We start from the raw sequence: 46026 nt of genomic DNA, 5'->3' as shown, positions 1-46026 counted from the left end.
ACACGAGCAGATCATTTAAAAATCTATTAGATAAACACAATATGGTGCAAAGTATGTCTAGAGTAGGTAAGTGTATTGATAATGGACCAATCGAGAACTTATGGGGCATCATCAAATCTGAAATGTATTATTTAGAAACGTTTGATTCATCAGAAAAACTCACAAAAGCAATTAAAGATTACATTAAGTTCTATAATCATGAAAGAATACAACGTAAATTAAAAAGCCATACACCTTTAGAATATAGGTATATGGCCATCTAATTTTATATTATTTACCGTGTCTACTTGACAAGAGGCTGTTCACCTTTTGAGGTTGTCTTTCATTTTTTTATTTTGTATGATTAAGTAAAAGGTCGTGTTTATATGAAAATAGTTGTGATTACGTTAGTGGTGTTACTTGCAGGTATAGACGGGTTTATTCATTATTTATTGACTAAAAAACCCAAGCATATCGATCAAAGAACTTATGAGGTATATGATAAAAAAACTTATCAAAAGTGGGATGCCTACAATAAAGAGAAAAGTAAGTTATCAGTGATCAATAAAGGGATTCTTTTTCTAATCCTCATCACCATGCTTATCCTCAATTTACACTTTGAGATTTATCACTGGCTTGAGGGTTTTTCTTATGATACCTATACCCAAAATGCCTATTTCTTTTTGATTGTAACGATTATTCCGTTACCAATTGTGATTACGTTTGATTACATCCGTATTTTTAAGATTGAAGAGAAATATGGGTTTAACACTCAAACCAAAAAACTATTTATCAAAGATAAGCTAATCGAGACAATAACTTGGTTAGTTTTAGAAACTGGCATCGTTATTGGTCTTTATTCCATCTACGAGGAGACAGAGGGGTTATTTGTATTGTTTGGGTTAATAGTAGCTTTCCTATTTATGACTTTGACCCTCATTATATTTCCAATAATGAGCAAACTCTATAACAAGTTTTCACCCCTTGAAGAAGGATCACTTAAAGCATCAATCCATGACTTACTTAAAAGTACAAACTCTAAAGTGTCCAAAGTGCTTGTGATGAATGCTAGCAAACGTTCAAAGAAAATGAATGCGTATTTTACAGGGATTGGCAAAAGAAGAAGAATCGTATTATATGATACAACGATTGAAGGATTAGAAGAATCTGAGATTGTTGCGGTTTTGGCTCATGAACTTGGGCATGCCAAGCACAAGGACATCGTTAAAATGCTGCCCTTAAGCTTTTTATCTATCGGATTAATCATTATTCTTCTTGGGGTATTTGCAGGCTTTAAACCATTATCTACTGCCTTTGGGTTTAGTGATTCTAATTTTGTATTTTCATTTATCATTTTGTTTGAATTGTTTGAGATCATGATGATTTTGATTAAAGTCCCACAAAACAAATGGATTAGGTCCATGGAATATAAAGCGGATCAATATGCCGTAACGGTTCATGATAAAGCATCTTTCACCAGTGCGTTAATTAAACTCTCAAAGATTAACTTAACGGATTTGAACCCACACCCATTGATTGTCACACTACTATATGACCATCCAACCTTATTTCAACGCATCGATCACATAGGTGAGAATCATGGCTAAGAACTTAATCGGGTCAGGTATGACCGCAAGTGTCTATTTTGAAGAGGGGTTTGCCTATAAAATCTATAAGCCTTCTCATGATATCCATGCCATAGAGTATGAAAAAAGACTAACGAACCTCATTAAAGAAGAAACCTCACTGAACATGCCATTCTTTTATGACACCAATAATGATCATGAACTTAAAATGACTTATTTCAGTGGAGAAACGCTTGCAGTGCACTCTATAAAACATCATTATAAAAATGGCATTGAGGATTTAATCCGTCTAGGAGATGAAATCCATAGCTATCATGTAAAAGGGTTAGAAAATGCCCATGATAGATTTTTTGAGACACTTAGTAAATCCTCATTAGATGAAAATATCAAAGATAAAGCTTTAGACTATTTAGCATCGATTAAACACATGGATAATCTCCTCCATCTAGATTTACATTTTGAAAATATCCTATTCGATGGGTCTTCACATTTCATCATTGACTGGGTAAACGCAAAACAGGGAAATCCCGTATTGGATTTGGCTAGGAGTTATGTCATCTTAAGGGAACATGCGTACAGATTGAGCATTAACTATCTCAAGAAATTGAAATCGATGGGATTAGAATCATTGGATAAAGCGATCTTTATCATGGCAGCCTTAAGATTTATAGAAATAGGATATAACACCAAAAGTCTTAGAATCATTGAGCTCTTAAAATAAGAAAAACGCCATCAAATTGGCGTTTTCGTCTTTATTAAGATTGTATTTACTGAATTGAGAAGTTTTTCTAGCATACACCCTAAAGTTAGATAGATCACTAATCATAATGGAATCATAGAGATCCACGCCCCCCGTTTGATTAAAGGTTATAGAATAATCACTATAATTTAGTGTCTCAGTTTCCGCAGGGATATCCTCTATTTAAATTTCTGTTTTATTGCATCCAAAAAGTCCAAGTACTAATACTAGGATTAATAATTTCTTCATATCGTTTTCTCCTTAAGGTTGATTGGTATCACTTTTTAGTCCATACCATTAATAGCGACCAAGTCTTTCCTCTTTTATGGTATAAAAAGTGTGGTAGTGGACTTTAGCGTTGTTGATTTTTTCGGTTCTCATATAAGCAAACGCTTCATTCATCTTGGATAAATAGTCGTTTGCTTCTTTAAAAGTTGGGAAGCACTTATCCAAATAGGCATTTAGAGTGGTAGCTTCTTGGGTAATTTCTTTGATGTTCTTGTAAACACAAAATTGAATCATAGTAAGACTCCTTTGTTATTCAATTTATTTTACTCTACAAAAGTGCCGCAAACAACGGCACATCTGTCATAGTTTTCTTACGAAACATAATATAACCTGACTTTTACAGTTAACAACTAAAACTAAAACTATAGACAACAAATCAAAAACCGACCATTTGGCTATATTGAGCCATTTAGTCGGTTTTACAATATTGAAAGTGTTAAAGTCAGGTTATAACAGTTTTACAAACCAAAAATAAACAAGAAAAAATAAAAAGCCTAAATGAAGGGCTATTTGTTACTTAGAACTTAATTCTAGATAATGTTGTCTAAATGGTGAGTTTGGTCTTGAACCATTCTCTACCATTCTAAAGAACTCAGCCAAAGGACTTATATTAGATGGGTTGATATCAAATAACGCTTCATCTTGCATCGCTTGTTTTACAATTTGATCAAGCAATTCAGTTGTGATATCGTGTAGTTCTACAAAATCTCCATCAATGACGACATTTTCATATTCCATTTTTACGATTCTCATAAAGTATCCGCCGATAAATTAGTCTTCACTTAATAAAACGAAAAAAGCGGCAAAATATCCGCTTTTCAAAAAACTATTTTTATTATTTTACCGGTTTATTTATCTTTTTGTTAATCTTACCATTATGAAACGGTATGACAAACAAATTGATGAATATGAACATTGGAAGTAACACCATAGTCGCGATTGGAATCAATAATTCATTTAAGAAATTTGAGCCTTTGACGTGTTTAAAGCTTAATGTATTCTTAAGCAGTGCTAAAGAAATACCCATACTATTGGTCATGGTAATAAACTCAACTGCCCCTAATATAGCCCTTGCTTTTCTGATGCCATAGGTCTTTTCTAATTTATCATAAAATGCTGGGTCAATAGTTTCTTTGTTATAGGCATAATCCTTCGCAAATAAAACCGCTAAGGATTCATTTGCTGGAATACCGTCTAAATCACCTGCGAGGATTTCTTTGATGTCTTCATTGGATAATCCTGCTTTTAGCGATAACTTTGTATGGACATATGAACACATGATACAGCCATTGACTTCTGTGACTGCAAGCATGATGCGTTCTTTAAATTTAAAATTCATGCCATTTTGTTTTTTATATAGTTTGTTATATAAAAAGCTTAATGACGCTCTATATGTGATGCCGATGTGTTCGATTAAACCGAACTTTCTTTTTTCATTTAAACTCATATCGTGTCCTTAATGGTTTTAACTTGGGTGAAAAAATATAGATATTTGAGGATACCAACAACGAATAATAAAACCGTTACAAGCCATTGGTTGATGATAATCATGGATGATAATAGTATTAAATCAACAAAAATCATCAAACGCCATTTTTGTTTTCTAGTCATACTTCTTTCTTCTGCAAAAGTTTTCAGATACTTATGGTAAATCTTAGTTTGAATGAACCAAGTGTGAAATCTTGTTGAACCTTTCGCAAAAAAGAATAAGGTCAACAATAAAAACGGGGTTGTCGGTAGAATCGGTAAAATAATACCGATTAACCCTAAACCGAGGCTTAGAAATCCTAATATAATGTATATGACTTTCATTAGTCCTTCGATACCAAGCGTTTTTCGCCAACAAGTTCTCTGATTGGTTTAATGTTTTGTGTGATTTCTAACGTGCCTAAGAACTTGCCATCTTTTGAACGGACTGCAAAGTATCTAATATAAACAAACATATCTTTCAGTTTAATCCAGAAGTCTTCGTTGTCTTTTTTGCCACTTCTAAAGGATTCCACAATCTCTTCAACTACATGGACACTTTGAGGTGGATGACACATGGATACGTGTCTGCCAACAATCGTTTTAGGTCTGTCAAAAATACGTTCTTTACCTTGTGTAAAATATTTTACATGGCCTTCATGGTCAACAAACGTCATGTCAAATGGTAAAGTGTTAAGCATTTGATTCACTTGTTCAAATGTCAATGAACCCGCATCAAATGGCACTTCGCCTTCTGTTTTAGGTGTGAATGGTTGGATGGTTTCTGGTTCAGATTTGGTTTCTTGTTTCCAAGATTCAGTTGGTTTTTCTAAGAAATATCCCATTTCTTCTGAGGATGAGTCAACTAAAACCCAGTCAAAGAATGTCATGTGTTCTAATAACATTGGCATTAGGATATTATCTTCTTTGAATACCATATCTTTGATTTTCGCAATATTCAGCTTGATCTTTTCTCTGGTTTTGGTTTCATCTTGATCAATAGAACCCAAATCATTTAAGATGTCTTTGATTTCAGCTCTGATTTCATCGTCTACACCCCACATGACTTTTGGTGGTGCAGTGATACCAACTTTTTCAAGTTTAGGGAAGAAAAGGTATTCTTTTCTTGCGTAGTGATTGTGTATTTCTTTTAATCTATCATACCCTACTCTTAACATCAAATCTGCAGATTTGCCGCTTTCTGTTAAAAATGGCTCGATTTCTTTTTCAATCAGCTCAACGATTCTTTCATTTTCTTGTTTGAATACTCTAACTGGGTGACCAGGAATTGAGTTATGATCAGATAGGCTGTGGATATCTGAAATAGACCCTTCAAATACCGCAGCATGGACGTCACATAGTCGTTGGACTTCTCCGACCTGCATGCCTTCTTTCATTAGGCTTTGTTCCATCTCGGTGATTTCTTTTGTCGTCACATCTTCGAAGTGTTCTTTAAATGCTTTTTTAGCTTCCTCTAGGGTCGCGCCATTATGTAAACTTAAGATAATCTCTTTTAGTTTTTCTTGTCTTTTTTGAGACACATTGTTGATGAATTCGCTCATCTTATACCCCCTCTATTTGATGGCCTAGTGCTTCAAGTCTTTCTTTAATCTTGTTCAAATCTATTTTCCTCATACTTGAACCTGCCTTTAGTGTCATAAACCTGCCAACGGTTTGCAGCATACCTGGTTTGGTAATTTCTTTAAACCCAAGTTCAAATAAAATGTCTTTTAGTTTTTCATCTTGTGTGATAATCGATAAAATCGTATCGTTAACGTTGATAGTCAAAATAACACCCTCTTTTTACAGTTTGATTTTATCAAATAAGGGTATGTAGTACAAATGATATCCCTTGTAAAAGCGCTTTATTATAAATAGGCGTCAAAAAAGGCAATCCTAGGATTACCTTTGTTTGATGATATAACCTGACTTTTACAGTTAACAACTTAAACTAAAACTATAGACAATAAATCAAAAACCGATCATTTGGCTATATTGAGCTATTTAGTCGGTTTTACACTATTGAAAGTGTTAAAGTCAGGGGTAATTTCTTTGATGTTCTTGTAAACACAAAATTGAATCATAGTAAGGCTCCTTTGTTAATTCAATTTATTTTACTCTACAAAAGTGCCGCAAACAACGGCACATCTGTCATAGTTTTCTTACGAAACATAATATAAGTGATATAATTTCAAGTGAGGTTATTTATGGAAAAGACGATTGTTTCGACAATAGCATCAAACAAAAAGAAGAAATGCTTCACTTTATTCGATAAGGATGAACCTTTTTTACTTAACTTAATTAACCGCTATCTTTCCGTAGAAAAAAAAGAAATAGGTTTATTCTCCATCAAAGTGATTGAAACACTTATTCCCTTATTAGAAGGTTATGAAGATGAACAAAAGCAGGCGCTCTTGGAGTTTGATGAGACGATAAACAAAAACATCAAAATGCCTATATTCAAAAAGACAATTTTTAAGGATTCGTGGGTATGCAAAACAAACCTCAATCAGACCTTTACAGTTATATTTTCACGCCATCGGATAAGGATTATCAGTAGTTCATGTAAAAAGTCATGTGATAGGCTTACTGCTTCATGACTTAAGTGTTCTATTTGATAAAGATGCTTCTGAATCTTCTAGAAGGGTGAATGAACGTATAAGTTTTTATGAAACATTTTATGAGTCTTTAGCAATTAAAGATTTTTAGTAGTAATTATAAAATCTTCATTTAAAGCGTTTTCTCACAGTTTTATGTGTCAAAAATAATATGATTTGGTATACTTAAAATGAGGTGTTAAAGTATGGATTATTCAATTAGATTTAAAGATTGTGAAATCTATTATGTGATACACAAAAACGATTTGAAACCGAATCTAGTTTTACTACACTCGTTTTCATCAAGTATGAGTATCTATGACCAATTAGTGATTACCTTAAAAAAGGATTTTTCGCTTATATTAATTGATCTACCCGGTCATGGGAAAAGTGAATCATCCAAAAACGTGGGTTTAAAAGATATGCCTGAGATACTAAAGACAATCTTTGATTCTCATAATATAAAAGATGTGCACTTCATAGGTTCTCAAGAAGGGGCATTAATTGCTCAAGCGTTTGGACATATATATCCTGCTAGATTAAAAAGCTTAACAGCGATTGGCAGTTATTCAATCTATGATAATGACTATAAAAAGATTGAGAAAGAACGCTTTATTAGGAAGTTTAAGTTAGGGTTCTTTTGGCTCTTTAGTTTCAATAAGTTTAAAGCCTATTACGCTTCTAAAGCTTCTCAAACTGATACAGGTAAAGAGCGCTTTATGAAGTCCTCTAAAGGTTTTACAAGAAAGAGTGTATTCTCATTAAGTGGGATTAAACGTTTTTATAAACTCGGTAAGCCTAATGGATTTTATCCACTATATTTAGTATGCGGAGAACACGATGATGATGTGATCAAAGATGCGTGTTTGTTACTTGAACAAAAAAGACAAAAGACGATTTTAGAAGGCTATAATAAAGCAAGAAGTCTAGTGTTCTTAGATCAGTCAAGAACGTTCCATGAACATTTCTTGACGTTCATTAAGAACCAAGCATAGATAGTTGGGGGACAACATGACTAAAAGAAAGAGTATTTTACAGTTTTTCATTGTGAGTTTTAATGGGATGGCTATTGGGCTATTCTCAACACTAATCATTGGGGTTATTTTAGGCCAGTTAGCAAAACTGATTGGTAATATCCCTGGGGCAGAGTTTTTTAGCGAGAGCTTATTAGACTTATCTAACATCATCAAACCGATGATGGGTATTGGTATTGGATTTGGGATTGCGATTGCCCTAAAGCTTGATGGCATTAAACTTGTAGTAGCGGGAATTGCGGGTGGTATTGCCACTAAGTTATATAACGATCCTATGGTCGCATACTTTAGTACCATCTCAGTATATTTCTTATTCAAATACGGTTTGAGCCGTAAAACACCAGTGGATATCATTATTGTTCCTTTATTCGGTGTATTAGTAGCCTTTTTGGTAGCGAATTTAATCGGATCTCCTGTACAAACAGGGATGAACGCATTAGGTGACTTTATTCAATACGCAACAGACCTTCAACCGTTTATTATGGGGATTGTGATTGCGGTTGTAATGGGAATGGCACTTACAGCTCCAATCTCAAGTGCAGCCATCGCAATATCTATTTCTCTTGGTGGAATTGCAGGAGGTGCAGCAGTAGTAGGCTGTTCAGTTCAAATGCTTGGATTTGCAGTTATGTCAAGAAAAGACAATAATATTGGGACAGTCATATCAGTAGCCATCGGAACTTCGATGTTACAATTTAAAAACATCTTAAAGAAACCAATTATCTGGTTGCCAACAATCATCATTAGTGCGATACTTGGACCAATCTCTACTTTAGTATTTAAAACACAAACCACACCTTCAGGTTCCGGTATGGGTACATCTGGTCTAGTAGGTCAATTTGGAACATTAGATGCTATGGGACAAACGCCAGAAGCATTCTTGGCCATTTTGATTCTTCAAATTGCATTGCCAATTATCTTAGTATATGTTGTCGATGTTATATTTAGAAAAAAGGGTCTAATTCAACCAGGAGACTTGAAAATATAAAACTTGTAGTTTTCACTTGAAAAGTCACTCATAGTACGCTATAATAAAATGGCTTTGGAGAAATACCCAAGTGGTTGAAGGGGCGGGCTTGGAAAGCTCGTAGGTCGTTAACCCGGCGCAGGGGTTCAAATCCCCTTTTCTCCGCCATATTAGCACAACAGTGTTGATACAATAGTGTTGACCTTATAGAATAGGAAAATAGGGAGAATATCCCTTTTTTCTTTCCAAAATACGAGTCTATGAATCACATAAATCAAGTGGTTTGTAGACTTTTTTATTTTTATACTCAATAAAAACACAAAAGGTCTATAAAAACACGAAAGGTTAATAAAAACACAAAGGATTAGTTTATAAGAAAAAATATCAAAAAACATGTATTAAATATCATCAAACCGATTGTTAGATTTGGTAAGTTGTGATATAATTATTTAGAACTATATTTGAGGTGATTCTATGTATGATAATCATTCTTTAACAAATGACAAATGGATAAGTTTAGAAGAGGCTGCTGAATATTTAGGTGTCAAGGTTATTACAATAAGGGAATGGATAAAAAAGTTCAGTGATATACCTGCACACAAAATTGGTAAACAGTGGAAATTCAAACGATCCGAATTAGATGAGTGGATAAAAAGTGGAAAGAGTGCAATTAAATGAGAATGCAAGTAATTAATAATATAATTGAAAAAACGTTACAGGAAATTTATAAATATCTAAATCACAATTTCAGTAAACAAGAAGTTGATGTTATTAGCAGTGAACTTACTAACTTTATAGAGTTTAATCCACAAGATTATTCTCACATTCTTGGAAAATACTCATATCAAGAGTTACAAATTATTCTTTCTACAATCAATGAAAAAGGATTAAACAGAAAAAGCAAAGGTGTTTATTATACTCCAAATGATGTAGTAAACTTTATATTTTCAAACACAGTAAAATCCTTATATGGAATTATTAAAAAAAGCAATTTACATGTGCAAGATTTGAATGGTGTTCCATATAGATCATTTTGTTATGAAAAAAGTGTTTTTGATCCTACGTGTGGAGCTGGAGAATTCTTACTTGTTGCATTAGCAACGAAACTAGACTTGGTAGATTTACACCAAACAATTGTCAGCAATAAAGATTTATGTAGAATAGTCCGTACTATTCATGGCAATGACATTAACCATGATTCAATAACCATAACGAAGCTTAGATTATTTGTTTATCTATTAAATAGATATGGAGCAGATAAAGTACTTGGAGTTTCAGAAGAACTTAATAATAATTTCACTTATATTGATTTCATTAATTTGGATAAGAAATTTAATGAAAAATTTGACATTATAATTGGGAATCCCCCATATGTAGAGGATAACAAAAGCGACACTATTCCATTAAAAAAGTATGGTAATGTTTATGCAAATGTTTTAGAAAACTCTTCAAATTGTCTTGCTAGTGATGGAGCTATGGGATTTATTATACCACTCTCATATATTTCTACCCCAAGGATGAAAAAAATAAGAAACATACTTATAAGCAAATTAAGTGAGCAATATATATTAAGTTATTGTGATAGACCTGATTGCTTATTTCCTGCAGTCCATCAGAAATTAAGTATTTTAATAGGTAAACATAGAGTTAATAAAGAAGAATCAAGAATTTATACAGGCAATTATCAATTTTGGTACAAAGAGGAACGAGAGAATCTATTTGAAAATGTACCAACAATTCATAATAGATTTGTAAAAGAAGAGTATATTCCAAAATTAGGGTCATTATATGATCAAATTGTTTATGAAAAAGTAACTGAGAATCAAAAATCTTTATTTACACTTTTAACAGAAGGAGATGTTCCAGTTTACTTAAATATGAGAGCAGCTTTTTGGATAAAAGCATTTCGTGAAGAACACAATTCTGGTGAGTATAAAAAGTATGGTTGTTCTTCAAAAGAAATGGCAAATCTATGTTTCTGTATACTGAACTCTTCGTTGTTTTGGTGGTATTGGATATCTGTGTCCGATTGTTGGCATATAACTAATAAAGAGCTAAAAGGATTTACTGTTCCAAATATGGATAGTTATCAAAAAGTAAATGCACTTGCGAAAAAATTGGAAAATAAACTTGAAAAAACAAAACTGTATGTTGGAACGAAGCAAACTGAATATGAATATAAACACAAAGATTGCATAGATGAGATACATGAAATTGACGATCTAATTTGTGAGTTATATGGTCTTACAGAAGAAGAAAAAATACATATAAAAAACTTCGCATTTAGATATCGTGTAGGTGGAGGTGCTATAAATGAAAGTAATTGATTTATTCTCTGGGTGTGGTGGCTTGTCATTGGGTTTTATTAAAGCAGGTTATACTGTCATTAAAGCACTTGAATATGATAAAGAAATTGCCAATACGTACAAAATGAATCACCCAAATGTTAAAATGATAGTTGATGATATTCAAAATGTAGATACTAGTGATTTTTTCCAAAGTGGAGAAACTGATATAATTATTGGTGGACCACCTTGTCAAGGGTTCTCAATGGCTGGTGCACGTATCAGAAATGGTTTTATTGATGATCCGAGAAATTATTTATTTAAACATTATTTTAATATAGTGAAGTTGGTTAAACCAAAAGCATTTGTGTTTGAAAATGTTAAAGGTATTAGAAGTATGAAAAATGGAGAAGTATTTAATGAGATTCTTAGACATTTTTCATCTGCTGAACTTCTTGATGGAGAACCTTTTAATTTATATTATAGAGTTGTTAATGCTGTTGAATTCGGAATCCCACAAAAAAGGGAAAGAATGATAATAATTGGTGTAAGAAAAGATAATGTTGATTTTGAAAAAATCTGGAATGAAACCATTAATGCTATTAAGAAAGAGAACCCTGATTATTTTGAACCAGTAACCGTATGGGATGCAATAGGTAACTTACCAACTCCTTCAGAAAATGGTATGGTGTTCAATTTATTACCTGTAACTAATTATCAAAATTACTTGTCAAATTCTAAAAAAAGTAGTCAGATTCAAAATCATAATATGACTAAACATTCTAAAGTGGCAATTGAAAGAATGAAGATAATAAAAAGTGGAGAGAATTTTACAGTTTTGAATGAGAAAATTAAATCAGTGCACAGCGGAGCATACGGTCGTTTGAGTTGGGACATTCAATCTCCAACAATTACTACAAGATTTGATACTCCAGCTGGGGGAATGTTTACACATCCTATTGAAAATAGAACATTAACTCCTAGAGAAGCTGCCAGAATACAAAGTTTTCCAGATGATTTTGTTTTTTATGGAAAAAGAACATCAATTTGCAAACAAATCGGTAATGCAGTTCCGCCAAAGATCTCATATTTTTTGGCAAGATTTTTAGATAATCTACTAAAGGGGGGAAATAAATGAATCCATTGTTAGAAAGAAAATTGAACGAACTTAAGTCTGCACAAGATTATGAATGTTGGTATTTAGTAAAACATTCAACTAATTTTGCTCATCTTTGTTATTTAGTCACATTTTTAAAAGATTATAAAGATAATCCTGGAGTTTCAGTCAATTTAGAAGAGCATATAAGTAAAAAAGTGAGTTTGATTAATTCAGTCAAACCCAATTTAAGATTGTCAGATAATTATAGAGCATTAAGGGTTGCTGCTTTTTTTGGATTAATTAAAATGACATCATCTAAGTACGATGAATGTATTTTTACAGATACATATTATGAAATATTAAATAGATGTTCTGGTGATTTTGAAAAAACAGAATTATATCAAGATATTATTACAAGACAAATTGAAAAAATGTATATTTCTTCATCGATTGATGAAGGTAAAGCAAACGTTAGAGGAGAGTATGCCATTTTCCCGATAATGTTTCTAAATAAGATATTATTAGAATTGGGAAAAGCAACTGGATCATATTCTATTACAATGAATGAGTATAGATATCTTGTTGCCACTACTAAAAAATATTCAGACTTTTTGGAAACAATGCTATACATCAAATTGTTAAGGGAAGAAGGAGATCAAACGTATAACAGTGGCATTTCCGTAATCGAAGAGTTTAAAACATTGAGAGGTAAGTTTGATAATAGAATGAACAAAGCAATTGAACTTCTAGAATACATAGAGAGTTCAAATGATAAATTAACATTGAAAGAAGAGTATATACCTTTAATATCAAAGAAGGTATATGAATTTGAAAGTAAAAATTATAATTTCAGCGATTCTGAATACATCGATTTTCTATGCTCTACCAAATCATTATTTAGTGATGACACTAAAAAAACATCTAAGATTCTTACTCCAGAATGGTTTAAAGAAAAAGGCGAGGAGTTTACTGGGGATGATTTAGAAGCACAAAGAATCTATGTTAGCTTTAACGAAAATTATGGTATCGACAAATTATCAACTTACTCCGGCGAAGAGTTATTAAATGCTTTATTTTTAGGAGGTAACTCTGATAATCTATGTCATGAACTTGAATATGTGAAGAGGAATACAGATTTATTTGGAAGTATAAAAAACGGGAATGCATTTAAGTATCCTTTATTTAAAAGAAATGGAACTTGGATGACTGGAACCGCACGTAATCCAAAAGAACTTCAACTTGATGAAACTATAATTATTGGAGTTAAAGTTAGAGATGGTCTAGTGAATGCTGTTAAAGCCATCAAAGAATCACTTCCATTAGAATCAGTAGAACAATACCTTTCTTTGTACTCCAAACTATTCACTATTATTCCTGAATATGTTGATAGTTTGTGGGTTACTAAGTATTTCCACATGATTTTTCCAGATTTATTTCCTGTCTTCTATAATAGAGATTGGCAATTAAAGGTTCTTTCACTGTTAAATATTACACCATCAGAAACATCATACGGAAGATTAGGACAAATTAATGAGTTTGTTAGAAGATGTGAAATATCAAATGTTGTTTTTTCAAAAGTTTTCCATAAGTATTGTAAAAATACGATTTTTGATGAAGATCAAGATGTGATATTTGATGATGTTGAAGTAGACAAATTAACTGGAGGTACTAATATCATACTCTATGGTGTTCCTGGTGCAGGTAAATCATGGACTATAAAAAACGAGTATTGCGATGATGATGATAGAATTGAACGTTTAGTATTCCATCCTGACTATACTTATTCTGATTTTGTTGGTCAAATATTACCTAGACTAGATGACGATGGATCTGTAAGCTATAAGTTTACTCCGGGTCCATTTACGAAACTATTAAGAAAATCCTATATTAACCCTAATAAGATGTTCTATCTAATTATTGAAGAGGTCAATAGAGGTAATGCACCTGCTATTTTTGGTGATATTTTCCAATTATTAGATCGAAATAAAGATGGAAGTAGTGAATATAAAATAACTAATAGTGACATAGCCAAAATTGTATATGGTAATGAAAACTATAAAGTATCAATCCCATCAAATATGTCAATATTATGTACAATGAATACAAGCGACCAAAATGTTTTTACCCTTGACACTGCATTCCAAAGAAGATGGAGTATGAGACTTATCAAAAATAAGTTTAAAGAAGGAAAAGAAAGTGAATTGGCTAATGCGAGAATACTGGATACTACAGTTACTTGGGAAAAATTCTTTTCAGAAATAAATAATATCATACTGCAAAAAAATATTAGAATGACCTCTTCAGAGGATAAACGATTAGGAACACATTTTGTTTCAATAGAGGATCTAAAATATATTCAAGGTGATGAAAAACAAAATAGTAGATTTCCAGAAAAGGTTCTCAAATATTTATGGGACGATGCTTTTAAATTCACAAAAGAAGATATCTTCGATTTAGATAATGTTAGAAGTCTAGAAGACGTAATTGAACATTTTTTGAGTGCAAAAGGTGATGAACGATTCGAAGTCTTTAAAGAGAATATATACAACACTCTAGTAAGAAATTAATGGGGTGAGTATATTACATGCCAATAGATCGTGATCATTTTAATTTGCGTGAACACTGTCACGTAAATAGTAACGAAGATGGAGATAGATTTGTCGGAGTAAAGGCTGATAGTGATAATGTTGTAATCTATTTTCCAATGGGGTATGAATTACCTACAAGCGAGGATGAACTAAAAAGGGATATAAAAAATCTATTTAATGTTTTAGCTACTTTTACAGATAAAACAGATAGAATTCTTCATATGGATAGGTTTACCGCTCCACATTCAGTTGAGTTCCCTATACAAGCCTACCTAAATGTTATTAATTACTACTTAGATCATAATGGAAATTATTATACAGAAACAGAATCAACTTACAAAGTGGATAAGCGAGGAAAGACTGATTGGAGCAGAACAATTAAAACTCAAACTCCAATGATTCAAGGTAAATCACTTTTATACTTTAATCAGGTGGTCAGAGTTTCTTCCCAAAATTCAAATCGGCTAATTACACGAATACATAAGTATTGTGTTTATGAAAGTTTTGAGAAAATTGGTTGGCTTTATACTACGAATAAGCCTGAACAACCAGATATTGTTTTTGATAAGACAAAATTTATTGCGACCTTAAACGATAAATTGTCTAATACTAATAATGACAATGATAAGAAATTATTTAGATCAATGATTGCCATGATTGAGTTTATGGATGATAAAACAATTGATAAGCAATTTTACTTTGGAACAGATAGATTTGAAACAGTTTGGGAAAAACTTATTGATAAGTACTTTGGGGAACCTAATAAACATGATTATTTCCCACATGCAAAATGGACTGAGAAATACGGACCAGCTAAAGGTAGACCTACATCGGCTCTTGAACCAGATACAATCATGATTTATAGAGATAAATATTATGTCCTAGATGCAAAATACTATCGCTACGGTATATTGCCTAGATTAGGTATCAATGCATTACCACAGTCATCTGACATTAATAAGCAAATCACTTATGGTCAGTATGTAAAGAATAATAAAGCACCAGTTGGTTTAGAAGTGTTTAATGCTTTCATTATGCCTTTTAACAAATCAAATAATGATTTTAAGATTACTGGATGGTATGGTAATGTTGCAGAAGCCATTGGCGATTGGATTAGTACCCATCAGGTTTATGAACGAATCCAAGGTATTGTTGTCGATACACGATACCTACTAAAAAATTATGATGGAAATCATGATTATGATAAAGAACTTCTAAGTATTGAAATAGAAAAAGTGTTGACCGATTAAAAATCAAAAGAGAGATATTCAGTCTCTCTTTTTTTGTTATATAGTAACTTCTTTTTTTCTTGCTCTATATCTATTTTGATTAGCTCGATTTGCACATTCAGTGCAACAGTATTTTTTCTTTAAAGAAGTGCGACTTACTTTAAAGTAACGACCACACTTGGGGTTCTCGCATAGTCTAGTTAGTTCTAAATTAGGCTTCATGTAAAATATTGAGAAATATAGTGCACTCATCAACGATTCAACACGCCATCTCGGTTCCATAATAGTGCTATCATATTCAGGATAGACACCTGTAATATTTGAGTTGATTTCCTCTGCAACTACAATTCTTGCAACATCAAGAACAGCTTTTTTAAATCTATCGATGTAATTTTCCCATCTTGGTTCTTCCATAAAATTAATGCTATTAAATGTAACAAACTCAAACCTTCCAATATCTTTAAATGAGTGAAATAAAACTTCAATTATTAATCTCTCATTCTTGCTCGCATCTTGATGATGAAAATATGAGTGAAAAACTCTTCTCCAAAAAGGATTCAAAACATCATAATCCGCTTTGTAAGATCTATACTCATCTAAACTAACCTTATATTCTCCAAAGATAGAATCAGTAATAATAAAATTATATTGATTGTCCATTCTTAAACTACTTTCATTGTCATTGATTTGGCTTGCTGTATCTAATTCATTGTAAAGTGTATTATGTTCACATGATTCATATTTATTGGATCCAATTGCAATCGAGTTTTTTGAAGATAGTAATAAAGCCAAAGTAACTGTTAATATTTTCTCATAGTTTTTCCGTTGAATTTCACTTATTTGACTCATTAGCTCAACAGTTGCCCTCATTCTTGAAATAACTGCTAATAAAGGTTCAGCTTCAATCTCTACAAATTTATCAGAAAATATTGGAAAGAAGAAGCCATTTTTTTCGAAGAATTTTTGATATCCTTCAACTTTATTTGCATTTATTGATAATAGAGAACTTAATATGTCACTTTCTTCAACTGCACCTGTTTTCAGTGATATACGAACTAGTCCATTCTTAGGTTCAAAAGCAAATTTAATAGGTTTGTTATTTTCACTAAAAATCTTAATTACATTTCTAACATCTTTGGGACTTTCGTATATTGTGTCAATTCTACAGAAAGATTCATAACTATCAAATGTAAAAAGGCTATTTTGATAGAAATTTTCGACCAAATTCAAATTATTTTTCATAAATTACCTCCATAACAAAGCCATTAGTAGATGCATAAATCATGTGTTTAGTAATGGTTTTTCATTTTGTCATAATAAAATAACAATAAAAATAACTCATCTTATATATTATATCAAATAACTCGCAAAAACTATATATTTATTAAGTAACACATATATAAAAATAATGGTAAATTTGACCATATTCAATTATTTAATTCAATAGAGTAGACTACTTTGTGTAAGGTAAAACTTACATTATTTTACTACTTATTCACTTCTGCGATGGGACGATCACCCATCAAGCAGTTCCTTAATTTCATTAAGTAGTAACAAAATAATAGTGGAATGCTCTCCTAAGGAAAGAGCGTACTACAAAAACAATTCGAGATGGATGAATCCAAAATATCGAGGTTTTGTGTACGTTTTTTCAGCATGCCCAAATTCCAAGAACTTCCGTCTCGAGAAATCAAACGGAGGTTTTTTATATGAAGATTAAGTATGTTTTTGCAGACGGTACAATTAGCGAAGTAGAAGTTGATGAAGAGTATGGAAGACTACATATTGAAGCTGATCGAAAGCTTGAAAATGATAATCGTAGATGGCGTTATCACGTTAAGGCATCCCTTGATGATTGTGATTATGAAGGTGAATGGTTTCAAGATACGAAACCTAATCCACATGAACAAATGTTGATTGATTTGGAATATGAGGAATCAAAAAAGGAAGTACAAGCATTCAAGAAGACTTTAACGCATACTCAATTAAAAAGATTAGAAATGCTCGAAAAAGGTATGACACAAAGAGAAATAGCTAAAAAAGAAGAGGTCAACTTGAATGCAGTTCAAAAGTCCATCGAACAGATTAGAAAAAAACATAAAACTTTTTTTGACAAATAGGGTGGTCAAAAGGTGGTCTAAATCTCCATACAGTGAGGGACAAAGAATATCCCCAGAAAGGAGAAACAAGATGAAACACAAAATGAATATCAATGTTTCAAAGGAAGAGGAATCTAAAGGTGTTATGACTTGTAAAAAGGTGAAGGTAAAAAAGAGTATGTTTGAAAAACTCTTTGGAAGCTCACAAAAGGTAACAATCATTATTCCAGGTGATTCAGTGAGCGATGTCACTATTAGTGAAATCAAAGAGAAGACGGAAGGTGGATGCTGTGGTAGATAAATTACATTCAAGGACTCATTCACCAAGTAAATCATCTATATATTTCGCATGTCCAGCAAGTACAAAGTTTTTTGAGATGTTTCAAGATGAACCAGGGCCTGAAGCTATATATGGTACAGAAACACACACATTAGGTGAAACACTTCTAAGACAATCCCTTCGTATATCTGATTTTGAAAATAATGAAATTAAATCAGCTAATGAAGTCATAAAAGATTTGACGCAATACGATGAAGAGATGCAAAGACTTGCTGAAGGATATTCTAACAAAGTGCTGAGTTTGATTGAATCAGAACGAAAAAGAATCAGTGAAGATCCTATTGTATTTATTGAAGAAACCTTAAACATGGAATGGTTGGTTAAAGATATGATTGGAACTCTAGATTTAGGAATCATTGCTGATGATGTCATGACAGTAGTTGATTTAAAAACTGGTCGGTCAAGGGTTGATTCATGGGTTATGAAAGAAGAAGGTAACAAAGAACCAAACTCACAAATTGGTTTATATGCTTTAGGACTTTACAACAACATAGGAAAACTATATCCAATTAAGAAGGTAAGACTAATCATTTTACAAGAAAGAATTAGTAATATTTCCGAGTATGAGCTATTACTTGAAGAGTTGCTGGCATGGGAAAAAGATGTAGTTGTTCCATCTATCAAAAAAACACTTGAACCATATCCAATAGCAGTTCCAAATAAGGGATGTAAATGGTGTCCTGGAAAACATGTTTGTGTGGCTAGAAAAAACACTAATCTTGCATTGTATGAAGAAACTCCAAAGGAGATCCTATTACTCACTGATGATGATATTGAGGAGTTGCTACCTAAAATGGATGAGCTCATCAAGTTTGCTGAAGACATAAAGGCGTATGCGTTGAAAAGATTACTTGATGGCCATAAATACAAAAAGCATAAATTAGTTTATTCAAGAGTGACACGCACATTTACTGACAACGATAGTGTCGCAAAGATATTAGTTGATAACGGTTATGAAGCTTATAGCAAACCTAAGTTACTAGGAATTACTGAAATTCAAAAACAGTTAGGTAAACCAAAGCTAAATGAACTACTTGGTGATTACATCACAATTGCTAAAAGTTCAATCTCAGTTGCATCTCTAGATGATGAGAGAGAAGAAGTGAATATAGAAAAATATAAGGAGGACAAAGACATATGAGTTTCGCATTTGAAATTATTCAAGGGGAAGAAAAACTACCTATCAAGTTAGGTATTTATGGAGCTGAAGGTATCGGCAAAACAAGTCTAGCAAACGAGCTGCCCGATCCATTATTCATTGACACTGAAAACGGTAGTACACGAATAAATTGTAGAAGAATCAAAACATCGAGTTGGGAGAATTTAACCGCCATTGTTAAATCCATCATAGATAATCCAACTATTTGTAAAACACTGGTTGTCGATACGCTAGATAAAGCTGAAAGTTTTTGTATCGATTACTTATGCCAAAAATTTAGAAAAGCTAATATCGAAGACTGGGGTTATGGGCGTGGTTACACCATCTTACAAGATGAAGTAAATCGATTATTTGAATTACTAAACAAGGTAATTGAAATTGGAATTCATGTGGTTGTTATTGCTCATGCTAAGCCAAGGAAATTCGAATTACCGGAGGCGACCTCAGCTTATGATAGATGGGAATTAAAGCTAACAAGACAAGTAGGACCTCTTTTTAAAGAGTGGTGTGATATTTTGCTGTTCTGCAATTACAAGACATACGTGGTAACTACAGATAACAACACTAAAAAAGCACAAGGTGGCAAGCGTGTTATGTATACAACGCATCATGCTTGTTGGGATGCGAAAAATAGATTCAATTTACCAGATGAATTAGAGCTTGGTTTTAAACCAATTGCACATTTATTTACTAATGAAGTTGAAGTGCAAAATCAGATTGAAGAAATTAAAACTGAAGAAAAACCCACAAATCTTATGAAACTTAAAAGCATGATTGCAGAAGCAGGGATTACAGAAAATTCACTTAAGGTCGTTGTCGCTACAAAAGGTCATTATTCTTTAGAAGATGATATATCAACTTATTCAGATGATTTTATTACCAGATGGATTTTTCCGAACTGGTCAAAAATCACTCAAGCAATTTCAAAAACTAACGGAGGAAAATAAAAATGTCAGAAATTAACAACAATAATTTGGTTCTTGAATGGAATGATTCCATTGAGAACGATGGACAAGAGTATATCTTATTACCTGAAGGTGATTACAATTTCACGGTTATAGATTTTGAACGTGGAAGATTTAATGGTAGTGCAAAAATTCCAGAATGTAACAAAGCAATTATCACAGTGCAAGTCGAATCAAAAGAAGGTATTTCAACTATCAAGTTTGATTTAATCTTATATCGTTCTTTAGAGTGGAGACTTTCTGGATTCTTTAGAAGTATAGGACAGAAGAAACATGGTGAAAAACTCGTAATGGATTGGTCTAAAGTAGTCGGATCAAAAGGTAGAGCTCATTTTAAACAACGTTCATACGTAAATCAAAATGGTGAAGAGAAGTTTGTAAATGACGTTGACCGTTTCATTGATTATAATGAAGACTTCTTTGATGATCTTCCTTTCTAGGAGGGTCAACTATGGTACTAAGACCTTATCAAAATGCTGCAGTTGAAGCAATAAGAAATCAGTGGAAACTCGATTATAAAAAAACATTATTAGTTCTTCCTACAGGGACAGGTAAAACTGTAGTCTTTTCTAAAGTCGTAGAAGAAGAAATAAAAGATGGTAGTAATGCTTTAATACTTGCACATCGTGGTGAGCTACTTGACCAAGCGGCCGTTAAATTAATGGAAACCAGTGGACTAGATTCAGCTTTAGAGAAGGCTGAGTCTACAGCCATTGGCTCAAAGAAAAAAGTAACGATTGCGTCTGTTCAAACATTAGCTCAAGAGAAAAGACTTACAAACTTCCCTAAAGATTATTTTAAGACTATCGTAGTGGATGAAGCACACCACTCAATGAGTGATACGTATCAACGAATACTGAATTATTTTGATGGTGCAAACATACTAGGTGTAACTGCAACACCTGATCGCTCTGATCAGAAAAGTTTAGGTAAATATTTTGATTCAAAAGCCTATGAATACACATTACATCAAGCAATCAAAGATGGTTATCTTAGCCCAGTAAAAGCACAAATGATACCTCTTGAATTGGATATTCATAATGTCAGTGTTTCAAACGGTGACTATGCTGTAGGAGATTTAGGTACTGCTTTAGAGCCTTACTTAAATCAGATTGTATTAGAAATGTTGAAATACTGTAAAGGTCGAAAAACAGTCGTTTTCTTACCTCTTGTTAAGACATCTCAAAAGTTCTGTGAACTGCTAAATCTACATGGAATCAAGGCAGCTGAAGTAAATGGCTATAGCAAAGATAGAGATGAAATTCTAGCAGATTTTGAAGCTGGTGAGTACGACGTATTGTGTAACTCAATGTTATTAACAGAAGGCTGGGATTCTCCGGCAGTCGATTGCATAATCGTTTTAAGACCTACAAAGATTAGAAGTTTATATCAACAAATGGTAGGGCGCGGTATGCGTCTAGCACCAAACAAGAAAGAATTATTATTACTCGATTTTCTTTGGATGACAGAAAGACATGATTTATGTAAACCATCAGCTCTCCTTTCTAAAGACGCAGAAATTGCGAAACGAATTAATAAAAAGATGATGGATAAAGAAAGTGGCATAGATTTACTTGAAGCAGAAAAAGATGCTGAAAGCGATGTAATTAAAGAACGTGAAGAAGCACTTGCTAGAGAACTTGCTGCCATGAAGAAACGCAAATCCAAACTTGTTGATCCAATACAGTATGCATTCTCAATCGCTGCAGAAGATTTAGCAAACTATGAACCAACTTTTACATGGGAAATGGGACCTGCGACTGAAAGACAATTAAGCTACTTAGAAAAACAAGGTATACATATAGAAGCAGTATCATGCTTTGGTATGGCGAGTATGCTAATTGATAAATTGAAGAGTAGACAAGTTGAAGGATTAGCTACACCTAAACAAATAAGATTACTTGAACGATATGGATTTAATCATGTAGGTATGTGGCCTTTTGATTCAGCTAGCAAAATGGTGTCAAGACTAGCTGAGAACAGATGGCAATTACCTAAAGGCATAAACGTATCAAGTTATCAACCGTAGGAGGATTTACATGGACAATTTACTTGAAGCCTTGAATCAAATAGATGTATCAAACGTTTCTTATCAAGATTGGATTAATGTCGGTATGGCACTCAAGGCTGAGGGCTATGAATGTTATATATGGGATAACTGGAGTAAGAACGATAAACGCTACAAGGATGGGGAATGTGATAAAAAATGGAGGGGCTTTAATGGCTCCTCTAATCCCGTATCTGGTGGCACGATTATTAAACTTGCGAAAGATTATGGTTGGATACCGCCAACAAAAGTTAATGGCGGTTTAATCGAATGGGATGACATCATAGAATACGATGGTGAAGGTATGATCTATGATCCAACAACATCCATGAAACCAACAGAACAGCTGATTAAATATTTAGAAACGTTATATAAAGATGATGAATTAGTAGCCTATGTAACAAATGATGTACGGAAAAATGCTGATGATAAATGGATGCCTGGAAAGGGTCACTTTGACCGTACAGCTAAAGAACTTATTAAACTATTAAAAAAATATCCAGATGATATTGGTGCAGTCATTGGAGATTGGAAAAGTGATTGTGGTGCATGGATTAGATTTAATCCGGTTGATGGGCATGGTGTAAAAAATGAGAACGTAACTCGATTTACATATGCACTAGTTGAATCAGATGAAATACCTATTCATGAGCAAGATGCAATTTACAGAAAACTAGAACTACCGATAGCATGTTTAGTTCACAGTGGAGGTAGAAGCTTACATGCAATTGTAAGAGTCGATGCTAGTGATGCGGAAGATTATCGCAAGAGAGTTGATTATCTATATGATTTCCTTGATAAAAACGGACTAAAAGTCGACAAGGCAAATAGAAATCCATCACGACTATCCCGTATACCTGGTGTGACAAGAAATGGTGTTGTTCAAACCTTAGTAGACACGAATATTGGTAGACGAACCTACGATGAATGGCTTGATTTTACGGAAGGTTTAATCGATGAAATGCCTTCACTCGAATCACTAGATAAAGAGTTAGCACATTTACCTACTTTAGCACCTGAACTCATTCAGGGTGTAGTTAGAGTTGGACATAAGATGCTTATTTCTGGTTCTTCAAAAGCAGGTAAAAGTTTCTTATTAATGCAGCTTGCTATTGCATTATCCGAAGGTGGTAAATGGTTAGGATTTCAGTGTAAAAAATCAAAGGTTTTATATGTGAATTTAGAGATAGATAGAGCGAGTTGTTTACATCGCTTTGATAAGATTTATAAAGCTTTAAAGATATCACCTAAAAACAGTGGAAATATCAAGGTTTGGAACCTTAGAGGACGTGCAATGCCATTAGATAAATTAGTACCAAAACTAATAAGAAAAGTTGCTAATCAAGGCTTTGATGCAATCATCATAGATCCTATTTATAAAGTTATTACAGGTGATGAGAATAATGCGTCTGATATGGGTGCTTTCTCAAATCAATTTGACAAAATATGTAATGAAACAGGATGTGCTGCAATCTATTGTCATCATCACTCTAAAGGTTCTCAAGGTTTCAAAAAAGCGATGGATAGAGCTTCAGGATCAGGCGTTTTCGCTCGTGATCCAGATGCACAGCTAGATATGATTCAACTTGAAACAAGTGATGAATTCATGGCACAAAATGCAGATGACACAACGTCAACTGCTTGGAGATTAGAAAGTAGTTTGCGTGAATTTAGAAACTTTAAACCTGTAAACTTTTGGTTTGAATATCCTATTCATAGAATTGATGATAAAGGTATCTTAGCTAAAAACTATGCGGAAGGAGATCCTAAAGGGAATCTTGAAAAGAGTGGTAAAAGAAATCAAACACCTGAGTCAAGAAAAGATGAATTTGATAAGGCCTTTGACATAAATATTGATGACAATGGTGAATGTGAAATAAAAACTCTCGCTGAGTATTTGGATGTCACTGAACGGACTATAAGAGCAAGAGTAACTGAATTTAATGATTCATATGAATTTAAAAAAGGCATAGTTAAAAGGCTGCCTATAAAAAGGGAGAATAAAGATGATAACTAATGGAAAACCATATACAAATGAAAATGGACATATTGATGATGAATTAATGTCGGATTTGTCTTTTGAGACTCAGCAAAAAGTATATTTATGGATTAAAGACGGATTCATAAAAAGAAAAACAGTTAATGGAAATCATTCTTCATATGGATTAAAACATGTGCTTCAAGATGATACAGGAATCTATCTAACCAACAATCAATTTAAAGATGCAATGATGATTTGTGGGTTCAATCCAGTGAATCCAAATGACTTGAATTGGTATTACAAAATTAGTCAAAAATCACCGATTGTTAAACGAAAAATATATTAATATTGAATTTTGGAAAATAGGAAGTTTAACCCTTTCTTCAAAATGGAAATAAAAATGGAAAATAGGGCTTATATATATGTTGTTGTTTCCAACACGCTGACGCATCGTTTGTAGGATAGGGCTTATAGCCTTGCCCTATCCCAAACATATGCATCAACGTCAGCACTTGCCTATCTTCACTAAAAAATTAAAAAAAGGAGGTAACGATGAAAATATTTCTGTTATTTGACCCACCAACAATCACAGCTCAACAAAACAAAGTTACCCTAGTAAATAAGAAACCTGTGTTCTATAAACCTGAGAAACTTAAGCAAGCTAGAAGCACTATCATCAAACACCTTAAACCTTTTAAACCACTTAAACCAATCGAAGGTCCGATTAAACTTCAAGTCATATGGAGATTCCCTAGAGGTAAAAGACATAAACATTTGGAATGGAGAGCAACTAGACCAGACACTGATAATTTGGAAAAGATGCTCAAGGACTGTATGACTGAAGTAGGGTTTTGGATAGATGATGCACAAGTGGTCGTTGAGCATGTTGAAAAGCTATGGTCAGATGATCCAACTGGTATTTCGATTGAAATTGAAGTACTTAGTAAAATTAAGGAGGAAGCAGGATGAATGTAAAAGAATACTTAAGTCGATATCAAGAAACCAAAGATAAAATCGAAAAACTAGAACAAATAGTTGCTGAATACATACGTCTTGCTAACACCATACCTGGGATTAATTTTGATCAAGTACGCATTGATGGAACTAAAAGTTTACAAGCACCGTTTGAAAAGTGGATTCTAAGAGCACTTGATGACGAAATACTTATCGAATCATTAAAAAAGGATCTACCAAAAATCAAATGTGAAATTTTGGCGTCAATAGATTGTTTAGATGTTGAAGAAGAAAGAAAACTATTAATCTTTCGCTACATAGATTGTCTCAGTTGGAAGGACATAGCCGAGAAATTGTTTGTATCATCTTCAACTTTAAAAAGATGGCACAGTGATGCATTAAGCAAAATAATTATATTGGACCATGATGGACCATCGTGAACCATTGTGAACATGTCAAGTGTGTGATAAGATTAAAATGTACAAAGATGTAGCAAAAGGTGGCTACTAGAATTTATGGAATACTGGCTTTATAAACCAGCCTAGAAACTAATGAAAGAATTCAGAAATGAGTTCTTTTTTGTTTTTGCAGAGATACTTGTAGTATTCCAACTGGTGAACTATTACAGTTATTTACCTACAGTTGGAGTGATTATATGAAAGGAAAATTGCTAGACCTATATGAACGATGGGAAAAGTCAGGGCATCTAGAAAGTAAGTTGAAATCAATTGCTGAGATGGTATCTAAACGAGCGACACAGCGACAAGTTGCTGAATATTTAGGTGTCACTGAGAAAACGATTATCAAACTGAGAAAAGTACATCCAAAGCTGAATGATGCATTTCAGTATGGGGATGAAGAGTTAAAACACAAACTACTTGATGCTGTTTATCAAAGAGCTATAGGTTTTGAATATGAAGAAACACAAACAGTAATTGAAGAAACAAAGACTGGGACTAAGAAACGAATCACTAAGTTTAAGAAACAGTCGCTACCAGACATTGCTGCAATTAAATATTTACTCATTACGAAGTTTGGTATTGAGTATAACGAGAAAAAGGCGGAAATTGATCTAATGGCAAAACGCCTAGAAAAAGATGAGGAGGAATGGGTAAATGAATATAGTGATGAAACAAGTATCAGAACTCAAAGCGTACGAAAACAATCCAAGAAATAATGAAGCGGCAATTGATGCAGTTGCTAAAAGTATCGAGGAATTTGGATTTAAGGTTCCTATTGTGATTACGAGTGATAATGTGATTATTGCTGGACACACAAGGCTAAAAGCGAGCTTAAAACTTGGATTGGCAACTGTTCCTTGTATTGTTGCTGATGACCTCACAGAAGGGCAAATTAAGGCCTTTCGTTTGGCAGATAACAAGACTGCAGAACTCGCTTCATGGGACTTTTCTAAATTAGAGGATGAACTTGCTAATATTGAAATGGATATGAGTGTATTTGGATTTGAATCATTAGAGGGGGAAGTCCCTGATAATGCAACAGATGATGATTTCGATCCTACAGACGAACTCAGTGAAACACCATACGCTAAGTTAGGTGATATATTTCAACTTGGAACACATAGAATCATGTGTGGTGATTCAACGGATAAAGAAAGTGTTGAGAAACTACTTGACGGACAAAAAGTAGACATGACGTTTACCGATCCGCCTTATAATGTGGATTATGAAGGAACTGCTGGAAAGATTAAGAATGACAAGATGGGAGACGAAAGCTTCTATCTTTTTCTTTTTAATGCATTCAAGAATATCTTTGACAACACCAAACCGGGTGGTGCAATCTATGTATGTCACGCTGATACAGAAGGTTTGAATTTTAGAAATGCTTATAAGAATGCAGGCTTTAAGTTAGCGGAGTGTCTTATTTGGGTAAAGAATGCATTAGTGCTTGGTAGACAAGATTATCATTGGCGGCATGAACCAATTCTTTATGGATGGAAAGAAGGTGCTGCTCATTACTTTATTGATGACCGCACGCAAGATACGATATGGGAATACAACAAACCTAAACGAAATGAAGAACATCCAACGATGAAACCATTAGAACTTTGTGGAAGAGCAATCTCTAACTCATCAAGAGTTGGTGAAGTTATTTTAGACTTATTTGGAGGCTCTGGATCAACTATGATCGCATCAGATCAGCTTCAAAGAAAATCATACCTAATGGAACTTGATGAAAGATTTGTTGATGTTATTGTAAAAAGATATCTAAAACATAAAGGTTCTATTGCAGAATGCTACTTAATACGAGATGGCAAAAAAATAGAACTCAGTTCAATTGATGAGTTCAAGAATGTATTAACCGATATTGAAGAAGTCTCGAACTAATAGTCACTATAGTGAAAAATTGACTTGCTATAAGTTGTTTTTTATTGATATATAGTAGTAACCAAATAAAAGTGGTTAGAAAAGAGGCATAGCAAATGAAGGTTTTATTTGAAAGAAAAGCATTCAAGGAACAAATCATACCACAAGATGAATTTGTGATTGAGAAAGTAGTAGAGATTCCAATCAAGCAGTTTAATAAGTTCTTAGACGACATGCTTGGGGATTACAAATTCATAGAAGAACATAAGGATTTGATGTATATCGATAACAATAACGTATGGCATTCAATTTTAGTTACAACTAAGGAAGTAGACTTTGGAATCCTTGTTCAATCAGAAGGTTACAGTTATGCAAGATACTCAGCCTATATTAGAAAAGATGAAATAGGAGGTTCAAGCAATGGATAAGCAACAACCTCTTAGTTATTGGATCAAAGCGTATAATGAAGGAAAGTTTGATTCAAAGGACACAAAAGTTCAAATAGAAGCTGGATGGTATGATTGGTTTTGCAAAGATTCAAGTCTAACTAATAAAACGAAGAAGATGGGTAACATCATCAAACAAATTAAACCAGGTGGAAAAGTTGATTTAGAAACAAGCTATGTATGGTTCAAGAATAACTGTCCACTAAACGGTCCACTCTATGATGATTTTAGAATTGCAGATATCGAAACAAACAATACCTTAATCCTAGTTCAAATTGATTGTGTTTGGAACGATACAAAATATACTGTGTATGAACGATTAGACGGATTTGATAAACCAGTGCTTAAAACCAACTCATCAAGAGACCTAGTCAAATGGTTGAATAAAGGATGGAATAAGTAATGTTTAAAGAATACAACGCGCATCCAAAAGGAATCAAAACAACTGATTGTGTCGTGAGAGCCATCAGCACTGCAATGGATAAAGATTACGTGGAATGCAGAAGAGAACTCAATCAAAAGAAACGAGAATGGAATTTCACAAGTTATAAAGATACTGAGTTCTTATATAAATATTTTGAAGGTAAACCTAGACTAATATTCAAAGCTGTTAAAGGTGAACCGAGAATTAAAGGTAGCGACTTTTGTGAACTACATCCAAAGGGAACTTATATCTTAAAGATGGCTGGCCATGTCGCAGCGTGCATCGATGGAGTGATTTTAGATACTTGGGATTGTTCATATCGTTCAGTCTATACCGCATGGGAAATAAAAAATAGTAATTGGGAGCGTTAAGCTCCTTTTTTACTCGTTAATGGAGGAAGTTGAAGCATGCAAGTCATAACAAGTGAATCGGTGTTTAGTGGACATCCAGATAAGGTCTGTGACCAAATCAGCGATACAATACTAGATGCCATTTTAGAACAAGATAAAAAAGCAAGAGTAGCAGTTGAAACAGCCATCAAGGATGATTTCGTATTTATCTTTGGTGAGGTTACAACAACTGCGAAAGTTGATTATAAAGAAGTAGCAATTAACAAACTTAAAGAAATAGGATACGATGAACCATTTAATGTCTTAGAAAAGATTAGTAAACAATCACCTGATATTGCACTTGGTGTTGATTCAACTGAATCACATGAACAAGGTGCTGGTGATCAAGGGATTATGTTTGGTTATGCATGTAATGAAACAAAAGAGTTAATGCCACTACCAATTATGCTAGCAAATCAAATCTCAAAAGAAATGGATAATGCTAGAAAAGAAAAGTATTCACACATCTTTGGTCCTGATGGTAAATGTCAGGTTTCAGTTGAATATGAAAAGGGTAAACCAAAGAAGGTAAAAACAATTGTTGTTTCAGCCCAAACAAAGTCATGGATTAATAGAGAACTATATGAGGACATAATTATCAATGAAGTATTAACTAAAGTCTTAGATGACAAAGCGATTCGAGAAGCTGAGATTCTTATCAATCCAACAGGTGAGTTTGTTATTGGTGGACCTTATGCAGATTCAGGTTTAACTGGTAGAAAGATAATCGTCGACACTTATGGTGGATACGCTAAACATGGCGGTGGAGCTTTTTCTGGCAAAGACGTGAGCAAGGTTGATCGCAGTGGGGCTTATTATGCTAGGTACGTTGCAAAAGCCGTTGTAAGGGCAAATTTAGCGGACAGGTGCGAAGTTCAGCTAGGGTATGTGATTGGTATTTCTAATCCTGTAAGTATTCATATAAATACGTTCAATACAGGTGTTATTAGTGATGAAGCAATTCAAGGACTTGTAAGTAAGATATTTGATTTTAGACCTTCAATGATTAGAAAAGAATTATTACTTGATGAAGTTAAGTATCAAGACTTAGCTAAGTATGGTCACTGTGGAAGAGAAGATTTAAATGTTGCTTGGGAATCAGTAGACTTAAAAGCTAAGCAGTTAAGGAAATTATATGAAGAAACCAAAAGAGCTTCACAGGTTCTATAAATCGAAGGCTTGGTTCATTGCTCGCAATATCAAAACAAACGCCACACAGGGCAAGTGTGAGCGATGTGGTGCCGTAGGTGAAGAGGTACATCACAAAAAAAGACTCACCGTTGAGAATGTGAATGATTCGTCAATTAGCCTTAATCAAGATAACTTGGAACTGCTTTGTAAGAACTGTCACAATGACGAACATGGAAGATTTAAGAAAAAAGAATTAATGTTTGATAAGGATGGTAATTACGTAGGGTAAATGATAAAATTAAATAAAAGTATAGGATAGGTTTTTATATGTCAAAAATAGAGTGTTTAAAAGAAACATTAATTAACTTAATTGAAGCTGAACCATTTATTCAAAAAATCGATATTATCAGCGGAAAATATGGAGTGAATTCAGAATATAAGAACGGGATTTATTTTTTATATGATAAAGATGAACAAGTAGTATACATTGGTAAAGTAGGTAATGGTAAAAGTACTTCGTTATATAGTAGATTGACTGGACATGGAAGCGGTTCTCATAAGGTTGAGTACTGGTGGAAAGAAATTGTGAAATGCAAGTTTAAATCATTTCAAGACTTAACCAATAGAGAACTTAATCAAATAGAAAGACTTGCAATAAACAAAAAAGGTCCAAAGTTTAATGATGTAAAGATAAATGATTCAGAAGCAGAAATAATCATTAATAAAATAGCCCCCCTATCAAGTGATAATTAACTACTTAAGGGTACCGCATGGGTGGGCTCTTAAAAAACGCAAGGCAAAAATTTTGAAAATCCAGAAATTAGATTAAGTCACTACGGTGGCTTTTTATTTTATTGAAAGTGAGTGAATATTATGGCAGTGATTGATAAAGTACAAATTGAATATGAAAGATTAAAGACGCTCTTTTTATCAGTTGAACAATCAAAGAGCGAACTTGTGGATAATTTAATCAATGAAGCAGCTTTTATGAGAGTTCAATTAGAATCACTTCAAAACCAAATTAGAAAATATGGTGCTGTTCAAATTTCCAAAAAAGGTGCACAACGTCAAACTGAAGCAGCCAAGTATTACACGAAACTCGTGAATGCATATGGAACAGTCATCAAAACACTTAATTCCATTATGGGTAAAAACATAATTGATGAAGATGATGAATTTGAGAAGTTCATAGGCAGAATGTCAGAATGAACTATTTATTAATGTATTACGATGAGATTCAAAAGGGCAAAATAAAAGTTGGTAAAGAATTACTAACAGTCCTTGAATCACTTATTAAAGATATGGATAATCCTAGATACACTTTTGATGAACGTCCTGGAAATATACGAATCGAGTTTATAGAAACTTTCTGCAAACATACTAAAAGTCCATTTAATGGAGAACCATTCATACTAGAATTATGGGAGAAGGCAGTACTTCAAACCGCTTATGGATTTAAAATGGCGGATACTAATTTAAGAAGGTTTAATGAAGTTTTATTATTGATTGCCAGAAAGAATGGTAAGACAACCTTTATCGCAGGTATAGATCTGGCGGAGTTCTTCTTATCAAAAGGCGGAGTTGATATCGTATGTGCATCAAACACATCTGAACAAGCGAATATCCTATTTGAAGAAATTAACAATATGAGAGAAGGCTCAAAAGCTCTATCGAATGAAAAGAGAAGCAAGAAGAATATCTTTCACATTTACTCACCAAAAACTAAGAATAAGATAAAAAAACTGTCAGCACAATCAAGAAATAAGGATGGATACAATATAGAGGTTGGTTGTATTGATGAGGTTCATGAAATGACTGATTCAAAAGTCTATGATGCTATCAAGCAAAGTCAATCAACTAAAGAGGAACCGCTGATTTTTATTATTACAACAGAAGGTAATACTGTAGGTGGGTTCCTAGATAGTAAACTTGATTATGTTAGAAAAATGATCAAAGGGGAGGTCCACGATGAACGAGTACTACCCTGGTTATATACTCAAGACTCAATTAATGAAATATATGAAGATAAAAGTACATGGCAAAAAAGTAATCCGAGCATCGGGACTGTTAAGACATATTCATACTTAGATGACTTGATGAATAAATCTAGGCATGACTTAGCAACACGAGTTACGATGCTTTGTAAAGACTTCAACGTTAAACAATTAGAACAAGGATCATGGTTAACTTATAATGATCTAAACAATGAAGCAACGTATGATATCAATGAGCTAAGAAATAGTTACGCCATTGGAGGTGTTGACTTATCATCAACCACCGACCTTACAGTTGTACTCTTATTAGTAATCAAAGATGGTAAGAAGTATGTTATCCCACAATTTTTTATGCCGAGTGAAGTTATTAAACGTAGGAAAGAAGAAGATAACGTACCTTATGACATCTGGGTTCAACGAGGTTTAATTACAGTAACTGAAGGTAATCAAAATGACTTTACATTGGTTACTCAGTGGTTTTTGATGATGATTCGAACTTACGAAATTAGACCTCTATGGGTAGGTTATGATCCATGGAATAGTCAGTACTGGATTAAAGAAATGGAAGACTTAGGTTTTGAAATGGAAAAGGTCAGACAAGGTATATACTCTTTATCTGAGCCCATGAAACAACTCGAAGCTGATTTGAAAAATGGAAATGTAATCTATAACAATAATCCAATAATGAAGTGGAATTTATCAAACACTCAGGCCAAGATTGATATTAACGGTAACATTCAGCCATCAAAACTTGGAAGCAAGTATAAAAGGATTGATGGGGCTGTAGCACTTATCATTGCGTATGCAGTTTTGAACAGATATAAGTTGGATTATAAGAATATGATATAAAAAACTCTTAACATAAGAGTCTTTTGTGAGGTGCTATTGATTTTATTAGCTTTATGGATTTGTATTTCCATAATATATTGCCAAACCCAAAAGGCCACATAATATAAGTCCAAATAAAATCTTAAGAACACTACGTTCTTGAACACCATTAATAAGTAGTTTGAATGGAAAAACGAATATAAAGTAAAATGTGTATTTCATGAAAAAAAGAAATGGAACTAACCACCAACCAAATAATACCCATAGAAGTATCTGCCCAGCTAATGTATCCTTATCCTCTATTTCTTCAATTATTATTCTGTAAATTGCCATTATAAATTTCTCCATCTATTTCGTTTTAGCTTTATTTATTCAACAAAAATTATCATAAGATCGATGCGATTAATGTCAGTTTCGAGATCAAATTGCAGATTAATATGATAATCTTTAAAATTAGTTTTGTTGGATATGATATTAGTTATTGCTTCAATTTCGGACACTTTTAATCCAAGTCCAGAGTTAATATTAATTAGAACTCTATTTGAGTGCTTAATAAGTGATTCATCAATATTAATAAGCTCATCTAACTTATAAATATTTAATTTGTCGATATAAATAATACAATGAATGAAGTCTAAGTTTTTATAATAGGATTCATCGAATCTTAACATAGATGGTTTACTAATCTCATCTAGAAATTCTAAAATTCGAGATTTATCTGATACAACATTCATAGTTATTCACTTCCACAGCCACAGCCTATTATGTAAAGTATATCATATTATTTCATGACTTACAATACATAGATGGAGAAGTATAAGGAGTTTAAGAAAAATGCCATTATTTAGAAAAAAAAAGGAAGGTTCAACAAGCACCTTCCAGTTATTAAATCAAAACAATACGTTCTTCACACCTTTTGGAAACAATATATCAAAGAGTGATGTTGTAAAGATTGCGATTGATCGGATAGCAAGTCAGTGTGCAAAACTAAAACCAAGATACATAAAGAAAGCGAATGATAAGACAGTTAAGGAGAAATCTGGCAAACTGTCTTTTATTTTAAAGCATCAACCAAATGAGGTTATGACTCCATACCAATTTATCTATATGGTGATTACGACACTACTCATGAACGACAATGCATTTATCTATCCAATGTTTGATGGTTCAACCGGTGAAATTAAAGCTCTTTATCCGCTTAAACCATCCATTGTTGAACCAATCATAGATTCAGGTGGTAGTTACTATTTAAAGTTTAGCTTTGACAGTACGGATTCCTTCACGATTCCATATGAGAACATTATTCATATTAAAAGGTTTTACCACACGAATCAGATCTTTGGTGGATCGAGTTCTAAAGGTGACCAAGAAGCACTGCTAAAAACAATACAAATCAATGAGAATGTACTTCAAGGTATTGATAATGCTCTTAAGAGTTCCATGCAGATTAAGGGACTTCTTAAAATGAGTGCGATGTTAAGTGAAACAGATAAGAAAAAACAACTTGATTCATTTAATGAGATACTCAAAGAGTCCATTAGAAATAAAGGCAGTTCAATTATTCCTGTGGATTTAAAAGGTGATTATGTACCTTTAACAACAGATCCAAAGCTAATAGATAAGGATACCTTAGAGTTTTTACAATCAAAAATCCTAGATTACTTTGGTGTATCTGTTCCAATCTTTCATTCCAAATATACAGAAGATGAGTTTAACTCATTTTATGAACAAACCATCGAGCCTTTAGCCATTCAAATGTCTGAGGCTTTTTCTTTAGGCTTGCTTACTCAAAATGAAATCATGCGTGGTGAAGAGATTATCTTTTATAGCGAAAGACTTCAATACGCATCTTGGAACACAAAGGTTACAGCGATTGAAAAGCTCATGGGTTTAGGCATCATGTCACTGAATGAATCAAGAGGGTTGTTGGGACTTGAACCAGTAGAAAACGGTGATAGAAGATTACAATCACTCAATTACGTCGATGCGACAAAAGCAAACGAATATCAAGTAGGGAAGGATGATTTAAATGAAGGTAACAATTAACGGTAAGGTTTCAAAAGATGTATTAAATACTGTTTTAGAAGAACAAAAAGAAAAGATTAATACAATCGAAACCTTTTGTAAGACACACAAAATTAGTGAGTTTTCATACAAGGACAATGAACTTGAATTTGTGTATGAAAAACAAGCTGCAAAACCTAAGGAGGTTGAGAAACGATGAAGAAAGAAACCAGAATAGCAGAAGTTAGGCTAGAAGAAACTGATGACAAGATGATCTTAGAAGGATATGCAATCGTTTATGATGAGCCCACTTTAATTGGTGATGAATCGTATGGATTTATTGAAAGTATTAGTAGAAGTGCAATCACGGATGCAGCCATCAAAGATGTGCCAATGAAGTATAACCACATGGACTCATTTTTAATCATCGCTCGAACTAAAAACGGCTCACTTACTTTAACAAGTGATGATGTCGGATTAAAGGTTAGAGCAGAGTTGCTTGATACACAAAGCAATCAAGATATATTTAAGATGGTCAAATCAGGCTTATTGGATAAAATGAGCTTTGCATTTGTAGTGAGTGAACAGGAATGGAATCGTGATGGTGATATTCCAAAAAGAACTATCAGAAAGATTGAACGTTTATATGATGTTTCAATCGTTGATACACCTGCTTATGATAAGACTTCGATTTATGCTCGTTCTTTAGAGGCTATGGACTTAGAACTAAAGACTATGGATTTAGCAGAGAAAAATATGAAGGCTGAGCTTATAAGAAGAAAACTAAATTTGAAAATAAAAATAGGAGAATAATCAGATGAATTTAGAAAAAAGAAGTAATGAAATTAAAGCACGTATCACTGAAATCAAAGGTTTGATTGGTGCGGAAGTAACACTTGAAGTGTTAGAACAATTGGAAGCTGAAGTTGATGAACTCAATAAAGAAAAGGACACGATTGAAAGAAAACTTGCTATTCAAAACAAGACGAAAATCAATCCAGTCGTTGTTGAAAGATCGAATCAAGTAGATAAAGATCAATTAGAAACACGTGGTAAGAACCTAAGAGAAAGTAGAATTATTCAAGTTTCAAGTGAAGAGATTCTATTACCTGAACACATTGCCGATGGCATTGCACCGCATCCATTTGCACAAGTATCTGCCTTAGTAGATAAGGTCAAAGTTGTGAACTTAAATGGTGGGGAAACCTATAAAAAGTCATTTGTTAAAGGTAGTGGTATTGCTGGTTTAACTGGAGAGGGTGAACCTTATTCAGAAACTGAACCAGAGTATGGTTATTTAACAATCACTAAAGTTAAGGTGACTGCTTATACAGAAATCACTGAGGAGTTAGAAAAATTACCTAACTTACCATATCAAGCTGAGGTTTTAAAGAATATTAATCTATCCCTTAAAAAGAAGATTAGTGAACAAATCCTAAGAGGTCCAGGTACATCCAATACATTCACAGGAATCTTTAGTGATAAGGCAATCGCTTTATCTGATACTGCAGATTTAGAAATCACCTCAATTACAGACTCAACCTTAGATGATATCATCTTTGCTTATGGTGGTGATGAAGAAGTAGAGGGTGGAGCATACTTAATTTTGAACAAGAATGATTTAAGAGCATTTGCTGGCTTACGTACTGCAGAAGGTAGAAAAGTCCACACGATTGACTACATCAACAACACGATTGATGGTATTCCATACATCATTAATTCTCATTGTAAGGCTATTTCGGACACAAACACTGCAGCTGGAGAATATGGTATAGCTTATGGATCCTTACTCAATTATGAAGTGCCTGTTTTCTCACCTGTTGAGATTAGTAAGTCTAATGATTACAAGTTTAAAGATGGCATCATTTGCTACAAAGCATCCGTATTTACAGGCGGTAACGTTGTAGGGTATAAAGGCTTCCTAAGAGTTAAAAAGAAAGCCTAAGCAAGAATAGAATTGAGGTTAGAATATGGGACTACTTGAAACAGTAAAGAAATCATTATTAATTCCTATCAGTGAAACCTATGCTGACGATGAATTAAATAATCATATCAGTGCATGTAAAAACTTACTCGTATCGACAGGGATTACACCAGCAGTTGTCGAGAGCCATCCATTAGCTCATTCGCTAGTGGTTATTTACTGCAAGACCTTCTTTGGTTTTAAAGCAGATGGTTCTGTTAAAGATTTACCAAAGAGTTTTGACATGCTCTTGAATCAATTAGCATTAACAAGTGGTGATTATCATGTTTCCGAGTAGTCCTAATATTCGACTGATTTTATTAAAGATCACATTAATGAAAGATGAGATCGGTAATCAAGGTTATGGTTTCATTTCCAAAAAAGAAGTCATTGGCATTTCAAAATCAGTAACTTCTAAAGAGTATTATGAAAGTAAAAAGAATGAATACAAAGTAGACATGGCACTTAAGATTCAAAGCTTCTTGTATGACGGTAGCAAGTATGCAATCATTGATGACTTGATTTATCAAATTGAACGAACATATCTACAAGGACAGTTTTTAGAACTCTACTTGATGGAAACAAAAATGAAGGTGAGTGATATTCATGGCTACATTGAATGATTTTGTTGATGAAATTAATCATGAAATATCAGAATATGCAGAATCAGTTAAAAAAGAACTTGAACAAAAACTTGATGAAACTGCAACATTGATATTAGAGTATGTCATAGCAAATACACCAAGAAGTGGTAGAAAAGGTGCGATGGCAGATGAGTTTATAAAGACTGACATTGGTGAAGGTCATACGAAAACCATTGTTATCCATGCAAAAGAAAAGGGTAGATTGATTCACTTGATTGAATTTGGGTTTCAACATAAGAATGGAAAGTATGTCGCTGCAAGACCTTTCATGAGACCTGCATTTGACTACTTTACACCCAAAATGCTGGATGATATTAGGAGGATTATACGTGGGAACTAAAGAAAGATTAACATACTTTTATGGACTCCTTAATGACGTACTACCTGGTAATGTTCATTATGCACTTTATGTAACTGATAACGCCGAACCACCTTTTATTGTCTACCAGGAATTGAATAAAAATCCAAAGGTCTATGCGGATGATTCGTATTTAATTAGGCAAGTGACGATTCAAATCACACTTGTTACCAAAACAAAAGATACAACGATTGAATCTAGTTTAGAAGAAGTATTACAAAATGCAGGTATTGATTTTAGAATGATTAGCGAGTATTCACTAGTTGATACTGGCATTTATCGAATTTATGAAATAAAGATGGAGGAATATAAAAATGAGCAATAAAGTAACATTTGGACTTAAGAACGTCCATTATGCAATTGCAACACCAACCGAAGATGATACATGGGATTTTGGCACACCTAAGAAACTACTTGGAGCTCAAGAACTCAGTGCAGAAGTCATCGCAGGTAAAACGGATGTTTATGCTGATGATAAAATTGTTGCAACCCTAGCATCAAGTAGTGGATCCAATATCACCTTAAAGTTAACCGAACTTGACGATGATTTCAAAGTGGATATTTTAGGGTTTGCAAGAGATTCTAATGGCAACCTTGTAGAGATTGTTAATCATAGAACTAAAACATTCGCACTTGGATATGAGATTCAAGGTGATGTGAAATCAAGACGTATTTGGTATTTCTTGTGTACTGCAAGTCCAGTTAGTGATGCGACTAAAACAAAAGCAGAATCAATTGAACCGAATGCGGTTAGTATTACAATTACAGCAAGACCTATCGAGGTTGGTAATGTATCGGTGATTAGAACGATTGCGAAATTTGGTGACACAAATTATCAACAGTTCTTTGCACAAGTTCCAACATTACCTGTCATAGGTGTATAGTATGGAAAAAACAATTAATCTAAGAGGTGAGGATCTTAAACTAAGGTCTTCACTTTTTACTATTATCTCTTATCGTAGTGTATTTGGAACTGAGTTATTCAGTGACATTAAGAAACTTGAAAATTTGAATAAAGATGAAACGGATGCAGCATTAGTTATTGATATTCTTTTTAGAATTATCTACATTCTGCACAAACCATACACAAAAAAGAGCTATGATGAGTTCTTGATGGATTTGGATTTTAGTGTCTTATCTGATGTGAAGGAACTTGAAAACATTTCAAATACAATTACCTTAATGTTAGGTGGTAATGAAGGTGCACAAGACCCAAAGTAGATATACAAGATGAGCAAAACACAACAGCCAATATCATTTATAATCTTGCTCATCTTGGCATCTCAATTAAGGATACAGAGTATTTTGATATTGATGTATATGCAATGCTGATTGAACTCGAGGTTAAAACACTATCCAATGAACCACAAGCAAAAAGAGCGACCCAAAGAGACATAGATTTATTCTTATTATAAAGGTAGGTGAGTATGATGGCAGAGACAATTAAAGGCATTAATATTAAGTTGAGTCTTGATGGCAAGGATCTTGATAATGAGTTAAAAGAGATTAACAAAGAACTTAAAGAACAGCAAAAAGACTTGCGTGCCATTAATACAAACCTAAAGTATGATAGTTCAAACGTTGAGCTTTGGCGTAAGAAACAAACCCAATTGAATGAGATGCTTGAGACGACTAAAAAACGCTTAGATACGCAAAATAAGGCGTTAGAAAAGGCTAAACAAGGTCTTAAACTTGGTACAACTTCAGACGCTGAGTTTAGAAAAGTACAACGCAATGTTTCATACAGTGAATCTGAAGTAAAACGACTTAATAACGAATTTGATAAAACAAAATCTAAGATTAAAGATTTAGGTAATGCTAAGTTTGATAATATCGCTAAGGTTGGTGGTACCTTAACCAAGAGTCTGACGGTTCCTATTCTAGGTGCTGTTACTGCTTTAGGTGCACTTGCTAAAAAAGGTGCTGATACTGCTGATGCCTTTAATGATACTGCTCAAAAAATAGGGATGTCCATCGAAGCATTACAAGAATGGAATCATGTCGCAACTATTGCCGGAACAGAAACCGGTAGTTTGGAGCGTGCTTTTGTTAAGGTTAATTCAATTCTTGCTGATATTGCCTTAGGTGATGTTAAGAATATTGCTGGTCCGCTTCATGCACTTGGTATTTCGATGGAAGACTTAGAAGGTAAAGACACGAGTGAAGCTTTTGAGATTATGAGAGATGCCTTATCTAAAGTTGAGGATCAATCTTTAAAGACTGCACTTGCTAATCATTTATTTGGTGATAAGTTAGGTTCTGAGTTGCTTCCAATGCTTAATATGGAATCAGAAGCTATCAACGAATTAAGAGAACAAGCAAGGGCACTTGGTATCATTACGAGTGAACAAGCTGAAACAACTGGTGCATTTAATGATTCGCTGGATAGATTAAAAGTATCAACAACAGCACTTTCAGTCGAACTTGCTGTGGCGCTTGTTCCAGCTATGCAGTCTGTTGTTGAAGCAATCACCAATAAACTCATTCCTGCAGTAAGTAACATGATTTCATGGTGGACGAATCTTAGTAGTGGCACACAGCAACTGATAGGTTTCTTAGTTGGACTTGCAGCTGCTGTTGGACCCGTATTAACTATCATCGGTAAAGTTGGTCCTATATTAAAGGTAGTAGCAGTTGCTTTAAAAGGTGTCGGTGCTGCTGGTGCTATTGCTGGTATTGGTATTAATGCTGCAACCTTAGGGATTGGTGCTTTGATTGCGATTGTGGTTATGGCTTTAATGCGTAGCGAAAAGTTCAAAGAATTATTAGAAAAACTCATGGAGACTTTTATGAGACTCCTAGAACCTATCATGAAGATTGTTGAAGTTTTAATGGATGCATTAATGCCTATTGTTGAGATAGTTATCAATATATTCACAAGACTAATTGATATATTAGTTCCGATCATCGATATGATCTTAGCTCCATTGATTAAGCAACTCGAGTTTTTAGGTGATATTTTTGAGATGATTTCACCCTTGATTGAGATGGTTGGTAATGTTTTACAAGCTATTTTAGTTCCTGCGTTTCAGGCATTAGAGTTCATTTTAAATCCGATTTTGGACATATTAGAAACGATTATTGGTTTCTTTACAAAGATATTTGATTTTGCTGGTAGTGTTGGTGATGTGGTTGGTGGTGCATTAGGCGGTATTGGTGATACGATTGGAAATGTTGTCGGTGGTATTGGTAATTTTATCGGAGATGTTGCAGGTAAAGTTGGCGATTTTGTTGGCGGTGTAGCTGATAAAGTCACTGGTATTGCTTCAAATGTGGTTGATACGGTATCGAACTTTGCTGGTGGTGCAGTTAAAGGTGTAACAGATGTTGCAAACAATATCGTCGATGGCGTTTCTAACTTTGCTAATAACACCAAAGAAAAGGTCGGTGGCATATTCGGTAAGGTTGGCGGTTGGTTCAGTGATACATTTAATCTGAAAAAAACTTCTAATACGAGTAACCAAACGTCTAATAAGAGCACAACCAATAATGCAATCACCATCAATACATCATCATCCACATTCGATATTGATTCAATCAACAGAGCGTTAGGTGGTAAGTTTATATGACAAGAAGATTTTACTTAGAGAATGAACATGGCCAACAATTCCATTTTAAGTATCACAGTGGTGTCTTACTTTCGAATGTTATAGGATTAGGTTTTCAACTCAATATGACGTACTTGAAATATGGCCATATCCATAAAACAGTTAAAAGAGAAACGCCTTTATCAGAAATCAGTGGGTTGCTCAATTTCATGGATGGGTATCAAGGTTATCAACGATTTATCGACTACTTAAATCAAGGTCGAGATAATTTGAAACTATACTATGTTTCCAATGACATAAAGTATGTTCACGTTGATGTGGTTTCATTAAGCAAAGCAGAGATAAAAGCTGGATTACTAAGCTGTGAAATCACATTAAATAAAAAGAGTTATTGGATTAAAGAAAGACAAATCATCATTGACATAACTGAAGTGCTTGATGGCAAAGTTTATCCTTACCCATATGATTACACGTATCAGATTACACAAGAAGGACGAACTACGATTGATGTGGGTGGTTCATTTAATGCAAATGTGATTATTGAAATGGAAGGGTCAGTCGATCATCCAGAGATCAATGTGATCCAAAATGGGATATTGGTCTCAAGTCTACGATTAAACTTAGTTGAGGATGATGTCAAAATACGAATATCATCAGTAGCTGACAATAAGTATTTAAAGATGATTAAGAATGACATTGAAACAGATATCTATGCATATCAGGATTTTGAGAAAGATAATTTTATCGAATTAAAACCAGGTAGAAATACATTAGAGTTTAAATCTGGCGTGATGGAAGATACGTTTTGTAAAGTTCATATCTTTGAATACCATTTGGGGTGATTACTATGGACTTGATTATATTAGATCACTTGAATTTCACGTATAAAGATCATGCTTATATTGGTGATGATTTCGAAATTATACATGACATTGTCATTGCGCAAAAATCACATTTCAAGATAAACAAAAGCAAACTGAATGTTGCAGTTGGTGATTATGTTTATGTAAAAGAAGATGGGGCTTACTTCGGTATCGTAGAAAATATCGAAGATGAAAAAACGCATCTTGTTATTGCAAGTGTTGATTTCAAAGAGCTATTAAAAGTTGAAGTGTTAGTTGAAAGTTTCAACGGTAATGTGGCAACCTATATAGAAGAAATCATTAGAAAAACGTATCTTCAAAACAGTGACACCAAACAAAACTTAAACTACCTTAGCATCAGTGTGGAAACATCGAAGCTGGGTAGTTTTGTTTTTGATGCGGATAAGGTCATGACAATTTATGAACTTTTGGAGCTTGCTAACCGGATGTATGGTGTTTATATCAAACATGAAGTGATATTTAATGCCGGTAGTTTTAGTGGAATATTAATCAGAATCGTTAATGTGACACGAGGCTTAAAAATAAAAGCAGATAGCCTCATCTTAGAAGACTTAATCATTAATGATTCAAGTAAAGAAAGCACGAATAAGGCGATATATTATCCAAAGACAAGTAACTTATTCTTTAAGGATACAGTTATTTATTACCTATTAACAGATGGCACGATAACAAAAGATAATACAAGTAATCTAAGATATCCAAAAGTCATATCAAAAGTTGAAACATATTCAGATAATGATTACTTAGATTTGGATACAAAAGTTCGCTCAGTTCTCAGTATTGATAAAACAGATCATCAAATTAGTTTTATGATCCAAAAAAAGAATCACTCATTAGATATCTTAAGAACATTAGAGATTGGTGATTTTGTTGAATTCATTCATAAGGGCAAACGGTATGATTCATTGGTTACCGGTATTAAGTATGTGAGCACTTTTGAAGTAGCAACCATTACACTTGGTGAGTATCGTTTAAAACTCACTGAGAAGATTCAAATTTTAAGTAAAAACGTAAATAGTAAGGTCGGGAATGTCACAGTGAATAATAGTGGTTATTCTGATTTAGATGGAGGAGAGTTTTAATGGGAATACAAAAAATAACCTTTGATGGTTCAAGCGTCACATCAAAACATGATGCAGATTTAAATGACTTTATATTTTCAGTTGGAACTGGTGTGCTTTTAGGTAGTAGGGGTAGTGTGTTTTATACTCTTGCTAATAACACCATTACATTTGAGGATGGTTATGTCATGGTTCAGGGTAGGTTAATTTATATTGAAAATAATACGCAAGTCATTGTTACACCAAATGCTAATCGCTTAGGTTATGTGGTTTTGAATGTGGATTTAACCAATAATGAAGTTTCAATTTATGTGAAAGAACAAGCATCGACTTATCCTAATTTAGTTCAGAATGATTTAAGTAGTGGTCAAGGTCAGTATGAGTTTGCATTATGTGCCTATTCTAAGACAACCACATCTGTCACTTTAAATAATCCGTTTAATAGACAAACTTTATTGAATGCTGATAGTCTTGTCTATAATCTTGAGCAGAAGATTAGGAATCAAACGTCACCAACTGTTCTTACTCCGACATTTATTTCTCAAGGTGTTTATAGGATAAGTAATTATTATTCGAATGACCTAATGAGAGCATTCATCATGATTGTATTAAGCAATGGAACGGTTGTGAATTTACCAGGACCTTTGATTTTTGAAGTGCTGGGTTCTAGTACTTCTGTAGGTTACACTTACAACGGTATTTCATATTCGATGTTTGTTTCATATCAAAATGGCAATACAACATTTACATGTGGTTCGACTACACATACAATTAGTCGAGTTGTTATATATCGTTTCTAAGGAGGAAATAAAACATGGCAGTTATACAAATTAAAAGAAGAACGTCTGCTGGTACAGGACCCATTGTAGGCACAGCAGGCACAATTAAAGCCGGTGAACCATTAGTTGACTTAAACGGCACGAATTTATATATCTCAAAAGCAGATAAAACAGGTTCTAGTGCGAATCCATTAACAAGTAATGATTATATCGAATTTGCAAGTAAAGCTAATGCTGAAGCTACGATGGATTCAAAGATTAGTGCACTTGGACTTGGAACAGCATCCAAAAAGAATACAGGTACAACAAATGGTACGGTGCCTTTAATTGGTGCAGATGGAAAACTTCCAACCTCAATCATTCCAGCAGTGAGCCCTGTAACAAGCGTTAATAGTAAAACTGGTGCTGTAGTTATCACATTATCAGAACTAGGTGGAGTTGCAACATCTACTTATAATGCACACGTATCAAGTAATCTTCACTTAACTGATGACCAAAGAACAAAGATTGCTAATGTGAAAAATGTTGCCTTGATGCAAGGTGTAGGTGCTAAGTTCGATACGACAAAGGCATCATTCGATGCATCAGTTCTTGATAATGGATTAGTACTCCATAGTATTCAGGATACAAACTATAATCCAGTTAAAACTTTTTATTACATTGGTATTGATAAAACAAAAGTACTCACACCAACATCGGTTATTGATGGTGGAACATACTAATGGCTATCATCAGAGTTAAAAGAGGCACATCGGTTCCAACCACAAGCCATTTGACTCAAGTTGGTGAGCTGGGTTTCGATACAACAAATAATGAATTATATATTAGAGGTAACAGTAGTGTTATTAAAATAGGTGGTGGATTCTCATTGCTATATGAGGGCAATCTTTCGATACCTACGACCATTACAGCTAATAACATTACGCTCAATAGATCGATTAATCTATATGATAAGATCCTAGCGTTTGAGGTTAGAGCAGTTACAGCCACAGATTCTTATGAAACACATATTGTTTACGGTAGGATGGGTACGAATAGCACAACATCAGCAAGTCCAACATACGATAGACTTTATTCATGGACTACCTTCGATGGCCAATATTTCAAAACACATTCATTCAAAGCATATGTTTCAAACTCAATCTCAAATACGATGACGATTGGATATTTAAGACATTTGATTGGAAACTTTAGTGGCACATCAATCGCATGGACTACGAACACATCAACAACTGTTTACTTAGAACGTATTTGGTTGGTTAACTAGGATGGCATATACTTTAACGATCCATAGTATAAGTCCTACAACTGCATCAAATACAGGAAACATTGGTTTAGTGATTAATTTCACATTATCAGGTAGTGGGTTTTCACTTCCTGGTTTTTCTTTAAGTCTGTATGATGCACTAACCGGTGGTACCTATGTAAAGTCTCTATATTATGATGACACTAATGATTTACAAAGTGGTATGGCATATAGTGTTTCATTTTCTGGAGTTAGCCCAGGAACCTATTATATTGAAGTATTTTTTAAAGCACCAGGATCAACAAGAAGAGCCATCACGATTACAGGTTCATCGAGTGCTACTGAACTCATTACACTAAATGGTAGTAAAGTCACATCAAACTCGCTAAATGGGAGTCAAATTACAAATGAAACAGTTAATGGAGCCAAAGTATATGGCTCTTAATAAGAGGAGGAATATAAAATGGCAATAATTAAAAACTTACAATCAAGGGTAGGGGTAGATGTTAGTTATCACCGTATCATCGGTATCAACATTAATTATCGAAGTAGAAAGATTATACTTTGTGTCGCATCCTACATTTCAAAGGATAAAAG

The 46026-nt window shown here is 33.6% G+C and carries 57 protein-coding genes and 1 tRNA gene; 49 read left to right on the top strand and 9 right to left on the bottom strand.

Annotation, left to right across the window (positions count from 1 at the left end; genetic code table 11):
* The first annotated feature begins 41 nt into the window (after positions 1-41).
* The 3 genes from JN09_RS05865 to JN09_RS05855 all read left to right on the top strand — a co-directional run bounded on the left by JN09_RS05865 (position 42) and on the right by JN09_RS05855 (position 2286).
* Complete coding sequence (locus tag JN09_RS05865) at positions 42-263, top strand: IS3 family transposase (RefSeq protein ID WP_204433704.1); 222 nt, start codon at positions 42-44, stop codon at positions 261-263.
* 102 nt (positions 264-365) lie between these two features.
* Positions 366-1586 carry a M48 family metallopeptidase gene (locus JN09_RS05860; protein ID WP_204433703.1) on the top strand — a complete coding sequence of 407 codons (1221 nt, stop codon included), beginning with the start codon at positions 366-368 and terminating at the stop codon, positions 1584-1586.
* Complete coding sequence (locus JN09_RS05855; RefSeq protein WP_204433701.1) at positions 1579-2286, top strand: aminoglycoside phosphotransferase family protein; 708 nt, start codon at positions 1579-1581, stop codon at positions 2284-2286. The genes JN09_RS05860 and JN09_RS05855 overlap by 8 nt, the downstream gene beginning before the upstream one ends.
* 315 nt (positions 2287-2601) lie before the next feature.
* On the opposite strand, the gene JN09_RS05850 is transcribed toward JN09_RS05855, so the two are convergent.
* The 6 genes from JN09_RS05850 to JN09_RS05825 form a co-directional block, all read right to left on the bottom strand.
* Positions 2602-2826 (bottom strand): hypothetical protein, encoded by a 225-nt coding sequence (locus JN09_RS05850; protein ID WP_204433700.1) that lies wholly within the window; start codon positions 2824-2826, stop codon positions 2602-2604.
* Positions 2827-3105: 279 nt separating this feature from the next.
* Complete coding sequence (locus JN09_RS05845) at positions 3106-3345, bottom strand: hypothetical protein (RefSeq protein ID WP_204433694.1); 240 nt, start codon at positions 3343-3345, stop codon at positions 3106-3108.
* Between the two features lie 82 nt (positions 3346-3427).
* Positions 3428-4039 (bottom strand): carboxymuconolactone decarboxylase family protein, encoded by a 612-nt coding sequence (locus tag JN09_RS05840; RefSeq protein ID WP_204433692.1) that lies wholly within the window; start codon positions 4037-4039, stop codon positions 3428-3430.
* Entirely contained in the window at positions 4036-4404 is a 369-nt protein-coding gene (locus JN09_RS05835; protein ID WP_204433687.1) for a DUF454 family protein, read from the bottom strand. The genes JN09_RS05840 and JN09_RS05835 overlap by 4 nt, the downstream gene beginning before the upstream one ends.
* Positions 4404-5621: a DUF438 domain-containing protein gene (locus tag JN09_RS05830; RefSeq protein WP_204433686.1), complete on the bottom strand. Its 1218-nt coding sequence runs from the start codon at positions 5619-5621 to the stop codon at positions 4404-4406. The genes JN09_RS05835 and JN09_RS05830 overlap by 1 nt, the downstream gene beginning before the upstream one ends.
* Position 5622: 1 nt before the next feature.
* Complete coding sequence (locus JN09_RS05825; RefSeq protein WP_204433685.1) at positions 5623-5847, bottom strand: DUF1858 domain-containing protein; 225 nt, start codon at positions 5845-5847, stop codon at positions 5623-5625.
* Positions 5848-6266: 419 nt separating this feature from the next.
* On the opposite strand from JN09_RS05825, the gene JN09_RS05820 reads away from it, so the two are divergent.
* From JN09_RS05820 to JN09_RS05780, 9 genes are all read left to right on the top strand, one after another.
* Positions 6267-6659 carry a hypothetical protein gene (locus JN09_RS05820; protein WP_204433683.1) on the top strand — a complete coding sequence of 131 codons (393 nt, stop codon included), beginning with the start codon at positions 6267-6269 and terminating at the stop codon, positions 6657-6659.
* A gap of 203 nt (positions 6660-6862) precedes the next feature.
* The gene (locus JN09_RS05815; protein WP_204433681.1) at positions 6863-7651 is read left to right on the top strand and encodes an alpha/beta hydrolase; all 789 of its coding nucleotides are present in this window, start codon (positions 6863-6865) and stop codon (positions 7649-7651) included.
* Between the two features lie 16 nt (positions 7652-7667).
* Entirely contained in the window at positions 7668-8678 is a 1011-nt protein-coding gene (locus tag JN09_RS05810; protein WP_204433679.1) for a PTS sugar transporter subunit IIC, read from the top strand.
* Between the two features lie 56 nt (positions 8679-8734).
* Positions 8735-8825: transfer RNA gene (locus JN09_RS05805), tRNA-Ser, on the top strand.
* A gap of 306 nt (positions 8826-9131) precedes the next feature.
* Positions 9132-9335 carry a helix-turn-helix domain-containing protein gene (locus JN09_RS05800; protein WP_204433677.1) on the top strand — a complete coding sequence of 68 codons (204 nt, stop codon included), beginning with the start codon at positions 9132-9134 and terminating at the stop codon, positions 9333-9335.
* Positions 9332-10984, top strand: a complete 1653-nt coding sequence (locus JN09_RS05795) for an Eco57I restriction-modification methylase domain-containing protein (protein WP_204433676.1) — start codon at positions 9332-9334, stop codon at positions 10982-10984. The genes JN09_RS05800 and JN09_RS05795 overlap by 4 nt, the downstream gene beginning before the upstream one ends.
* The gene (locus JN09_RS05790; protein ID WP_204433675.1) at positions 10971-12080 is read left to right on the top strand and encodes a DNA cytosine methyltransferase; all 1110 of its coding nucleotides are present in this window, start codon (positions 10971-10973) and stop codon (positions 12078-12080) included. Before JN09_RS05795 ends, JN09_RS05790 begins: the two co-directional genes overlap by 14 nt.
* On the top strand, positions 12077-14608 hold the full coding sequence (locus JN09_RS05785) for an McrB family protein (protein ID WP_204433674.1): 2532 nt from the start codon (positions 12077-12079) through the stop codon (positions 14606-14608). Before JN09_RS05790 ends, JN09_RS05785 begins: the two co-directional genes overlap by 4 nt.
* A 17-nt stretch (positions 14609-14625) precedes the next feature.
* On the top strand, positions 14626-15879 hold the full coding sequence (locus tag JN09_RS05780) for an LlaJI family restriction endonuclease (RefSeq protein ID WP_204433669.1): 1254 nt from the start codon (positions 14626-14628) through the stop codon (positions 15877-15879).
* Positions 15880-15915: 36 nt separating this feature from the next.
* On the opposite strand, the gene JN09_RS05775 is transcribed toward JN09_RS05780, so the two are convergent.
* Positions 15916-17100, bottom strand: a complete 1185-nt coding sequence (locus JN09_RS05775; protein WP_204433661.1) for a CGNR zinc finger domain-containing protein — start codon at positions 17098-17100, stop codon at positions 15916-15918.
* Between the two features lie 467 nt (positions 17101-17567).
* Between JN09_RS05775 and JN09_RS05770 the strand changes: the two genes are divergently transcribed.
* The 20 genes from JN09_RS05770 (at position 17568) to JN09_RS05675 (ending at position 32963) form a co-directional block, all read left to right on the top strand.
* Positions 17568-17978: a helix-turn-helix transcriptional regulator gene (locus JN09_RS05770; protein WP_204433659.1), complete on the top strand. Its 411-nt coding sequence runs from the start codon at positions 17568-17570 to the stop codon at positions 17976-17978.
* 70 nt (positions 17979-18048) lie between these two features.
* Positions 18049-18258, top strand: a complete 210-nt coding sequence (locus JN09_RS05765) for a hypothetical protein (protein ID WP_204433658.1) — start codon at positions 18049-18051, stop codon at positions 18256-18258.
* Positions 18248-19438 (top strand): DUF2800 domain-containing protein, encoded by a 1191-nt coding sequence (locus JN09_RS05760; protein WP_204433657.1) that lies wholly within the window; start codon positions 18248-18250, stop codon positions 19436-19438. The genes JN09_RS05765 and JN09_RS05760 overlap by 11 nt, the downstream gene beginning before the upstream one ends.
* Entirely contained in the window at positions 19435-20403 is a 969-nt protein-coding gene (locus JN09_RS05755) for an ATP-binding protein (protein ID WP_204433656.1), read from the top strand. The genes JN09_RS05760 and JN09_RS05755 overlap by 4 nt, the downstream gene beginning before the upstream one ends.
* Positions 20404-20405: 2 nt before the next feature.
* Entirely contained in the window at positions 20406-20861 is a 456-nt protein-coding gene (locus tag JN09_RS05750; RefSeq protein ID WP_204433654.1) for a hypothetical protein, read from the top strand.
* Positions 20862-20872: 11 nt separating this feature from the next.
* Positions 20873-22450, top strand: a complete 1578-nt coding sequence (locus JN09_RS05745; RefSeq protein WP_204433652.1) for a DEAD/DEAH box helicase — start codon at positions 20873-20875, stop codon at positions 22448-22450.
* Between the two features lie 10 nt (positions 22451-22460).
* A complete protein-coding gene (locus JN09_RS05740) occupies positions 22461-24485 on the top strand; it encodes an AAA family ATPase (RefSeq protein WP_204433651.1) in 2025 nt (674 codons plus the stop codon).
* Positions 24475-24795 carry a hypothetical protein gene (locus JN09_RS05735; RefSeq protein WP_204433650.1) on the top strand — a complete coding sequence of 107 codons (321 nt, stop codon included), beginning with the start codon at positions 24475-24477 and terminating at the stop codon, positions 24793-24795. Before JN09_RS05740 ends, JN09_RS05735 begins: the two co-directional genes overlap by 11 nt.
* 206 nt (positions 24796-25001) lie before the next feature.
* Positions 25002-25418, top strand: coding sequence for a RusA family crossover junction endodeoxyribonuclease (locus tag JN09_RS05730; protein ID WP_204433649.1), 417 nt, complete (start codon positions 25002-25004; stop codon positions 25416-25418).
* Positions 25415-25843, top strand: a complete 429-nt coding sequence (locus tag JN09_RS05725; protein ID WP_204433648.1) for a sigma factor-like helix-turn-helix DNA-binding protein — start codon at positions 25415-25417, stop codon at positions 25841-25843. Before JN09_RS05730 ends, JN09_RS05725 begins: the two co-directional genes overlap by 4 nt.
* A gap of 215 nt (positions 25844-26058) precedes the next feature.
* Positions 26059-26580 (top strand): hypothetical protein, encoded by a 522-nt coding sequence (locus JN09_RS05720; RefSeq protein ID WP_204433647.1) that lies wholly within the window; start codon positions 26059-26061, stop codon positions 26578-26580.
* Positions 26519-27751, top strand: coding sequence for a DNA modification methylase (locus JN09_RS05715; protein WP_204433646.1), 1233 nt, complete (start codon positions 26519-26521; stop codon positions 27749-27751). The genes JN09_RS05720 and JN09_RS05715 overlap by 62 nt, the downstream gene beginning before the upstream one ends.
* A gap of 95 nt (positions 27752-27846) precedes the next feature.
* Positions 27847-28158 (top strand): DUF6329 domain-containing protein, encoded by a 312-nt coding sequence (locus JN09_RS05710; RefSeq protein WP_204433644.1) that lies wholly within the window; start codon positions 27847-27849, stop codon positions 28156-28158.
* Entirely contained in the window at positions 28151-28579 is a 429-nt protein-coding gene (locus JN09_RS05705) for a hypothetical protein (protein WP_204433643.1), read from the top strand. Before JN09_RS05710 ends, JN09_RS05705 begins: the two co-directional genes overlap by 8 nt.
* Entirely contained in the window at positions 28579-28971 is a 393-nt protein-coding gene (locus tag JN09_RS05700) for a hypothetical protein (protein WP_204433642.1), read from the top strand. Before JN09_RS05705 ends, JN09_RS05700 begins: the two co-directional genes overlap by 1 nt.
* Positions 28972-29007: 36 nt before the next feature.
* On the top strand, positions 29008-30159 hold the full coding sequence (metK, locus tag JN09_RS05695; protein ID WP_204433641.1) for a methionine adenosyltransferase: 1152 nt from the start codon (positions 29008-29010) through the stop codon (positions 30157-30159).
* On the top strand, positions 30125-30409 hold the full coding sequence (locus JN09_RS05690; protein WP_204433640.1) for an HNH endonuclease signature motif containing protein: 285 nt from the start codon (positions 30125-30127) through the stop codon (positions 30407-30409). Before metK ends, JN09_RS05690 begins: the two co-directional genes overlap by 35 nt.
* Before the next feature lie 38 nt (positions 30410-30447).
* On the top strand, positions 30448-30873 hold the full coding sequence (locus JN09_RS05685; protein ID WP_204433639.1) for a GIY-YIG nuclease family protein: 426 nt from the start codon (positions 30448-30450) through the stop codon (positions 30871-30873).
* A gap of 120 nt (positions 30874-30993) precedes the next feature.
* The gene (locus JN09_RS05680; RefSeq protein ID WP_204433638.1) at positions 30994-31329 is read left to right on the top strand and encodes a hypothetical protein; all 336 of its coding nucleotides are present in this window, start codon (positions 30994-30996) and stop codon (positions 31327-31329) included.
* On the top strand, positions 31326-32963 hold the full coding sequence (locus JN09_RS05675) for a terminase large subunit (RefSeq protein ID WP_204433637.1): 1638 nt from the start codon (positions 31326-31328) through the stop codon (positions 32961-32963). Before JN09_RS05680 ends, JN09_RS05675 begins: the two co-directional genes overlap by 4 nt.
* A 51-nt stretch (positions 32964-33014) precedes the next feature.
* Here JN09_RS05675 and JN09_RS05670 read toward each other — a convergent pair whose 3' ends face one another.
* Together JN09_RS05670 and JN09_RS05665 are read right to left on the bottom strand one after the other, a co-directional pair.
* Positions 33015-33275, bottom strand: a complete 261-nt coding sequence (locus JN09_RS05670) for a hypothetical protein (protein ID WP_204433635.1) — start codon at positions 33273-33275, stop codon at positions 33015-33017.
* A gap of 35 nt (positions 33276-33310) precedes the next feature.
* Positions 33311-33613 carry a hypothetical protein gene (locus JN09_RS05665; protein WP_204433633.1) on the bottom strand — a complete coding sequence of 101 codons (303 nt, stop codon included), beginning with the start codon at positions 33611-33613 and terminating at the stop codon, positions 33311-33313.
* 163 nt (positions 33614-33776) lie between these two features.
* On the opposite strand from JN09_RS05665, the gene JN09_RS05660 reads away from it, so the two are divergent.
* The 17 genes from JN09_RS05660 (at position 33777) to JN09_RS05580 (ending at position 45874) form a co-directional block, all read left to right on the top strand.
* Entirely contained in the window at positions 33777-34988 is a 1212-nt protein-coding gene (locus tag JN09_RS05660; RefSeq protein ID WP_204433632.1) for a phage portal protein, read from the top strand.
* Positions 34972-35166 (top strand): hypothetical protein, encoded by a 195-nt coding sequence (locus tag JN09_RS05655; RefSeq protein WP_204433630.1) that lies wholly within the window; start codon positions 34972-34974, stop codon positions 35164-35166. Before JN09_RS05660 ends, JN09_RS05655 begins: the two co-directional genes overlap by 17 nt.
* The gene (locus tag JN09_RS05650; protein WP_204433628.1) at positions 35163-35759 is read left to right on the top strand and encodes an HK97 family phage prohead protease; all 597 of its coding nucleotides are present in this window, start codon (positions 35163-35165) and stop codon (positions 35757-35759) included. Before JN09_RS05655 ends, JN09_RS05650 begins: the two co-directional genes overlap by 4 nt.
* A 4-nt stretch (positions 35760-35763) precedes the next feature.
* A complete protein-coding gene (locus JN09_RS05645; protein ID WP_204433626.1) occupies positions 35764-36891 on the top strand; it encodes a phage major capsid protein in 1128 nt (375 codons plus the stop codon).
* Between the two features lie 25 nt (positions 36892-36916).
* Positions 36917-37207, top strand: coding sequence for a phage head-tail connector protein (locus JN09_RS05640; RefSeq protein ID WP_204433625.1), 291 nt, complete (start codon positions 36917-36919; stop codon positions 37205-37207).
* Positions 37194-37532 carry a hypothetical protein gene (locus JN09_RS05635; protein ID WP_204433624.1) on the top strand — a complete coding sequence of 113 codons (339 nt, stop codon included), beginning with the start codon at positions 37194-37196 and terminating at the stop codon, positions 37530-37532. Before JN09_RS05640 ends, JN09_RS05635 begins: the two co-directional genes overlap by 14 nt.
* Complete coding sequence (locus JN09_RS05630; RefSeq protein ID WP_204433623.1) at positions 37516-37893, top strand: HK97 gp10 family phage protein; 378 nt, start codon at positions 37516-37518, stop codon at positions 37891-37893. The genes JN09_RS05635 and JN09_RS05630 overlap by 17 nt, the downstream gene beginning before the upstream one ends.
* Positions 37883-38236 (top strand): hypothetical protein, encoded by a 354-nt coding sequence (locus tag JN09_RS05625; RefSeq protein ID WP_204433622.1) that lies wholly within the window; start codon positions 37883-37885, stop codon positions 38234-38236. Before JN09_RS05630 ends, JN09_RS05625 begins: the two co-directional genes overlap by 11 nt.
* Positions 38226-38795, top strand: a complete 570-nt coding sequence (locus JN09_RS05620) for a major tail protein (RefSeq protein WP_204433621.1) — start codon at positions 38226-38228, stop codon at positions 38793-38795. Before JN09_RS05625 ends, JN09_RS05620 begins: the two co-directional genes overlap by 11 nt.
* A 1-nt stretch (position 38796) precedes the next feature.
* Complete coding sequence (locus tag JN09_RS05615; RefSeq protein WP_204433619.1) at positions 38797-39132, top strand: hypothetical protein; 336 nt, start codon at positions 38797-38799, stop codon at positions 39130-39132.
* 209 nt (positions 39133-39341) lie between these two features.
* Positions 39342-41480: a phage tail tape measure protein gene (locus tag JN09_RS05610; protein WP_204433617.1), complete on the top strand. Its 2139-nt coding sequence runs from the start codon at positions 39342-39344 to the stop codon at positions 41478-41480.
* Complete coding sequence (locus JN09_RS05605; protein ID WP_204433616.1) at positions 41477-42301, top strand: phage distal tail protein domain-containing protein; 825 nt, start codon at positions 41477-41479, stop codon at positions 42299-42301. The genes JN09_RS05610 and JN09_RS05605 overlap by 4 nt, the downstream gene beginning before the upstream one ends.
* A 5-nt stretch (positions 42302-42306) precedes the next feature.
* Positions 42307-43425 carry a hypothetical protein gene (locus tag JN09_RS05600; protein ID WP_204433615.1) on the top strand — a complete coding sequence of 373 codons (1119 nt, stop codon included), beginning with the start codon at positions 42307-42309 and terminating at the stop codon, positions 43423-43425.
* Positions 43425-44204 carry a hypothetical protein gene (locus JN09_RS05595; RefSeq protein WP_204433614.1) on the top strand — a complete coding sequence of 260 codons (780 nt, stop codon included), beginning with the start codon at positions 43425-43427 and terminating at the stop codon, positions 44202-44204. The genes JN09_RS05600 and JN09_RS05595 overlap by 1 nt, the downstream gene beginning before the upstream one ends.
* Positions 44205-44218: 14 nt before the next feature.
* Positions 44219-44905, top strand: a complete 687-nt coding sequence (locus tag JN09_RS05590; protein WP_204433613.1) for a hypothetical protein — start codon at positions 44219-44221, stop codon at positions 44903-44905.
* Positions 44905-45450 carry a hypothetical protein gene (locus JN09_RS05585; RefSeq protein ID WP_204433612.1) on the top strand — a complete coding sequence of 182 codons (546 nt, stop codon included), beginning with the start codon at positions 44905-44907 and terminating at the stop codon, positions 45448-45450. Before JN09_RS05590 ends, JN09_RS05585 begins: the two co-directional genes overlap by 1 nt.
* A gap of 1 nt (position 45451) precedes the next feature.
* Complete coding sequence (locus tag JN09_RS05580; RefSeq protein ID WP_204433611.1) at positions 45452-45874, top strand: hypothetical protein; 423 nt, start codon at positions 45452-45454, stop codon at positions 45872-45874.
* Positions 45875-46026: the final 152 nt, after the last annotated feature.

This window comes from Paracholeplasma morum (assembly GCF_016907055.1).
Taxonomy (GTDB): Bacteria; Bacillota_I; Bacilli_A; order Acholeplasmatales; family UBA5453; genus Paracholeplasma; species Paracholeplasma morum.
Note: the sequence above shows the minus strand (reverse complement) of the source record. Positions and strands in the feature narration are given on the sequence as shown.

What these genes read in the sequence shown, in the direction of transcription:
- JN09_RS05640 (WP_204433625.1), top strand. Translation starts at nt 36,917, where the DNA reads ATGGGACTACTTGAAACAGTAAAGAAATCATTATTAATTCCTATCAGT.
- JN09_RS05615 (WP_204433619.1), top strand. Translation starts at nt 38,797, where the DNA reads ATGGAAAAAACAATTAATCTAAGAGGTGAGGATCTTAAACTAAGGTCT.
- JN09_RS05610 (WP_204433617.1), top strand. Translation starts at nt 39,342, where the DNA reads ATGGCAGAGACAATTAAAGGCATTAATATTAAGTTGAGTCTTGATGGC.
- JN09_RS05665 (WP_204433633.1), bottom strand. Translation starts at nt 33,613, where the DNA reads ATGTTAAGATTCGATGAATCCTATTATAAAAACTTAGACTTCATTCAT.
- JN09_RS05860 (WP_204433703.1), top strand. Translation starts at nt 366, where the DNA reads ATGAAAATAGTTGTGATTACGTTAGTGGTGTTACTTGCAGGTATAGAC.
- JN09_RS05715 (WP_204433646.1), top strand. Translation starts at nt 26,519, where the DNA reads ATGAATATAGTGATGAAACAAGTATCAGAACTCAAAGCGTACGAAAAC.
- JN09_RS05800 (WP_204433677.1), top strand. Translation starts at nt 9,132, where the DNA reads ATGTATGATAATCATTCTTTAACAAATGACAAATGGATAAGTTTAGAA.
- metK (WP_204433641.1), top strand. Translation starts at nt 29,008, where the DNA reads ATGCAAGTCATAACAAGTGAATCGGTGTTTAGTGGACATCCAGATAAG.
- JN09_RS05705 (WP_204433643.1), top strand. Translation starts at nt 28,151, where the DNA reads ATGGATAAGCAACAACCTCTTAGTTATTGGATCAAAGCGTATAATGAA.
- JN09_RS05845 (WP_204433694.1), bottom strand. Translation starts at nt 3,345, where the DNA reads ATGAGAATCGTAAAAATGGAATATGAAAATGTCGTCATTGATGGAGAT.
- JN09_RS05650 (WP_204433628.1), top strand. Translation starts at nt 35,163, where the DNA reads ATGAAGAAAGAAACCAGAATAGCAGAAGTTAGGCTAGAAGAAACTGAT.
- JN09_RS05700 (WP_204433642.1), top strand. Translation starts at nt 28,579, where the DNA reads ATGTTTAAAGAATACAACGCGCATCCAAAAGGAATCAAAACAACTGAT.
- JN09_RS05595 (WP_204433614.1), top strand. Translation starts at nt 43,425, where the DNA reads ATGGGAATACAAAAAATAACCTTTGATGGTTCAAGCGTCACATCAAAA.
- JN09_RS05655 (WP_204433630.1), top strand. Translation starts at nt 34,972, where the DNA reads ATGAAGGTAACAATTAACGGTAAGGTTTCAAAAGATGTATTAAATACT.
- JN09_RS05820 (WP_204433683.1), top strand. Translation starts at nt 6,267, where the DNA reads ATGGAAAAGACGATTGTTTCGACAATAGCATCAAACAAAAAGAAGAAA.
- JN09_RS05750 (WP_204433654.1), top strand. Translation starts at nt 20,406, where the DNA reads ATGTCAGAAATTAACAACAATAATTTGGTTCTTGAATGGAATGATTCC.
- JN09_RS05865 (WP_204433704.1), top strand. Translation starts at nt 42, where the DNA reads ATGGTGCAAAGTATGTCTAGAGTAGGTAAGTGTATTGATAATGGACCA.
- JN09_RS05730 (WP_204433649.1), top strand. Translation starts at nt 25,002, where the DNA reads ATGAAAATATTTCTGTTATTTGACCCACCAACAATCACAGCTCAACAA.
- JN09_RS05770 (WP_204433659.1), top strand. Translation starts at nt 17,568, where the DNA reads ATGAAGATTAAGTATGTTTTTGCAGACGGTACAATTAGCGAAGTAGAA.
- JN09_RS05720 (WP_204433647.1), top strand. Translation starts at nt 26,059, where the DNA reads ATGAAAGGAAAATTGCTAGACCTATATGAACGATGGGAAAAGTCAGGG.
- JN09_RS05840 (WP_204433692.1), bottom strand. Translation starts at nt 4,039, where the DNA reads ATGAGTTTAAATGAAAAAAGAAAGTTCGGTTTAATCGAACACATCGGC.
- JN09_RS05855 (WP_204433701.1), top strand. Translation starts at nt 1,579, where the DNA reads ATGGCTAAGAACTTAATCGGGTCAGGTATGACCGCAAGTGTCTATTTT.
- JN09_RS05645 (WP_204433626.1), top strand. Translation starts at nt 35,764, where the DNA reads ATGAATTTAGAAAAAAGAAGTAATGAAATTAAAGCACGTATCACTGAA.
- JN09_RS05635 (WP_204433624.1), top strand. Translation starts at nt 37,194, where the DNA reads ATGTTTCCGAGTAGTCCTAATATTCGACTGATTTTATTAAAGATCACA.
- JN09_RS05670 (WP_204433635.1), bottom strand. Translation starts at nt 33,275, where the DNA reads ATGGCAATTTACAGAATAATAATTGAAGAAATAGAGGATAAGGATACA.
- JN09_RS05685 (WP_204433639.1), top strand. Translation starts at nt 30,448, where the DNA reads ATGTCAAAAATAGAGTGTTTAAAAGAAACATTAATTAACTTAATTGAA.
- JN09_RS05850 (WP_204433700.1), bottom strand. Translation starts at nt 2,826, where the DNA reads ATGATTCAATTTTGTGTTTACAAGAACATCAAAGAAATTACCCAAGAA.
- JN09_RS05580 (WP_204433611.1), top strand. Translation starts at nt 45,452, where the DNA reads ATGGCATATACTTTAACGATCCATAGTATAAGTCCTACAACTGCATCA.
- JN09_RS05775 (WP_204433661.1), bottom strand. Translation starts at nt 17,100, where the DNA reads ATGAAAAATAATTTGAATTTGGTCGAAAATTTCTATCAAAATAGCCTT.
- JN09_RS05585 (WP_204433612.1), top strand. Translation starts at nt 44,905, where the DNA reads ATGGCTATCATCAGAGTTAAAAGAGGCACATCGGTTCCAACCACAAGC.
- JN09_RS05620 (WP_204433621.1), top strand. Translation starts at nt 38,226, where the DNA reads ATGAGCAATAAAGTAACATTTGGACTTAAGAACGTCCATTATGCAATT.
- JN09_RS05780 (WP_204433669.1), top strand. Translation starts at nt 14,626, where the DNA reads ATGCCAATAGATCGTGATCATTTTAATTTGCGTGAACACTGTCACGTA.
- JN09_RS05795 (WP_204433676.1), top strand. Translation starts at nt 9,332, where the DNA reads ATGAGAATGCAAGTAATTAATAATATAATTGAAAAAACGTTACAGGAA.
- JN09_RS05835 (WP_204433687.1), bottom strand. Translation starts at nt 4,404, where the DNA reads ATGAAAGTCATATACATTATATTAGGATTTCTAAGCCTCGGTTTAGGG.
- JN09_RS05630 (WP_204433623.1), top strand. Translation starts at nt 37,516, where the DNA reads ATGGCTACATTGAATGATTTTGTTGATGAAATTAATCATGAAATATCA.
- JN09_RS05785 (WP_204433674.1), top strand. Translation starts at nt 12,077, where the DNA reads ATGAATCCATTGTTAGAAAGAAAATTGAACGAACTTAAGTCTGCACAA.
- JN09_RS05590 (WP_204433613.1), top strand. Translation starts at nt 44,219, where the DNA reads ATGGCAGTTATACAAATTAAAAGAAGAACGTCTGCTGGTACAGGACCC.
- JN09_RS05660 (WP_204433632.1), top strand. Translation starts at nt 33,777, where the DNA reads ATGCCATTATTTAGAAAAAAAAAGGAAGGTTCAACAAGCACCTTCCAG.
- JN09_RS05710 (WP_204433644.1), top strand. Translation starts at nt 27,847, where the DNA reads ATGAAGGTTTTATTTGAAAGAAAAGCATTCAAGGAACAAATCATACCA.
- JN09_RS05765 (WP_204433658.1), top strand. Translation starts at nt 18,049, where the DNA reads ATGAAACACAAAATGAATATCAATGTTTCAAAGGAAGAGGAATCTAAA.
- JN09_RS05745 (WP_204433652.1), top strand. Translation starts at nt 20,873, where the DNA reads ATGGTACTAAGACCTTATCAAAATGCTGCAGTTGAAGCAATAAGAAAT.
- JN09_RS05815 (WP_204433681.1), top strand. Translation starts at nt 6,863, where the DNA reads ATGGATTATTCAATTAGATTTAAAGATTGTGAAATCTATTATGTGATA.
- JN09_RS05725 (WP_204433648.1), top strand. Translation starts at nt 25,415, where the DNA reads ATGAATGTAAAAGAATACTTAAGTCGATATCAAGAAACCAAAGATAAA.
- JN09_RS05680 (WP_204433638.1), top strand. Translation starts at nt 30,994, where the DNA reads ATGGCAGTGATTGATAAAGTACAAATTGAATATGAAAGATTAAAGACG.
- JN09_RS05810 (WP_204433679.1), top strand. Translation starts at nt 7,668, where the DNA reads ATGACTAAAAGAAAGAGTATTTTACAGTTTTTCATTGTGAGTTTTAAT.
- JN09_RS05755 (WP_204433656.1), top strand. Translation starts at nt 19,435, where the DNA reads ATGAGTTTCGCATTTGAAATTATTCAAGGGGAAGAAAAACTACCTATC.
- JN09_RS05690 (WP_204433640.1), top strand. Translation starts at nt 30,125, where the DNA reads ATGAAGAAACCAAAAGAGCTTCACAGGTTCTATAAATCGAAGGCTTGG.
- JN09_RS05735 (WP_204433650.1), top strand. Translation starts at nt 24,475, where the DNA reads ATGATAACTAATGGAAAACCATATACAAATGAAAATGGACATATTGAT.
- JN09_RS05830 (WP_204433686.1), bottom strand. Translation starts at nt 5,621, where the DNA reads ATGAGCGAATTCATCAACAATGTGTCTCAAAAAAGACAAGAAAAACTA.
- JN09_RS05600 (WP_204433615.1), top strand. Translation starts at nt 42,307, where the DNA reads ATGGACTTGATTATATTAGATCACTTGAATTTCACGTATAAAGATCAT.
- JN09_RS05790 (WP_204433675.1), top strand. Translation starts at nt 10,971, where the DNA reads ATGAAAGTAATTGATTTATTCTCTGGGTGTGGTGGCTTGTCATTGGGT.
- JN09_RS05675 (WP_204433637.1), top strand. Translation starts at nt 31,326, where the DNA reads ATGAACTATTTATTAATGTATTACGATGAGATTCAAAAGGGCAAAATA.
- JN09_RS05605 (WP_204433616.1), top strand. Translation starts at nt 41,477, where the DNA reads ATGACAAGAAGATTTTACTTAGAGAATGAACATGGCCAACAATTCCAT.
- JN09_RS05740 (WP_204433651.1), top strand. Translation starts at nt 22,461, where the DNA reads ATGGACAATTTACTTGAAGCCTTGAATCAAATAGATGTATCAAACGTT.